This window comes from Streptomyces luomodiensis (assembly GCF_031679605.1).
GTDB classification, from domain to species: domain Bacteria; phylum Actinomycetota; class Actinomycetes; order Streptomycetales; family Streptomycetaceae; genus Streptomyces; species Streptomyces luomodiensis.
On the sequence record NZ_CP117522.1, the window covers coordinates 4177600 to 4234595 of the forward strand.

Annotated in this window: 49 protein-coding genes, 1 tRNA gene and 1 riboswitch (2 of these 51 only partly in view); of the genes, 16 read left to right on the forward strand and 34 right to left on the reverse strand. The window is 71.2% G+C overall.

Annotated features, from left to right (window positions below; translation table 11 throughout):
• On the reverse strand, window positions 1-428 hold the 5' portion of the coding sequence (locus tag PS467_RS17480) for an acyl-CoA thioesterase (RefSeq protein WP_311036075.1). Its footprint begins 151 nt before the window's first position; 428 of the gene's 579 nt are visible here — the first part of the coding sequence; its start codon is at window positions 426-428; its stop codon lies beyond the left edge, outside the window.
• A gap of 107 nt (window positions 429-535) precedes the next feature.
• On the opposite strand from PS467_RS17480, the gene PS467_RS17485 reads away from it, so the two are divergent.
• Window positions 536-1855: an LCP family protein gene (locus PS467_RS17485; RefSeq protein ID WP_311036076.1), complete on the forward strand. Its 1320-nt coding sequence runs from the start codon at window positions 536-538 to the stop codon at window positions 1853-1855.
• An 82-nt stretch (window positions 1856-1937) separates the two neighbouring features.
• Here PS467_RS17485 and PS467_RS17490 read toward each other — a convergent pair whose 3' ends face one another.
• A complete protein-coding gene (locus PS467_RS17490; protein WP_311036077.1) occupies window positions 1938-3113 on the reverse strand; it encodes an acyl-CoA dehydrogenase in 1176 nt (391 codons plus the stop codon).
• Window positions 3114-3278: 165 nt separating this feature from the next.
• Between PS467_RS17490 and PS467_RS17495 the strand changes: the two genes are divergently transcribed.
• The gene (locus tag PS467_RS17495; RefSeq protein ID WP_268972493.1) at window positions 3279-4619 is read left to right on the forward strand and encodes a UDP-glucose dehydrogenase family protein; all 1341 of its coding nucleotides are present in this window, start codon (window positions 3279-3281) and stop codon (window positions 4617-4619) included.
• Between the two features lie 73 nt (window positions 4620-4692).
• Window positions 4693-5061 (forward strand): VOC family protein, encoded by a 369-nt coding sequence (locus tag PS467_RS17500; protein ID WP_311036078.1) that lies wholly within the window; start codon window positions 4693-4695, stop codon window positions 5059-5061.
• A 53-nt stretch (window positions 5062-5114) separates the two neighbouring features.
• On the opposite strand, the gene PS467_RS17505 is transcribed toward PS467_RS17500, so the two are convergent.
• The 3 genes from PS467_RS17505 to PS467_RS17515 form a co-directional block, all read right to left on the reverse strand.
• Window positions 5115-6317 (reverse strand): dipeptidase, encoded by a 1203-nt coding sequence (locus PS467_RS17505; RefSeq protein WP_311036079.1) that lies wholly within the window; start codon window positions 6315-6317, stop codon window positions 5115-5117.
• An 80-nt stretch (window positions 6318-6397) separates the two neighbouring features.
• A complete protein-coding gene (gene purE / locus PS467_RS17510) occupies window positions 6398-6922 on the reverse strand; it encodes a 5-(carboxyamino)imidazole ribonucleotide mutase (RefSeq protein ID WP_311036080.1) in 525 nt (174 codons plus the stop codon).
• Window positions 6919-8058: a 5-(carboxyamino)imidazole ribonucleotide synthase gene (locus tag PS467_RS17515; RefSeq protein WP_311036081.1), complete on the reverse strand. Its 1140-nt coding sequence runs from the start codon at window positions 8056-8058 to the stop codon at window positions 6919-6921. The genes purE and PS467_RS17515 overlap by 4 nt, the downstream gene beginning before the upstream one ends.
• 161 nt (window positions 8059-8219) lie before the next feature.
• Between PS467_RS17515 and PS467_RS17520 the strand changes: the two genes are divergently transcribed.
• Window positions 8220-8747, forward strand: coding sequence for a GtrA family protein (locus PS467_RS17520; protein ID WP_311036082.1), 528 nt, complete (start codon window positions 8220-8222; stop codon window positions 8745-8747).
• A gap of 42 nt (window positions 8748-8789) precedes the next feature.
• On the opposite strand, the gene PS467_RS17525 is transcribed toward PS467_RS17520, so the two are convergent.
• On the reverse strand, window positions 8790-10040 hold the full coding sequence (locus PS467_RS17525; RefSeq protein WP_311036083.1) for a sensor histidine kinase: 1251 nt from the start codon (window positions 10038-10040) through the stop codon (window positions 8790-8792).
• A 22-nt stretch (window positions 10041-10062) separates the two neighbouring features.
• Window positions 10063-10743, reverse strand: coding sequence for a response regulator transcription factor (locus tag PS467_RS17530; protein WP_014061218.1), 681 nt, complete (start codon window positions 10741-10743; stop codon window positions 10063-10065).
• A gap of 318 nt (window positions 10744-11061) precedes the next feature.
• On the opposite strand from PS467_RS17530, the gene PS467_RS17535 reads away from it, so the two are divergent.
• A complete protein-coding gene (locus PS467_RS17535; RefSeq protein WP_311036084.1) occupies window positions 11062-12588 on the forward strand; it encodes a peptide MFS transporter in 1527 nt (508 codons plus the stop codon).
• Between the two features lie 60 nt (window positions 12589-12648).
• Here PS467_RS17535 and PS467_RS17540 read toward each other — a convergent pair whose 3' ends face one another.
• The 6 genes from PS467_RS17540 to PS467_RS17565 form a co-directional block, all read right to left on the reverse strand.
• A complete protein-coding gene (locus PS467_RS17540; protein WP_311036085.1) occupies window positions 12649-13986 on the reverse strand; it encodes a hypothetical protein in 1338 nt (445 codons plus the stop codon).
• Window position 13987: 1 nt separating this feature from the next.
• Window positions 13988-15028: a hypothetical protein gene (locus tag PS467_RS17545; protein WP_311036086.1), complete on the reverse strand. Its 1041-nt coding sequence runs from the start codon at window positions 15026-15028 to the stop codon at window positions 13988-13990.
• Window positions 15025-15993 carry a COG1470 family protein gene (locus PS467_RS17550; protein WP_311036087.1) on the reverse strand — a complete coding sequence of 323 codons (969 nt, stop codon included), beginning with the start codon at window positions 15991-15993 and terminating at the stop codon, window positions 15025-15027. Before PS467_RS17550 ends, PS467_RS17545 begins: the two co-directional genes overlap by 4 nt.
• Window positions 15994-16018: 25 nt before the next feature.
• Window positions 16019-16795: an LPXTG cell wall anchor domain-containing protein gene (locus tag PS467_RS17555; RefSeq protein WP_311036088.1), complete on the reverse strand. Its 777-nt coding sequence runs from the start codon at window positions 16793-16795 to the stop codon at window positions 16019-16021.
• 176 nt (window positions 16796-16971) lie between these two features.
• Window positions 16972-17481, reverse strand: a complete 510-nt coding sequence (locus tag PS467_RS17560) for an ATP-binding protein (protein WP_311036089.1) — start codon at window positions 17479-17481, stop codon at window positions 16972-16974.
• 183 nt (window positions 17482-17664) lie between these two features.
• On the reverse strand, window positions 17665-18033 hold the full coding sequence (locus PS467_RS17565) for an STAS domain-containing protein (RefSeq protein ID WP_030837180.1): 369 nt from the start codon (window positions 18031-18033) through the stop codon (window positions 17665-17667).
• A 252-nt stretch (window positions 18034-18285) separates the two neighbouring features.
• Between PS467_RS17565 and PS467_RS17570 the strand changes: the two genes are divergently transcribed.
• A complete protein-coding gene (locus PS467_RS17570) occupies window positions 18286-19233 on the forward strand; it encodes an RNA polymerase sigma factor SigF (RefSeq protein WP_311036090.1) in 948 nt (315 codons plus the stop codon).
• A gap of 82 nt (window positions 19234-19315) precedes the next feature.
• Here PS467_RS17570 and hutI read toward each other — a convergent pair whose 3' ends face one another.
• The 4 genes from hutI to hutU all read right to left on the reverse strand — a co-directional run bounded on the left by hutI (window position 19316) and on the right by hutU (window position 24841).
• A complete protein-coding gene (gene hutI, locus PS467_RS17575) occupies window positions 19316-20503 on the reverse strand; it encodes an imidazolonepropionase (RefSeq protein ID WP_268972508.1) in 1188 nt (395 codons plus the stop codon).
• A 62-nt stretch (window positions 20504-20565) separates the two neighbouring features.
• Window positions 20566-21948, reverse strand: coding sequence for a formimidoylglutamate deiminase (locus PS467_RS17580; RefSeq protein ID WP_311036091.1), 1383 nt, complete (start codon window positions 21946-21948; stop codon window positions 20566-20568).
• Window positions 21939-23150: an allantoate amidohydrolase gene (locus tag PS467_RS17585; protein WP_311039888.1), complete on the reverse strand. Its 1212-nt coding sequence runs from the start codon at window positions 23148-23150 to the stop codon at window positions 21939-21941. The genes PS467_RS17580 and PS467_RS17585 overlap by 10 nt, the downstream gene beginning before the upstream one ends.
• A 32-nt stretch (window positions 23151-23182) precedes the next feature.
• Entirely contained in the window at window positions 23183-24841 is a 1659-nt protein-coding gene (hutU, locus tag PS467_RS17590; RefSeq protein WP_311036092.1) for a urocanate hydratase, read from the reverse strand.
• A 346-nt stretch (window positions 24842-25187) separates the two neighbouring features.
• On the opposite strand from hutU, the gene PS467_RS17595 reads away from it, so the two are divergent.
• Window positions 25188-26540 (forward strand): type III PLP-dependent enzyme domain-containing protein, encoded by a 1353-nt coding sequence (locus PS467_RS17595; protein ID WP_311036093.1) that lies wholly within the window; start codon window positions 25188-25190, stop codon window positions 26538-26540.
• A 697-nt stretch (window positions 26541-27237) separates the two neighbouring features.
• Here PS467_RS17595 and PS467_RS17600 read toward each other — a convergent pair.
• The 3 genes from PS467_RS17600 to PS467_RS17610 all read right to left on the reverse strand — a co-directional run bounded on the left by PS467_RS17600 (window position 27238) and on the right by PS467_RS17610 (window position 30583).
• Window positions 27238-27840, reverse strand: a complete 603-nt coding sequence (locus PS467_RS17600) for a hypothetical protein (protein ID WP_432280597.1) — start codon at window positions 27838-27840, stop codon at window positions 27238-27240.
• Between the two features lie 109 nt (window positions 27841-27949).
• Window positions 27950-28963 (reverse strand): MurR/RpiR family transcriptional regulator, encoded by a 1014-nt coding sequence (locus PS467_RS17605; protein WP_311036095.1) that lies wholly within the window; start codon window positions 28961-28963, stop codon window positions 27950-27952.
• Between the two features lie 240 nt (window positions 28964-29203).
• Window positions 29204-30583, reverse strand: coding sequence for an acyl-CoA synthetase (locus tag PS467_RS17610; protein ID WP_311036096.1), 1380 nt, complete (start codon window positions 30581-30583; stop codon window positions 29204-29206).
• Window positions 30584-30687: 104 nt separating this feature from the next.
• Here PS467_RS17610 and PS467_RS17615 point away from each other — a divergent pair, with 104 nt between their 5' ends.
• Window positions 30688-31164 carry a hypothetical protein gene (locus tag PS467_RS17615; RefSeq protein WP_311036097.1) on the forward strand — a complete coding sequence of 159 codons (477 nt, stop codon included), beginning with the start codon at window positions 30688-30690 and terminating at the stop codon, window positions 31162-31164.
• 365 nt (window positions 31165-31529) lie between these two features.
• Here the strand turns inward: PS467_RS17615 and PS467_RS17620 are convergent, their stop codons facing one another.
• The gene (locus PS467_RS17620; protein WP_268972518.1) at window positions 31530-32915 is read right to left on the reverse strand and encodes a cystathionine beta-synthase; all 1386 of its coding nucleotides are present in this window, start codon (window positions 32913-32915) and stop codon (window positions 31530-31532) included.
• A gap of 195 nt (window positions 32916-33110) precedes the next feature.
• On the opposite strand from PS467_RS17620, the gene PS467_RS17625 reads away from it, so the two are divergent.
• Window positions 33111-34142 carry an SGNH/GDSL hydrolase family protein gene (locus PS467_RS17625; RefSeq protein WP_268972519.1) on the forward strand — a complete coding sequence of 344 codons (1032 nt, stop codon included), beginning with the start codon at window positions 33111-33113 and terminating at the stop codon, window positions 34140-34142.
• A 967-nt stretch (window positions 34143-35109) separates the two neighbouring features.
• On the opposite strand, the gene PS467_RS17630 is transcribed toward PS467_RS17625, so the two are convergent.
• Complete coding sequence (locus PS467_RS17630) at window positions 35110-35469, reverse strand: hypothetical protein (protein ID WP_311036098.1); 360 nt, start codon at window positions 35467-35469, stop codon at window positions 35110-35112.
• A 456-nt stretch (window positions 35470-35925) separates the two neighbouring features.
• Between PS467_RS17630 and PS467_RS17635 the strand changes: the two genes are divergently transcribed.
• Window positions 35926-37146, forward strand: a complete 1221-nt coding sequence (locus PS467_RS17635) for an acetyl-CoA C-acetyltransferase (protein ID WP_311036099.1) — start codon at window positions 35926-35928, stop codon at window positions 37144-37146.
• A 198-nt stretch (window positions 37147-37344) separates the two neighbouring features.
• Window positions 37345-38262, forward strand: coding sequence for a hypothetical protein (locus PS467_RS17640; RefSeq protein ID WP_311036100.1), 918 nt, complete (start codon window positions 37345-37347; stop codon window positions 38260-38262).
• A gap of 97 nt (window positions 38263-38359) precedes the next feature.
• Here PS467_RS17640 and PS467_RS17645 read toward each other — a convergent pair whose 3' ends face one another.
• Window positions 38360-38701 (reverse strand): hypothetical protein, encoded by a 342-nt coding sequence (locus PS467_RS17645; RefSeq protein WP_268972523.1) that lies wholly within the window; start codon window positions 38699-38701, stop codon window positions 38360-38362.
• Window positions 38702-38819: 118 nt separating this feature from the next.
• On the opposite strand from PS467_RS17645, the gene PS467_RS17650 reads away from it, so the two are divergent.
• Window positions 38820-39050 (forward strand): DUF4287 domain-containing protein, encoded by a 231-nt coding sequence (locus PS467_RS17650; RefSeq protein ID WP_268972524.1) that lies wholly within the window; start codon window positions 38820-38822, stop codon window positions 39048-39050.
• Window positions 39051-39203: 153 nt separating this feature from the next.
• Here the strand turns inward: PS467_RS17650 and PS467_RS17655 are convergent, their stop codons facing one another.
• Both PS467_RS17655 and PS467_RS17660 read right to left on the reverse strand, forming a co-directional pair.
• Complete coding sequence (locus PS467_RS17655) at window positions 39204-40094, reverse strand: Bax inhibitor-1/YccA family protein (RefSeq protein ID WP_268972525.1); 891 nt, start codon at window positions 40092-40094, stop codon at window positions 39204-39206.
• Window positions 40095-40279: 185 nt separating this feature from the next.
• Window positions 40280-40361 (reverse strand) — tRNA-Leu (locus PS467_RS17660).
• A 354-nt stretch (window positions 40362-40715) separates the two neighbouring features.
• Here PS467_RS17660 and PS467_RS17665 point away from each other — a divergent pair.
• Both PS467_RS17665 and PS467_RS17670 read left to right on the forward strand, forming a co-directional pair.
• Window positions 40716-41549: an ABC transporter ATP-binding protein gene (locus PS467_RS17665; protein WP_311036101.1), complete on the forward strand. Its 834-nt coding sequence runs from the start codon at window positions 40716-40718 to the stop codon at window positions 41547-41549.
• Between the two features lie 70 nt (window positions 41550-41619).
• Window positions 41620-44163, forward strand: a complete 2544-nt coding sequence (locus PS467_RS17670) for an ABC transporter permease (protein ID WP_311036102.1) — start codon at window positions 41620-41622, stop codon at window positions 44161-44163.
• 65 nt (window positions 44164-44228) lie between these two features.
• Here the strand turns inward: PS467_RS17670 and PS467_RS17675 are convergent, their stop codons facing one another.
• From PS467_RS17675 to PS467_RS17715, 9 genes are all read right to left on the reverse strand, one after another.
• Complete coding sequence (locus PS467_RS17675) at window positions 44229-45560, reverse strand: class I SAM-dependent methyltransferase (RefSeq protein ID WP_311036103.1); 1332 nt, start codon at window positions 45558-45560, stop codon at window positions 44229-44231.
• 221 nt (window positions 45561-45781) lie between these two features.
• Window positions 45782-47158: an NAD(P)/FAD-dependent oxidoreductase gene (locus tag PS467_RS17680; RefSeq protein WP_268972529.1), complete on the reverse strand. Its 1377-nt coding sequence runs from the start codon at window positions 47156-47158 to the stop codon at window positions 45782-45784.
• A 395-nt stretch (window positions 47159-47553) separates the two neighbouring features.
• Entirely contained in the window at window positions 47554-48513 is a 960-nt protein-coding gene (locus tag PS467_RS17685) for a Ppx/GppA phosphatase family protein (RefSeq protein ID WP_311036104.1), read from the reverse strand.
• Window positions 48510-49091, reverse strand: a complete 582-nt coding sequence (locus PS467_RS17690) for a DUF501 domain-containing protein (protein ID WP_311036105.1) — start codon at window positions 49089-49091, stop codon at window positions 48510-48512. Before PS467_RS17690 ends, PS467_RS17685 begins: the two co-directional genes overlap by 4 nt.
• Before the next feature lie 70 nt (window positions 49092-49161).
• Window positions 49162-49644, reverse strand: coding sequence for an FtsB family cell division protein (locus PS467_RS17695; protein WP_311036106.1), 483 nt, complete (start codon window positions 49642-49644; stop codon window positions 49162-49164).
• 107 nt (window positions 49645-49751) lie between these two features.
• The gene (eno, locus tag PS467_RS17700) at window positions 49752-51032 is read right to left on the reverse strand and encodes a phosphopyruvate hydratase (protein ID WP_268972533.1); all 1281 of its coding nucleotides are present in this window, start codon (window positions 51030-51032) and stop codon (window positions 49752-49754) included.
• A gap of 232 nt (window positions 51033-51264) precedes the next feature.
• Window positions 51265-51963, reverse strand: a complete 699-nt coding sequence (locus PS467_RS17705) for a transglycosylase family protein (RefSeq protein WP_311036107.1) — start codon at window positions 51961-51963, stop codon at window positions 51265-51267.
• Between the two features lie 7 nt (window positions 51964-51970).
• Window positions 51971-52138, reverse strand: a riboswitch (cyclic di-AMP (ydaO/yuaA leader).
• 253 nt (window positions 52139-52391) lie between these two features.
• Window positions 52392-53402 carry a transglycosylase family protein gene (locus tag PS467_RS17710; RefSeq protein ID WP_311036108.1) on the reverse strand — a complete coding sequence of 337 codons (1011 nt, stop codon included), beginning with the start codon at window positions 53400-53402 and terminating at the stop codon, window positions 52392-52394.
• A gap of 146 nt (window positions 53403-53548) precedes the next feature.
• Complete coding sequence (locus PS467_RS17715; RefSeq protein ID WP_311036109.1) at window positions 53549-54844, reverse strand: cytochrome P450 family protein; 1296 nt, start codon at window positions 54842-54844, stop codon at window positions 53549-53551.
• A gap of 669 nt (window positions 54845-55513) precedes the next feature.
• Here PS467_RS17715 and PS467_RS17720 point away from each other — a divergent pair.
• Together PS467_RS17720 and PS467_RS17725 are read left to right on the forward strand one after the other, a co-directional pair.
• A complete protein-coding gene (locus PS467_RS17720) occupies window positions 55514-56656 on the forward strand; it encodes a sensor histidine kinase (protein ID WP_268972537.1) in 1143 nt (380 codons plus the stop codon).
• On the forward strand, window positions 56653-56996 hold the 5' portion of the coding sequence (locus tag PS467_RS17725) for a roadblock/LC7 domain-containing protein (protein ID WP_268972538.1). It continues 58 nt past the right edge of the window; 344 of the gene's 402 nt are visible here — the first part of the coding sequence; its start codon is at window positions 56653-56655; its stop codon lies off the right edge, out of view. The genes PS467_RS17720 and PS467_RS17725 overlap by 4 nt, the downstream gene beginning before the upstream one ends.

Sequence of the window (56996 nt, forward strand, 5' to 3'; positions counted from 1 at the left end):
TCCGGGATGACCGGGGGCACGGGCCGGGGCTTGCCGTCGGCGTCGACGGCCGCGAAGACCAGATAGGCGCTGCCGACCTGGGTGGCGGGCGTGGACTCGTTCCACCGCTCGGCCAGCACCCGCACCCCGATCTCCATCGAGGACCGGCCGGTCCAGTTGACCTGGGCCTTCACATGGACGAGATCGCCGACCCGGACCGGTTCGAGGAAGGCCATCTCATCCATCGACGCGGTGACCGCGGGCCCCTCGGAGTGGCGTCCGGCGACCGCCCCGGCCGCGTCGTCCACCAGTTTCATGATCACGCCGCCGTGCACGGTCCCGAGGAGATTGGTGTCACTGCCCGTCATGATGTGTGACAGCGTGGTACGAGACGCGGAGGTGGGCTTTCCCAGAAGCTCCGGTTCCGCACCCTGGGCCTGATTGGTCATGCCGTCCACCTTATGCGGACCGGATTCTTATCAGGTCTGCAACAGCCGTGCCGCGATCCCGCCCCCGCCCTGTAAGGCGCCCCACCCGACCAGGCACACTGCCTTGCATGAGCGAATGGCCCCAAGGAAGGACCGGCGACGGCAGCGGCCGGTATGGACGTGGCAGCGGCAGCGCCGAACCGGAAGGGGCGCGCGCCATGCCGCAGGTGAGACGCGCGGCACCGGGTGCGGGCGGTCCCCCGCCGCACCCCGAGCCGCCGCTGCCGCCCGAACTCTCACCCCGCGGCACCATTCCGCGGCAGCAGTCGTCCCACGGTCATGACGACTACGACGACGGCTACAACACCGGGCAGGTCTACGGCCACGGCCACGGCGGACCGGGCGGCCGCGGCCCCGGAGGCCCCGGCGGACCGGGCGGCGGCTCGCGCCCGGTGAGGCCGAAGAACTGGAAGCGCCGGATAACCATCGGCCTGGTCACCCTGATCGTCCTGCTGCTCGCCGTCGGCATCGGCACCTACTTCTGGGCCGACTCCAAGCTCCGCCGCGAGGTCGACCTCAACAAGGTCGAGGACCGGCCGGACGGCGGCAAGGGCACCAACTACCTGATCGTGGGTTCGGACAGCCGCGAGGGCATGTCCGACGACGAGAAGAAGCAACTGCACACCGGCTCGGCCGACGGCAGGCGCACCGACTCGATCATTATCCTGCACGTCGGTGACAACGGGAACACCATGGTCAGCCTGCCGCGTGACTCCTGGGTCACCATCCCGCCGTTCACCGGACCGGACACCGGCAAGCGCTACGGCCAGTCGCAGAACAAGCTCAACGCCTCCTTCTCCATGGCCGGCCCCGAGCTCCTGGTCCGCACCATCGAGTACAACACCGGGCTGCACATCGACCACTACGCGGAGATCGGCTTCGGCGGCTTCGCCAAGATCGTGGACTCGGTGGGCGGGGTCGAGATCGACGTGCCCCAGGACATGAAGGAGAAGCACGCCGGCACCGACCTGAAGAAGGGCAAGCAGACCCTGAACGGCCAGGAGGCGCTCGCCTTCGTGCGGCAGCGCTACGGTCTGGCCGGCGGTGACCTGGACCGCACCCGGAACCAGCAGAAGTTCCTCTCCGCGCTCGCGGACAAGGCCGCCACGCCCAGCACGGTCCTCAACCCGTTCAAGCTCTACCCGACGATGGGCGCGGGCCTGGACTCGCTGATCGTGGACAAGGACATGAGCCTGTGGGACGTGAAGGACATGTTCTTCGCGATGAAGAGCGTCTCCGGCGGTGACGGCAAGCAGATGAACATGCCCGTCTCCAACCCCGGCCTGGCCACTTCCAAGGGCAGCGCGGTGCAGTGGGACATGACCAAGGTCAAGCAGCTGGTGGGCGAGCTGAAGAACGACGAGAAGGTCACCGTCTCCGGCAACTGACCCGGCCGTCGTAACGAAAAGGCCGCCGAAAAGGCCGCCGCCGGACCCGACCGGGTCCGGCGGCGGCCTTTTCGTTTCGGCCTTACGGCAGGTTGCGCGCCATCACGATGCGCTGGACCTGGTTGGTGCCCTCGTAGATCTGGGTGATCTTGGCGTCCCGCATCATCCGCTCCAGCGGGTAGTCGCGGGTGTAGCCGTAGCCGCCGAGCAGCTGGACGGCGTCCGTGGTGATCTCCATCGCGGCGTCGGAGGCGTAGCACTTGGCCGCGGCGCCGAAGAACGTCAGGTCCTCCTTGCCGCCTCCGGCGGCCACGCGCTCGGACTTGGCCGCGGCCGCGTAGGTGAGCTGCCGGGCCGCCTCCAGCTTCATGGCCATGTCGGCGAGCATGAACTGGACGCCCTGGAAGTCGCCGATCGGCTTGCCGAACTGCTTGCGCTCCTGGACGTACCCCTTGGCGTAGTCCAGGGCGCCCTGGGCGATGCCGAGGGCCTGGGCGGCGATGGTGATCCGGGTGTGGTCGAGGGTCTTCATCGCGGTGGCGAAGCCGGTGCCCTCCGCGCCGATCAGCCGGTCGGCGGGGATGCGGACGTTGTCGAGATACACCTCACGGGTCGGGGAACCCTTGATGCCGAGCTTCTTCTCCGGGGCTCCGAAGGACACGCCCTCGTCGGACTTCTCGACGACGAAGGCGGAGATGCCCTTGGAGCGCTTCTCGGGGTCGGTGACGGCCATCACCGTGTAGTACTCGGAGACCCCGGCGTTGGTGATCCAGCGCTTGACGCCGTTGAGGACGTAGGAGTCGCCGTCGCGCACCGCCCTGGTCTTCATCCCGGCCGCGTCCGAGCCCGCGTCCGGCTCGGAGAGGCAGTAGGAGAACATCGCGTCGCCCTTGGCGAGCGGGGCCAGGTACTTCTTCTTCAGCTCCTCGGAGCCGGAGAGGATCACCGGCAGCGAGCCCAGCTTGTTGACCGCGGGGATCAGCGAGGAGGAGGCGCAGACCCGGGCGACCTCCTCGATGACGATCACGGTGGCCAGTGCGTCGGCGCCCGAGCCGCCGTAGGACTCGGGGACGTGCACGGCGTGCAGATCGTTGCCCACCAGGGCGTCGAGCGCCTCCTGGGGGAACCGGCCCGCCTCGTCGACCTCGGCGGCATAGGGGGCTATCTTCGCCTCGGCCAGCGAGCGGACGGCGTCACGGAGCATGTCGTGCTCCTCGGACGGCCGGTACAGGTCGAAGTCGTTCACCGAGGACGCCAAGCCTCTCACTCCCCAAGAGTGCTAACTACCGTTAAGTAACTGAATTCTAGGGGCGCCGTCCCGATAGGTATAGGTGAGGTACCCGACACCGTCGGCTGAGCCCGTCCGGCGCTCCCGGCTATGCTCAGGCACCGCATCTGCGATCGACCGTTCTGGAGCACTTCCATGGCCCTCAAGATCACCGTGATCGGCACCGGCTATCTCGGCGCCACCCACGCAGCGGCCATGGCGGAACTGGGCTTCGAGGTGCTGGGCCTCGACATCGTGCCCGAGAAGGTCGAGATGCTCACGGCGGGCCGGGTGCCGCTGTACGAGCCGGGCCTGGAGGAACTGCTGCGGCGCCACACCGCGGGGATCGAGGGCGCCACCGGACGGCTGCGTTTCACCAGCTCCTACGAAGAGGCGGGTGAGTTCGGCGACGTCCACTTCATCTGCGTGAACACTCCGCAGAAGCACGGCGAGTACGCCTGTGACATGAGTTACGTGGACTCGGCCGTGGAGTCGCTCGCCCCGCATCTGCACCGCCCCACGCTGGTCGTGGGCAAGTCCACGGTGCCGGTCGGCAGCGCGGACCGGCTCGCGGCCCGGCTGGCCGAGCTGGCCCCGGTGGGCGCGGACGCCGAGCTCGCCTGGAACCCGGAGTTCCTGCGCGAGGGGTTCGCCGTCCAGGACACCCTGCGGCCGGACCGGATCGTGGTCGGCGTCGCCGGCGACCGGGCCGAGAAGCTGCTCCGCGAGGTGTACCAGAAGCCCATCGCCGAGGGCTCGCCCTTCGTGGTGACCGACTTCCCCACCGCCGAGCTGGTGAAGGCCGCGGCCAACTCCTTCCTGGCCACGAAGATCTCGTTCATCAACGCCATGGCCGAGGTCTGCGAGGCGGCCGGCGGCGATGTGGTCAAGCTCGCCGAGGCCATCGGCCACGACGAGCGCATCGGCAGGAAGTTCCTGCGGGCCGGTATCGGCTTCGGCGGCGGCTGCCTGCCCAAGGACATCCGGGCCTTCATGGCGCGCGCCGGTGAACTCGGCGCCGACCAGGCGCTGACCTTCCTCCGCGAGGTCGACTCGATCAACATGCGGCGCCGTGGCCATATGGTCGAGCTGGCCCGCGAGGCCGTCGGCGGCAGCTTCCTGGGCAAGCGGGTGGCGGTGCTGGGCGCGACCTTCAAGCCGGACTCCGACGACGTACGGGACTCGCCCGCGCTCAATGTGGCCGGTCAGATGCAGCTCCAGGGCGCCCAGGTCACCGTCTTCGACCCCAAGGGCATGGCGAACGCGCGGGCCCTCTTCCCGACCCTCGCCTACGCGGCCGACGCGACCGAGGCGGCGCGGGGCGCCCATGCGGTGCTGCACCTCACCGAGTGGCGCGAGTTCCGCGAGCTGGAGCCGGCGAGCCTGGGCGACGTGGTCGCCGAGCGCCGCATCCTCGACGGGCGCAACGCCCTGGACCCCGACCGCTGGCGCGAGGCCGGCTGGACCTACCGCGCCCTGGGCCGCCCCCTGGCCTGACCGCCAGCGGGTGCCTCGTGGTTTGAGCGGGTACCTCGTGGTCAACCCGGAACCGGACCACGAGGAGGAACCAATGGCTGTCGCCACACTGGACGTCGTCGTCATCGACTGCCCCGATCCCACCGCGCTCGCCCGCTTCTACCAGCAGGTGCTGGGCGGGGAGATCGAGAACGCGGGCCGCCGCTGGGTCGATCTCTTCCTGCCCGCCGGGCCCCGGCTGGCCTTCCAGGAGGCCCCGGACTTCCGCCCGCCGAGCTGGCCGTCGGAGGACGACTCGCAGCAGCTCCACCTCGATCTGCGGGTGACGGACATCGAGAGCGCCCAGGAACGGGTGCTGGAGCTGGGGGCGCGGGCGCTGGACCTCGACGACGACGGCGGGAAGCGGAACTTCAGGGTGTACGCCGACCCGGCCGGGCACCCCTTCTGCCTCATCCGCCCCTGAGCGGAGCGCGCCCGGCCGGGGAACGCGCCCGGCCCAGGCGCGCGCCTGGCCGGTCAGTGGCCGGGGCGGGTTCCGTCCAGCTCCTCGATCGTGGCGATGGACGGGCCGCGGGAGGTGCGCAGCCCCTGGGCCACCTCCTCGGCCGAGCGCACCGCGCGGACCGCGTTCTGCCAGGTCAGCTTGGCCAGGTCGGCCGGGGACCAGCGGCGGTCCAGGAGTTCGGCGACGAGGTTCGGATAGCCCGCGACATCGGCGAGCCCCTCGGGGGTGAAGGCGGTGCCGTCGAAGTCGCCGCCGATGCCGATGTGGTCGATGCCCGCCACCTCGCGCATGTGGTCGAGGTGGTCGGCGACGGTCGACACGGTGGCCAGGGGGCGCGGGTTGGCCTCCTCGAAGGCGCGCTGGACCTTCATCGCCGCGGGGGTCATCTCCAGCGGATGCAGTCCGTGGGCGCGCATGTTCTCGTCCGCCGCCCGGGTCCAGTCGACCGCCGCGGGCAGGACGAACTTCGGCACGAATGTGGCCATCGCCACACCGCCGTTGGCGGGCAGCAGCGCCAGCACATCGTCCGGGATGTTGCGCGGGTGGTCGCAGACGGCGCGCGCGGAGGAGTGCGAGAAGACCACGGGCGCCTCGGTCACCCGGAGCGCGTCCCGCATGGTGTCGGCCGAGACATGGGAGAGGTCGACCAGCATGCCGAGCCGGTTCATCTCGCGCACCACCTCCTCGCCGAAACGGGTGAGGCCGTGCGCCTTCGGTTCGTCGGTGGCCGAGTCCGCCCAGGGGACGTTGTCGTTGTGGGTGAGCGTCATGTAGCGCACGCCGAGCTCGTACAGGACGCGCAGGGTGGCCAGGGAGCAGTTGATGCTGTGGCCGCCCTCGGCGCCCATGAGGGAGGCGATCCGGCCCTCGGCCCGCGCCGCCTCCATGTCGTCGGCGGTGCGGGCGGGGCGCAGCTCGGCCGCGTACCGCTCGGTGAACCGCCGGACGACATCGATCTGTTCGAGGGTGGCGCTGACCGCCGTGTCGCCCTGGAAGTCGGAGCGCACGTACACCGACCAGAACTGGGCGCCCACACCGCCCGCCCGCAGCCGGGGGATGTCGGTGTGGGTGTACGCGCTCAGGTCGCCGGCGATGTCGCGCCGGGCGAGGTCGTAGCGGACCTGCTCGCGCAGGGCCCAGGGCAGATCGTTGTGACCGTCCACGATGGGGTGGGCGGCCAGCAGGTCACGGGCGTGCGCGAGGTGATCGGTCATCCTGCCATCTTGCAGTGCGACATGACCGAAGTCACGCGACGGACCTCACCGGCCTCAGGTGTACGGAGGCCGGACGCCCCTCACTTGCCGAAGCCGAAGGAGCCCGCCCCGTCCACCTTGGCGCGCAGCCGCTTGCCCTTCTCGGTGGCCTGCGCGTTGAGCTCGTCCTGGAACGCGCGCATCCGCGCCCGGAGACCGGCGTCGTGCGCGGCGAGGACGCGGGCGGCGAGCAGCCCCGCGTTCCGGGCGCCGCCGACCGAGACGGTGGCCACCGGAACCCCCGCGGGCATCTGGACGATCGACAGCAGCGAGTCCATGCCGTCGAGGTACTTCAGCGGTACGGGCACCCCGATGACCGGCAGCGGGGTGACGGAGGCGAGCATGCCCGGGAGATGGGCGGCGCCGCCCGCGCCCGCGATGATCGCCTTGAGGCCGCGGTCCGCCGCGTTCTCCCCGTAGGCGACCATCTCGCGCGGCATGCGGTGGGCCGAGACGACATCCACCTCGTAGGGGACCTCGAACTCGTCGAGGGCCTTGGCCGCTTCTTCCATGACGGGCCAGTCGGAGTCGGAGCCCATGACGATGCCGATCACAGGAGCGCTCATTCGGTGATGGTCCCTCGGAGGTAGTCGGCGGCGTGGCGGCCGCGCTCGCGCACATCGGCCAGGTCGTCGCCGTAGGTGTTGACGTGGCCGACCTTGCGTCCCGGCTTCACGTCCTTGCCATACATATGGATCTTGAGCGCCGGGTCGCGCGCCATGCAGTGCAGATACGGCGCGTACATGTCGGGGAAGTCGCCGCCGAGCACATTGGTCATCACGGTCCACGTCGCACGCGGCCGCGGATCGCCGAGCGGCAGGTCCAGCACGGCCCGCACATGGTTGGCGAACTGGGAGGTGACGGCGCCGTCCTGGGTCCAGTGACCGGAGTTGTGCGGGCGCATGGCCAGTTCATTGACCAGCAGCCGGCCGTCACGGGTCTCGAACAGCTCGACCGCGAGATGGCCGACCACCCCCAGCTCCGCCGCGATCTTCAGCGCCATCTCCTGCGCCTGGCCGGACAGCTCCTCGGACAGGCCGGGAGCCGGGGCGATCACGGTGTCACAGACCCCGTTCACCTGGATCGACTCCACGACGGGGTAGGCCACGGCCTGGCCGTGCGGGGACCGTACGACATTGGCGGCGAGCTCACGGGCGAAGTCGACCATCTCCTCGGCGAGGACGGGCACCCCGGCGCGGAACGGCTCGGCCGCCTCCGCCACCTCGCGGACGACCCATACGCCCTTGCCGTCGTAGCCGCCGCGCACCGTCTTCAGGACGACCGGGAAACCGTCACCCTCATCGGCGAACCGGGCGACGTCCTCGGGGTCGGCCACGATGCGGTGGCGGGGGCACGGCACACCGGCCTCGCGCAGCCGCTCCCGCATCACCCCCTTGTCCTGGGCGTGCCGCAGCGCCTCGACTCCGGGGCGGATGACCACGCCGTCCGCTTCCAGGGCCTGCAGATGCTCGGCCGGGACGTGCTCGTGGTCGAAGGTGACCACATCACAGCCTTGTGCGAACGCACGAAGGGTGTCCAGGTCGCGGTAGTCGCCGATGACGACATCGCTGACCACCTGGGCCGCCGAGTCCTGCGGGGTGTCACTGAGCAGCTTGAACCTGATGCCGAGGGGGATGCCCGCCTCGTGGGTCATACGGGCGAGCTGGCCGCCGCCGACCATGCCGACTACCGGGAATGTCACCCTCCCAGGGTAACTTCCCCGTTCGACCGCCCTGACCTGCGTTGGAGGAACCTCCAGATATCCGTACCGGTCTCCTGACGCGGCCTGAAGGGCACGGGCCACGGCCGCTGGTTAGCATGGGGGGATTGACGACGCCGACGGGACGGGGCTGAACGATCACCATGAGTGAGCGGAGCACACTCGGCGGGCTGCGTGCCCGGATGGGGCAACTGGCCCGCGAGATCGCGAAGTTCGGGGTGGTCGGCGGGGCCGGTGTCTTCGTCAATCTCGCGGTGTTCAACCTGGTGCGCAGCGTCACCGAACTGCCCGTGGTGCGGGCCAGCATCGTGGCGACGGTGGTCGCCACCGGCTTCAACTACGTGGGGTACCGGTACTTCACCTACCGGGACCGCGACAAGCAGGGCCGCACCAAGGAGCTCAGCCTCTTCCTGCTGTTCAGCGCCATCGGCCTGATCATCGAGAACGGTGTGCTCTACACCGCCACCTACGGCTTCGGGTGGGACGGCCCACTCCAGAGCAATGTGTTCAAGTTCGTCGGCATCGGCCTGGGCACCCTCTTCCGGTTCTGGTCCTACCGCACCTGGGTGTTCCGGACGCTGCCCGCACGGGATGCCGTCGAGCGGGCGGAGGCGTTCCTGTCCGAGGCGCCGCCCGCCCAGGCCGGCCGGAAGCAGCCGGTCCGCAAGTAGCCGGTGCGCAATCAGGGCCCGTCAGGGTCAGGAGTCCGGGGTTCAGGGCTCCGGGTGTTCCTCGGCCTCCCGGCTGAGGAAGAGCGCGAACACCGGCGGATACTGCTGGAGCAGCTCCAGCCGGCCGCCGTCCGCCTCCGCCAGGTCCCGGGCCACCGCGAGCCCCAGCCCGGTGGAGTTCCGTCCGCTGACCGTCCGCTCGAAGACCCGCGCCCCCAGGTCCGGCGCCACGCCGGGCCCCTCGTCGGAGACCTCCACCACGGCCTGGTTGCCGGTGACCCGGGTACGCAGCGCGACCGTACCGTCACCGTGCATCAGCGAGTTCTCGATCAGCGTCGCCAGCACCTGGGCGACCGCGCCCGGGGTGCCCACCGCGCGCAGCCCCTTCTTGCCCGAGCGCACGATGGCGCGGCCCTCGCTGCGCGAGGCCGGGCGCCACTCCTCGATCTGCTGCTTGACCACCTCGTCTAGATCGAAGGCGACCGCGGAGCCGCTGCGCGGATCGCGGGAGTTGGTCAGCAGCCGCTGGACGACGTCGGTGAGCCGCTCCACCTGGCCCAGCGCGATCGTCGCCTCCTCCTTGACCGTCTCCGGATCGTCGGTGAGCGTGATCTCCTCCAGCCGCATCGACAGCGCGGTCAGCGGCGTACGGAGCTGGTGCGAGGCGTCGGCGGCCAGCCGCCGCTCGGCGGTGAGCATCCGGGCGATGCGCTCGGCGCTCGAGTCCAGCACATCGGCGACCCGGTCCAGCTCCGGCACCCCGTAGCGCCGGTGGCGCGGCCGGGGGTCCCCGGAGCCCAGCCGCTCGGCGGTCTCCGCGAGGTCGGTGAGCGGGGCGGAGAGCCGGTGCGCCTGGCGTACGGCCAGGGCGACCGCGGCGAGCACAGCGAGCAGCGCGACCGCGAGGATGATCAGCATGGTGCGGCCGACCTCGCGGCTCACCGTGGAGCGGGACGCCTCGACCCGTACCACCTCGCCCTGCTCGCCCGTCTCCTGGGCGGAGATGACCTCGCCCGTGGGGCGCTTGCCGATCTCCACAGCGCGGTGGTCGGGCATCCTGATCACGGCGTAGCGGCCGGACTCGATCTGCTCGCGCAGCACCCGGGCGGTGACCCCCTCGCCGCCCAGCAACCTGCTGTCGACGATGCTGACCAGGCGTACGGCGTCGGAGCTCACGCTCTCCTTGGCACTGTTCTCGATGGTCCGCGTCTCGACGATGACCAGCGACAGGCCGAAGACGGCGATGACGACGAGCACCACGGCCAGCGTGGAGTTGATCAAGCGACGGCGCATGGCCCCACCGTGTCAGTCCTCGTCAGCTTTTCTCGAACCGGAAGCCGACACCGCGGACGGTGGCGATGTACCGGGGGTTGGCCGCATCGTCACCGAGCTTCTTGCGCAGCCAGGAGATGTGCATGTCGAGGGTTTTGGTGGAGGACCACCAGGTGGTGTCCCACACCTCGCGCATCAGCTGATCGCGGGTGACGACCCGCCCGGCGTCCCGCACCAGGACGCGCAGCAGATCGAACTCCTTGGCGGTCAGCTGGAGCTCCTCGTCACCCATCCAGGCGCGGTGCGACTCGACGTCGATCCGCACCCCGTGGGTGGCCGGCTGCTGTTGCTGCGTCTCGACGGCTCCGCGCCGCAGCAGCGCCCGCACCCGGGCGAGCAGCTCGGCGAGCCGGAACGGCTTGGTGACGTAGTCGTCCGCGCCGGCGTCCAGGCCGACCACCGTGTCCACCTCGTCCGCGCGGGCCGTGAGCACCAGCACCGGAAAGCCGTGGCCCTCGGTACGGAGCCGACGACAGACCTCGAGCCCGTCCATCCCCGGCAGGCCGAGGTCGAGGACGAGCAGGTCGACGCCTCCTTGCAGACCGGCGTCGAGCGCGGTGGGTCCGTCCTCCCGCACCTCGACCTCGTACCCCTCGCGGCGCAGGGCGCGGGCGAGCGGCTCCGAGATGGATGCGTCATCCTCGGCGAGCAGTACTCGGGTCATGGGGTGATGGTAGTCCGCCGAGGTCGGAGCACGGGGCGCGTGCCAGGTGACGGGCGCAGCACGGAAGGTGGCACACGCCACGCGTGAGGTATCTCTCACCGTACCCGGGAGTAGCAAGTACGTATCGTATGGTGAAACAACGTCTGTAGCACTCCTCCGGGGCCTTTGGCCGTGACGACGCGCCGAAGGTCTCTGTCGTGTCCGGAGGGACGAGGTCGGCACGACCGGCCCGCCCGCGCCGGCGCTCAGTCGCTCAGCCATCCCCCCACGGGCGCTGGCCCCGCTGGCAGCGCTCCCTGAGCACGCAAGGAAACCACCATGGCGTCCAGCCTGACGAAGGGCGCCACCGCGCAGGGGACCCCTGCCGGCGGCAAAACCTTCTTCGGCCACCCCCGCGGCCTGGCCACTCTCTTCATGATCGAGATGTGGGAGCGGTTCAGCTTCTACGGCATGCGGGCTCTCCTCGTCGTCTATCTGATCTCCGGCGGCCCCGACGCCAAGGTCGGTGGACAGGGCGGCGGGCTCGGGATGTCCGAGGGCAACGCGGTGGCCATCTACTCGGTCTACCTGGCCCTGGTCTATCTGCTGGCCATGCCCGGCGGCTGGTTCGGCGACCGGGTCTGGGGTCCGCGCAAGACCGTGGTCATCGCGTCCGGAGTCGTGATGGCCGGACACCTGGCGCTCTCCGTCCCCGGCGAGGCGACCTTCTTCGTGGGCCTCGGCCTGGTGGCGCTCGGCTCGGGTCTGATCAAGGCCAACATCTCGACGATGGTGGGCCAGCTCTACGACGGGCCGCAGGACCCGCGCCGGGACGGCGGCTTCACCCTCTTCTACATCGGCATCAACATCGGTGCCTTCGCCGCCCCGTTGGTGATCGGGACCGTCGGCCAGTCCTACAACTGGCACCTGGGCTTCGCGCTCGCCGCACTGGGCATGGCCCTGGGCCTGATCCAGTTCCTGATCGGCACCCGCCACCTGAGCCCGGAGAGCAGCACCGTCCCCACCCCGCTGGCGGCCGAGGAGCGCCGCTCCTGGCTGCGCAAGGCGATGATCTGGCTGATCGTCGCCGCGGTCTTCTACACCGGGGTGGCCCTCAGCGGCAGTTGGACGCTCAACTGGGTGCTGGTCCCGATCACCGTCCTGGGCCTGATCATCCCGACCGGGGTGCTGATCCGGATCAAGCGCGACCGGGATCTGTCGGCGGTCGAGCAGACCAAGGTGAGCGGCTACATCTGGTTCTTCGTGGCCGCCGCGGTGTTCTGGATGATCTACGACCAGGGCGGTTCGACGATGTCCGCCTTCGCGGACGCCAAGACCGCGGACACGATCTTCGGGCTGCACTTCCCGTCCTCGTGGTTCCAGTCGGTCAACCCGCTGATGATCATGGCGCTGGCCCCGATCTTCGCCTGGCTGTGGCTGTGGCTGGCGCGGCGCGACCGGGAGCCGAACACCACGGTGAAGTTCGCGATGGCCCTGGTCCTGATCGGTGCCTCGTTCTTCGTCTTCGTCGTGCCGATGGCGATGGCCGAGGACGGGACCAAGGTCAGCCCGCTGTGGCTGGTGTCGATCTACATGGTCCAGACGATGGGCGAGCTGTGCCTGTCGCCGGTCGGTCTGTCGGTGACCACCAAGATGGCGCCGGCGAAGTACGCCAGCCAGATGATGGGCGTGTGGTTCCTGGCCGTGACCGCGGGCGACTGCGTCACCGGGCTGCTGTCCATCGCCGGGGTCGACCTGAGCGGGGTCGGGGTGATCGCGCTGGAGGCGGCCCTGGCGGCGCTCGCGGGCTTCGCGGTCTTCATGTACCGGAAGAAGGTCGTGGCCTTGATGGCCGACGTCCACTGACGTCGACCCGGACCCGTGGGGCCCGGCGCGGGGAGACCGCGCCGGGCCTCGCGCATGTGCTCAGCGGGTGGTGCCGCGCAGTCTGCGCCACGGGGTGAGGACGAAGATGGCGCCGCCGAGCAGGACGGTGGTACCGGCGATCAGGGCGAGCGCCTTCAGCCCGCCGTGGTCGTTCGCACCGGTCTCGGCGAGACCGCCGCTGGTACCCGAGCCGCCGCTGCCCGAAGACCCGCCGGAGGTGTCGCCGCCGCTCGTGCCGCCGCTCGTGTCACCGCCGGTGGTGCCGCCGGGCTGACCCGTGGTGTCCAGTTCGAGCGAGACACCGGGGTCCTTGGACGGGGTGCACGTGGTGGTCGTACCGAGCGCCTTGACCGTCAGCACCCCCGGGGTGAGCGTCGACGTGCCCGTCGCACCCGGCTTGTAGGTGCCGGTGAGGTTGGGGATCTCCATCGGGTCGCCGGACTTGATGGGCTCCTTGTTGGTCGGCCCCTCCACAGCGACGGTGCCCTTGTCCGCACCGCCGACCTTGACGGCCATCGACGGCTTGACCGAATCGGCGGGGATGTCGGCCGGGCTGTCCATCACGGACTTGCCGAACTTCACGGTCAGATCGAAGTTCCCGCCGTTCTTGGTGGCGTTGATCTGGACCGGGGAGGTCGCGTTCTTGTCGCCGATGGGGGTCTTGCAGGCATAGGCGACCTGGACCTCCTTGCCGGTGAACGGGTCGTCCCCGCCGTCCCCGCCACCGGTGGTGCCGCTGGTCGTACCACTACTGCTTGTGCCGCTGGACGTGCCGCTCGTGGTGCCACTTGTCGTACCGCTGCTTGTGCCGCTGGTCGTGCCGCCCGAATCGTCGCCGTCGTCCGTCACCTTGATGGTCGCGGCGGCCTTGACGGCCTCCTTCGCCGAGCACTTGGTGTCCGTGGACAGCGGCTTGCTGACGTTGATGTTGTAGGCGCCGGGCGTCAGCGTCACCTCACCCGCCTTCGTGAGCTTCAGCTTCCCTTTCATGTCGGAGAGCTTCATCTCAGCGCCCTTGGGGATCGCCGGGTTCTCCCGCGGCCCCTCCAGGGACAGCTCACCGGTCTGGGCGCCGCCCACCGTGATGGTGCCGGTCGGCAGCACGGTATTGGCCTCCAGGTCGAGGATCGGCGGGTTCGTGGAGGCGGCCTTTACCGTCTTCCACACCACCTCGACCTCATCGCCGACCTTGGCCGTCTCCGGTGCCGTCACGGCCACCGTCGTGGTGCCCTCCACCGGGGGCAGGCCCGAGATGGCGGGCGGTATGCACTCGGTCTGGTACGAGACCTCGGCGCCCTGCGCGGTGCCCGCGCCGAGCAGCACGCCCCCACCGCCGAGCAGCAGCGCGACGGCGGCCGCACTCACTCTTCGTCGCATCTCACGTGGTTCCTTTCGGAGTCGGTCGGATCTCCTCGGACGGTGCGGAAATCTGGTGGTGCGTCCGGGTATCCGGCGCCGTGTCCGGGGTGAACCAGGGCAGCGCCGGACCCGCGCCGTTGGCCGGGGTGGGGGCGGGGGCCGAGGCCGGGACGGCGGGCGTACGGGGCCGTACCTTGTCCACGACGGCCATGCCGATCCGGAAGACCGCCGCCGGGACCACCACGCACAGCAGGACCCAGAAGAGCGTGACGCCCCAGGGCCGTCCCACCGCCCACGGCTGTTCGACGAGCAGCTTGGCGCCGTAGCGCAGCGAGACCTGATAGTGGCCATGGGCCCCGGCCGACAGTTCGACGTCCAGCTTGACCTGCGCCTTCTTTCCCGGCTGGATGGTCCCCCGCCATCGCTGCTCCTCCCAGGAGGGGGCGAAGACGCCGTGCGAGGTGCCCACCTCGAAGACCGGATCGCGGGCCGGGGTCGAGCCGAGATTGCCGACGGTGACCACGAGCCGTCGCCTCGGCGGCGCGCCGAACCAGGTCAGCAGCCCGCTGGAGCCGTCGAGCCGGGCCGAGAGCACGCTCAGCCGCTCGCCTCCGGTCCGCTCCTTCGGCAGCGGCGCCACCGGGTGCCCGGCGACCTTGAACGTCACGTCCGCGGCGGCGGCCGCACCGGTGACGGTCGCTATGTGGATGACGCAGGGGCAGGGTTCGGGCGGCTCGGCGACCGGCAGCTTCTTGGTGAAGCTGCCGTCCGCGCCGACGGTGACCGCCCTGCCGTCACCGTTGGCGCAGGAGTTGGTGCCGCCGATCATGTTCTGTCCGCAGATGAGCAGGGTGAGCAGGGCGCGCGGCCGCCATCGTGCGCCGGTCACGGTGACCGTGCCGCCCGTGCCCGCCTCGGCCTTGGAGACCTTCGCGGTCGGGCCCTCGGCGGCCGCGGCGCCGCCCGTAAGGGGCGCACCGAGGGTGAGGAGGACCAGGGCGAGCACGGTGAGCACGGCGGGGGGCCGGGCCGGGGTGGCTCCGTATCGACATGCCTTCACGTGGTCGCTCCTGCCCCTGTGCGCTGCGGTCGCGGTCGCGGGGTGCGGCGCCGTCTCCGCCGCCGGCGCAGCAGCCAGGCGCCCGCGCCGCCGCCCGCACCCGCCAGGACGGCCGCCGCCGGGGCGAGCGTCCACCAGGGGACGGCGGTGTAGCCGGCGGTCGCGGTGGCGTGCGCGCCCCCGCCCGCGGTGACCGTGAGCCGCACGTCCACCGAGTCGAGGGCGGGCGGGTCCGGCCAGCTCTCGGTGAGCCGCACCCGTGTGCCCGGCTGAAGTTCGACCGGGAGGGTGCGGGGTTTCCGGCGCAGCACCTGGCCGAAGAGCCCGTCGGCGCGTACGGCCAGCCGCGGGGTCAGCACGGTGTTGCCGCGGTTGACGAGGGCGTAGCGGATGGCCGCCCCGCTGCCGCGGCCCTGGACGGTCACGTCCTCGACGGAGAGCGCGGACAGCGTCGCCCCGCTGATCCGCAGCCGCAGCCGCACCGCGATCTCGCGGCCGCCGGAGGAGACCAGGACCTTGCCGGGGCGTTCGCCGGGCACCGCGTCGGACGGGACGGTGACGGTGAAGGGAATGTCGGCGCGGGTGCGGGGCGGCACCGTCACCCGCTGTTCGGCGAGCGCGATCCGGGTGCCGTCGGCACCGCGCAGCCGGACGGTGCGGGGGCGCTCGCTCCGGTTGGTGACCGAAAGCTTGTCCTCGAGGACGGCGCCGGGCCCGCCTTCGAGGTAGATGTACGGCCGGTCGTCCGCGCCCGGTGCGCCCGCGCCGCCGGCGGCGGGCGCCGCCGACCAGTCGGGGCCGGCGGCGGCAGCCGTGGCGGGCCAGGCCAGCAGGGACGCGGCGAGCAGGGCCGGGACGGATACGCGGACGACCGCGGGGATGACCGCGCGGACGGCCGGACGGACGACTGCGGGGATGACCGCACGGACGGCAAGGCGGCTGGCTGCACGGATACGCGGCGGCATCGGCGGCTCCTCGGATGCCGCGGGACTAGCGCGCGGGCCGCTGACGGCGGGTCAGCCAGAGCGCTCCGGCCACGCCCGCGAGCAGCACGGTGCCGCCGAGGGTGCCGAGCGCGACGGCGGAGTCCGCCGGTCCGGTCTGTGGCAGCTCATCGTTCGAGCCGCCCTGCTCACCGCCGGAACCGCCCGAACTCGTACCGCCCGAACTCGTACCGCCCGAACTCGTACCGCCCGTACTGTCCGAGCCGCCGGTGGAACCGGAGTCTCCGCCGCCGCCCGCGGCCTTGACGTCCAGCGTCAGCGAGGGCTTGGGGCTGTTGCCCGGGGTGCAGGTCGTGGTCGTGCCCAGCGCCTTGATGGTGAGGGTCGAGGCGGTGAACGTGACCTTTCCGCTCTTCTTGGGGGTGTAGGTACCCGACAGGTCACTGATCTTGATCGGGGTGTTGGCGGGGATGGCCTTGTCGTTGGCGGGCCCCGACACGGACACCGTTCCGCTCTCCGCACCGCCCAGTTTGATGAGCGCACTGGGGTGCATGGCGCCCTTACCGAGCTCGACGGGGCTGGAGGAGACGCCCTTCTGGAAGGACATCGTGAGCTTGTAGGCGTCGCCACTCGCGACGCTTTTGATGTCGATGGGCGATACGGCGCTTTTATCGCCGATCGGCGTCTTGCACTGGTAGTCGACGTCCACGGTGTCGGCGTGCGCGGCCGGGGCGGTGAGGAGTACCACGGAGCCGGCCAGGGCCGCCGCGAGCGTGAGGGCGCCGCCACGGCCGGCCGGGCGGCGTTGGTTGCGGGACACCACGAGATCCCTTCTCGTCAAGCGCCGCAGCCGAATGTAACTGACGGCACATCAGATGGGGCGCTGACGGTACGCCGGGGACCTTGTCAAGGGAAGACAAAGAACACGCCGGATCGGCGTGCGGTGGGCCGCGCCCGGGGGCGCGCGGCGCCAATACGGTGGGGCCGAGGCCGCGCTCTTCAGCCCGGCGCGGCGAGTTCGGCCCAGACCGTCTTGCCCGATCCGTCCACGTTGCGCACGACTCCCCAGTCGAGGCACAGCCGCTGCACGATGAACATGCCGTGCCCGCCGGGGCGTCCGGCGCGGTGCGGGGTGCGCGGCGCGGGCGTACCGGTGCCGAGGTCCACCACTTCGAGGCGGAGCATTTTGGCGTTGCAGCTGACGCGCAGCTCCTCGGGGCCGTCGGCGTGCAGACAGGCGTTGGTGACCAGCTCGGAGACGACGAGCAGGACGTCCTCGGCGGCGGCCCGCTGGTCGGCGGTGGCGGCCGGAAGCCACCCCCAGTCACGCAGCGCCTGGCGCGTGAAGTCGCGGGCGCGCGGCACGGCTCCGCTGGCTCCGATCAGATGGAGTCTGCGGATCTGGCGGATAGGGCCGGCGGTCGTGGTTGCCGGTGGGGAGGCCGAAGCGGCGGGGCCGTCCGGGTCCGGGCCGCGGTCGCCCGGCGGGTACGGCCGGGTGGTGCTCATCAGCGCTTCACCTCACCGATTCACCGATTCAGGGACAAGGGATACCTGATCTCTTCAACAGTTTCAGCCTGTCTCCTGCCCGGCCATAGCGTGAGAACACCCACTACTTCCGCGTCGTCGATGTGACGCAGGCAACGCGCCGATGACGCACCGATGACACGCCGGAAACAGGAATGGCTTACTTCACTCGACAAGCGCCGCGTCAAGCGTCTCGTGAACCGTAAAGACGGCGTCCGCGCCCGTGATCTCGAACACGCGAGCAACGATGGGCAGCATCCCGGCCAGATGGACCCCGCCGCCTTCGGCCTCGGCCTTGAGCCGCGCGCCGAGGAGGACGTTGAGCCCCGTGGAGTCACAGAACTCCAGCTTCGAGCAGTCCACCACCAGCCGGACACGTCCCCCCTCCACGCACTTCTCGAGCGGCTCGCGCAGCACTTCGGCGGTGTGGTGATCCAACTCACCCGCCGGCGTGACGACCGCACTCGCCCCATGGTGCCGAACCTCGACCTGGAGTCGGCCTTTGCTGGCGCTGCCGACCATCCCGCGGTCCATCTGCGCACCTCTTCTGGCGTCTCGTTGCTTTCGATTGCGCGCATCGAACCCTACGCCTTCTACCCGGTCCTCTGGTAGCCGAACATTTCGCATAGTTCGGCAAATATGGACAACGTGGACTTGCCACTTGGTGGCCGTTGCAGGTAGGCGTAGAGAGACACACCCGCTTACGGCCCGGCTTTGGAGGCGCCGCTCACCGGAGCAGCACGTTATGGCACCGGCAGCCATATGCCGAGAACGATGGAGGAGACTATGTCACCCCGCCTCGACGACACGCGTACCGAACCCTCGGGGAGTACCCGGACCACCGTCTCGTCGACCCCCCTGCCCGAGCAGTTCGTACCCGACATGGACGTCCAGGCGACCGTCGGCCACCTCTTCGAGGAACTGCCGGAATTGTCCGATCTGCCGGAGATACCCCCGTATGACACGGTGGCACCGGTGGACGCGAGGGCGCTGTCCAAGACCCTCTTCGAACGCCTCGAGGTGCTGGAAGAAGGCACCCACGAGTACGCCTATGTGCGTAACACCCTGGTCGAGCTCAACTTGGCGCTGGTCAAGTTCGCCGCCTCCCGGTTCCGCTCCCGCAGCGAGCCGATGGAGGACATCATCCAGGTCGGCACCATCGGCCTGATCAAGGCCATCGACCGCTTCGAACTCGGCCGCGGCGTCGAGTTCCCCACCTTCGCGATGCCGACCATCGTCGGTGAGATCAAGCGCTTCTTCCGCGACACCAGCTGGTCGGTGCGCGTGCCGAGGCGGCTCCAGGAGCTCCGGCTCGACCTGGCCAAGGCCGGTGACGAACTGGCGCAGCGGCTCGACCGCGCGCCCACCGTCAACGAGTTGGCCGAGCGGCTGGACATCACCCAGGCAGAGGTCGTCGAGGGCATGGCCGCGAGCAACGCGTACACCGCGAGCTCGCTGGACGCCCAGCCCGAGGAGGACGACTCCGAGGGAGCGCTGGCGGACCGGATCGGCTACGAGGACCACGGGCTCGAGGGCATCGAGTACGTCGAGTCCCTGAAGCCGCTGATCGCCGACCTGCCCGCACGCGACCGGAAGATCCTCTCCCTGCGCTTCGTGGCGAACATGACGCAGTCGGAGATCGGCGAGGAGCTGGGCATCTCCCAGATGCATGTCTCGCGGCTGCTGTCGCGCACCCTCCGTCGGCTCCGCAAGGGACTGATGATCGAGGAGTGACGCCTCCGCAGACGGATAAGGGCCCGCCCCCTACCGGGACGGGCCCTTATCCGTGCGCGCTCCGTGCCGCGCTGCCGGGGCGTCAGACCAGGGTGCCGTGCTGCCAGACCGCCGAGACCAGGGGGACGCCGGGGCGGTAGGCGAGGTGCACATGCGAGGGGGCGTCCAGCAGCGCCAGATCGGCGCGGGCGCCCGGACTCACCCGGCCCACATCGGTACGGCGCAGGGCCCGCGCCCCACCGGCCGTGGCGGCCCATACGGCCTCGTCGGGGGTCATCCCCATGTCCCGTACCGCCAGGGCGATACAGAACGGCATGGAGCTGGTGAAGGACGAGCCCGGGTTGCAGTCGGGGGACAGGGCGACCGTGACGCCCGCGTCGAGCAGCCGGCGCGCGTCCGGATAGACCGAGCGGGTGGAGAACTCCGCCCCGGGCAGCAGGGTGGCGACCGTCTCCCCCTGGGCCAGCGCGTCGACGTCGGCGTCGGTCAGATGGGTGCAGTGGTCGGCGGAGGCGGCGCCGAGCTCCACCGCCAGCCGCACCCCGGGGCCGTGCGAGAGCTGGTTGGCATGGACCCGTGGGGTCAGCCCGCGCTCCTTGCCCGCGGTCAGGATGGCGCGGGCCTGATCGCCGTCGAAGGCGCCCTGCTCGCAGAAGACGTCGATCCAGCGGGCGTGCGGGGCGCAGGCGTCCAGCATGGGACCGGTGACCAGATCCACGTAGCCGGCCGGGTCGTCGGCGAACTCGGGGGCGACGATATGCGCCCCGAGGAAGGTCACCTCGTCGGTGTGGGCCCCGGCGATGGTCAGGGCGCGGGCCTCGTCCTGCGAGGTCAGCCCGTAGCCGGACTTGATCTCGACGGTCGTGGTGCCCTGGCGGCGCGCCTCGGCCACATAGCGGCCGACGTTGGCGTGCAGCACGTTGTTCGAGGCGGCGCGGGTGGCGGCGACGGTGGTGCGGATGCCGCCGGCGCTGTACGGGCGGCCGGACATCCGGGCGTTGAACTCCTCGGTCCGGTCGCCCGCGAAGACCAGATGGGAGTGGGAGTCCACGAAGCCCGGGATGGCCGCCCGGCCTCCGGCGTCGACCCGGTTGTCGGTGGCGGGTGCTTTGCTTGTCCCACCGACCCAGGCGACGCGGTCGCCGTCGATCACGACGGCCGCGTCCCGGATCAGGCCGAGGGGGCCGTCACCGAGGGAGGGGTCATTGGTGACCAGAGCGGCGATGTTGGTGATGGCGGTCGTGGGCGTGGCGGTCGTCGCGGTCGTCATGGTGCGGGCGTTCTCCTTCGTCGGCCGGGGCGGTTTCGTCGGCCGGGGCGGCCGCGGCCGGATCACCAGTCGTACAGGGCCGCGATGGACTCGGCCAGCGCTTGGGGGACGCGGGGGACGAGCTGATGGGCGCCGTCCCGTACGACATGGCGGCCGCCGACCACGGTGTGCCGGACATCCGCGTTGGTCGCCGCGAATACGGCGGTCTCCGCGCCCAGCCGGGACGGCGGCCCCGCCGTGCGCACCGAGTCCAGCGCGATCGTGGTGAGGTCGGCGAGCGCGCCCACCTCGATCCGGCCCGCGTCGGCGCCCCAGCCGAGCGCCGCATGGCCGTCCACGGTGGCGGCCCGCAGCAGCTGGGCCGCGGTCCAGTGGCCCCGGGCGCGGGTGTGCAGCCGCTCGTCGAGCTCCATGGCGCGGGCCTCCTCCAGGATGTCGATCACGGCGTGGCTGTCGCTGCCCAGCGAGAGCGGGGAGCCCGCGCCGTGCAGCTCGGCGGCCGGGCCGATCCCGTCGGCGAGGTCACGCTCGGTGGTCGGGCACATACAGACACCGGTGGAGGTATGCCCCAGGAGCCGGATGTCGCCGGGGGTGAGGTGGGTGGCGTGCACGGCGGTCGTGCGCGGGCCCAGCACCCCGTGGTCGGCGAGCAGCCGGGTGGGCGTGAAGCCGTGGGCCTCCACACAGGCGTCGTTCTCGGCGGTCTGCTCGGAGAGATGGACATGCAGGGGCGCCGTGCGCTCCTGCGCCCAGCCGGAGACGGTCGCCAGCTGATCGACGGGGACGGCCCGCACCGAGTGGATCGCCGCGCCGATGCGGGTGTTGCCGTCGGCCTTCAGCTCTTGGACCCGCTCGGCCCAGCCCTCGGCCGTGCCGTCGGAGAAGCGCAGCTGGTGCTCGTTGGGCTCGGCCCCGAAACCGGAGGAGAGATAGCAGGTGTCCAGCAGGGTGATCCGGATACCGGCCTCGGCCGCGGCCGCGATCAGGGCCTCCCCCATCGCGTTGGGATTGCCGTAGCGGGCGCCGCCGGGGGCGTGGTGCAGGTAGTGGAATTCCCCGACACAGGTGATCCCGGCCATGGCCATCTCGGCGTAGACGGCGCGGGCCAGCTCGAAGTAGCTGTCCGGGGTCAGCCGGTCGGCGACCTGGTACATCACCTCGCGCCAGGTCCAGAAGGAGTCCGGTGCCCCCGCGCCCGGCCGGTCCGCCTCGCCCTGCGCCTGCACGACCCCGCGCAGGGCCCGGTGGAAGGCATGGCTGTGGGCGTTGGCCAGGCCGGGAAGCGTCAGACCACGGAGGGTGACGGAGCCGGCGGGCGGCCGCGGTCTCCCGGGCACCACCGCCGTGATCCGCCCATTGGCGGCGGCCACGATCACCACGTCCGACCACACGCCTCCGTCCACCCAGGCGTGCTCCGCCCAGTACGTCTGCGCCGTCAGTGACACGCCAGGCCCTCCAGTACCTCCGCGAGCGCGGCCACACCGGCGAGGCAGTCGTCCTCGCCCGCCGTCTCCGCGGGTGAGTGCGAGACGCCGGTGGGGTTCCTTACGAACAGCATGGCCGTCGGAACGGACGCGGACAAAATGCCGGCGTCGTGCCCGGCCCCGGTGGGGAGCACCGGAACGCCGCCCAGCAGCCCCGACAGCCGGTCCCGGAGGGCGTGGGCGAACTCGACGACCGGGGTGAAGGACTCCCGGGTCACCCGGACGTCCACCCCGTCGCGCCGCCCGCGCTCGACGGCGGCGCGCTCGATCTCGCCGACCACGGCGGCCAGGGTCTCCTCGTCGGCGGCGCGGGAGTCCAGCCAGCCGCGCACCAGGCTCGCGATCGCGTTGACCCCGTTCGGCTCGACGCGGACCTTGCCGAACGTCGCCAGCGCCCCCGCGACCCTGGCCTTCTTACGGGCCGCGAGGACGGTGTTGGCGTAGGTGAGCATCGGATCGCGGCGGTCCTCGATCCGGGTCGTCCCGGCGTGGTTGGCCTCACCGTGGAAGTCGAACCGCCAGCGGCCGTGCGGCCAGATCGCGGAGGCGACGCCCACCGGGGCCGCGCCCGCGGCGGAGCCGCCGTCGGACCGCGCCGACAGGGCCCGTCCCTGCTCGATGTGGAGCTCGACGAACGCGCCGATACGGGCCAGCCGCTCCGGGTCGGGCCCGATGGCGTCCGGGTCGTATCCGGCGCGCTCCATGGCCCGGGGCAGCGAGACGCCGTCCGCGTCGCGGAGTCCGTGCGCCTGTTCCCTGGTCAGCTGCCCGGCGGTGAGCCGGGAGCCGACGCAGGCCAGACCGAAGCGGGCGCCCTCCTCGTCGCCGAAGTTGACGACGGCGAGCGGTTTGACGGGGCGCGCACCGCGTGCCCGCAGCTCGTCGAGGGCGGCGAAGGAGGAGACGACGCCCAGCGGGCCGTCGAAAGCGCCGCCGTCGGGGACGGAGTCCAGGTGGGAGCCGGTGACCACGGCGTCCCCGGCCGTGGGGTCGCCCAGCCAGGCCCATTGGTTGCCGTTGCGGTCCACCTCGTAGGTGAGGCCGCGGTTCCGGGCTTGCTCCTCGAACCACGTTCGGCAGTCGGCGTCGGCCTCGGTCCAGGCGTAGCGGCGGTAGCCGTTCGTCGTGGTGTCGCGGCCGATGGGGGCGAGGTCGCGCCACATCGCGTGGAACGACGCGCCGGAGTTCTCCTGGTTCACTCCGTCTCCCTCATCGGAACCCGGACGTCCTGTTCCCGAGCGACCTCGTCCGCGCGGTCGTAGCCCGCGTCCACGTGGCGGATCACGCCCATGCCGGGGTCGTTCGTCAGGACGCGGCGGATCTTCTCGCCCGCCAGTGCCGTGCCGTCGGCGACCGTGACCTGGCCCGCGTGGATCGAGCGGCCCATGCCGACGCCGCCGCCGTGGTGGATGGAGACCCAGGAGGCGCCCGAGGCGACGTTGACCATGGCGTTGAGCAGCGGCCAGTCGGCGATCGCGTCCGAGCCGTCCAGCATGGCCTCGGTCTCGCGGTACGGGGAGGCCACCGAGCCGCAGTCGAGGTGGTCGCGGCCGATCGCCAGCGGTGCGGCGAGCGTGCCGTCGGCGACCATCTCGTTGAAGCGCTCGCCCGCCTTGTCGCGCTCGCCGTAGCCGAGCCAGCAGATACGGGCGGGCAGCCCCTGGAAGTGGACCCGCTCCCCCGCCATCGTGATCCAGCGGGCCAGCGACTCGTTCTCCGGGAAGAGTTCGAGGAGCGCCCGGTCGGTGGCCGCGATGTCCTTCGGGTCGCCGGACAGCGCCGCCCAGCGGAAGGGGCCCTTGCCCTCGCAGAAGAGCGGCCGGATGTAGGCGGGCACGAAGCCGGGGAAGGCGAAGGCGCGCTCGAAGCCCGCGAGCTTGGCCTCGCCGCGGATCGAGTTGCCGTAGTCGAAGACCTCGGCGCCCGCGTCCATGAAGCCGACCATGGCCTCGACGTGCCGGGCCATGGACTCGCGCGCCCGCTGGGTGAAGTCGGCGGGCTTCTCGGCGGCGTACGAGGCCATCTGGTCGAAGTCCACGCCGATCGGCAGATACGACAGCGGGTCGTGGGCGCTGGTCTGGTCGGTGACGATGTCGATCGGGGCGTTCCGCGCGAGCAGCGCCGGGACCAGCTCGGCCGCGTTCCCCAGCACGCCGATCGACAGGGGACGCCGGGCGTCGCGCGCCTCGGTCGCCAGCTCGAGGGCGTGGTCCAGGCTGTCGGCGCGGACGTCCAGGTAGCGGTGGCCGATCCGGCGCTCGATGGCGCGCGGATCGCAGTCGATACAGATCGCGACGCCGCCGTTCATGGTGACCGCCAGCGGCTGGGCGCCCCCCATGCCGCCGAGGCCCGCGGTGAGGGTGATCGTCCCGGCCAGGGTGCCACCGAACTTCTTCGCGGCGACGGCGGCGAAGGTCTCGTAGGTGCCCTGGAGGATGCCCTGGGTGCCGATGTAGATCCAGGAGCCCGCGGTCATCTGGCCGTACATGGTCAGGCCCAGCGCCTCCAGGCGGCGGAACTCCTCCCAGTTGGCCCAGTCCCCGACCAGGTTGGAGTTGGCGATCAGCACCCGCGGCGCCCATTCGTGGGTCTGCATGACGCCCACCGGGCGGCCCGACTGGACCAGCATCGTCTCGTCCTGCTTCAGCGTGCGCAGGGTGCGGACCATGGCGTCGAACGAGCGCCAGTCGCGGGCCGCCTTACCGGTGCCGCCGTAGACGACCAGCTGGTCGGGGTGCTCGGCGACCTCCGGGTCGAGGTTGTTCTGGAGCATCCGCAGGGCGGCTTCCTGCTGCCATCCCCGGGCGCTGAGCTCCGTACCACGCGGGGCCCGTACGGGTCGCGGTCCTGACATGAGCCAAGCCTCCCTGACCTTGACTGGATTGAGTTATTCACATACTGATGCCGATGAATATGCCTAGTCAATAGGGCCGGGCGGCGTGGTGTCGGGAAGCCCTCGGCCCGAGGCCGTCAGCTGGGGCCGTCCGTCGGGGCCCGCGCGCTCGGCGTACAGGGACAGGGACAGGGACAGGCTCAGCTCGCGTCGGGCGCCTAGCGTGGAGGCATGGCGGAGAACGAGAACCGGAACCGACCGGGCGCATATCCACGGGCGCGGCGCGAGCTGGTGCGGCCGGACGACGCCCCCGCAGCGTCCTCCACGGATCTGGTCGGCAGCCGTCCCCGGATGGTTGGCTGACGTCATGACGTCGACACCGGTTGCGCTCGCCGCCCGCCGCGAACAGGCCGTGCGGGCCGCCGTGGAACAGGGACTGCTCGGCCCGGACCAGCCCGTCGTCGGGCTGCTGGACGTGGCCGGGATCCGCACCGCCGCCGCCGCGCTGCGCGCGGCCTTCGACGAGGCCGTCGCGCCCGGCACCCCCGTTCTGCACGCCTTCGCGGTCAAGGCCGCCGCGCTCGTCCCCGTACTGCGGCTGCTGGCCGACGAGGGCCTGGGCTGTGAGGTGGCCAGCCCCGGCGAGCTGGCGCTGGCCCGCGCGGCGGGCGTGACGCCCGACCGGATCGTCCTCGACTCCCCCGCCAAGACCCCCGCGGAGCTGCGCGAGGCCCTCGACCTGGGCATCGCCGTCAACGCCGACAACCCGCAGGAACTGGACCGGCTCAGCGCGCTGGTGCGGCACCACCCGGCCCCGCCCCCGCCCCTGGGCCTGCGGGTCAACCCCCAGGTGGGCGGCGGCACCATAGGCGCGCTGAGCACGGCCACCGCGACCTCCAAGTTCGGCATCGCACTCCAGGACCCGGGGGCGCGCGAATGGGTCGTCCGCGCCTTCACCGACCGTCCCTGGCTGACCCGGCTGCACGCACACGTCGGCTCCCAGGGCTGCCCGCTGGAGCTGATGGCGGGGGGCGTACGGGTGGCCTACGAACTGGCCGAGGAGATCAACCAGGCGGTCGGCCGCCGGCAGATCGACACCCTCGACATCGGCGGCGGGCTCCCGGTGAACTTCGCCTCCGACGAGATCACCCCCGGCCACCGGGAGTACGCACAGCTGCTGCGGGCCGCCGTGCCGGGGCTCTTCGACGGGCGGTACGGCCTGGTCACCGAGTTCGGACGGTCCCTGATCGCCAAGTCGGGCCTGGTGCTGGCCCGGGTCGAGTACACCAAGTCCGCGGGCGGCCGCCCGATCGCGGTCACCCACGCGGGCGCCCAGCTCGCCACCCGCACGGTCTTCGCCCCCGACGCCTGGCCGCTGCGCGTCACGGCCTACGACGCGGAGGGCCGCCCCAAACCGGCCGACGGCCCGGTCCCCCAGGACGTCGCCGGCCCCTGCTGTTTCGCGGGCGACCTGATCGCCTGCGACCGCCCACTGCCGGAGCTGGCGGCGGGCGACCTGATCGGCCTGCTGGACACGGGCGCGTACTACTTCTCCAACCACTTCGCGTACAACAGCCTGCCCCGGCCGGGGATCTACGGCTTCGACGCCACCACCGACGGCGGCGTGCGCTTCGCGACGGTACGGGAGCCGCAGACGATGGACGAGATCGTGGCCGAGAGCGGGGTCGCGCACGCGTTGGCCCTCAGCCGGCTGCGGTAGGCGTTGTTCGGGCGTCGGTGCGGGTGAGGGCGGGCGCGGACGGCGCGAACCGCATCGCCGCCCGGCGGGCCGGTCCGACGGCCGGCGGTGCCCAGCCTGGGCCGGGGGAGGCCGCCACCGGCCCCCGCCCCACCCGCCCGGCGATCGGCGACGGGCCCCGGCCAGGGCGCCCCCGGCCCCGTACTCAGAGGCGCCGACGGCGCGCGACGGCGCCGCGCCCACCCACACCGCGCAACCCCACCACGGGCCAACCCCCAGCGCGGGGTGAACCCCTGATACGGGGCAACCCCCTCAGCACGGGGGCGAGCCCCGCCACGGAGCAACCCCTCCGCACGGGACAATCCCCCAACACGGGGCGAGCCCCACCACGGGGCAACCCCCCAACGCGCGGCAAGCCCCACCACGGAGCAGCCCCCAACGCGGAGCGAGCCCCACTACCGGGCAACCCCCAACGCGCGGCAAGCCCCTGATACGGGACAACCCCCTCAACACGCGGCGAGCCCCACCACGAGGCAACCCCCCAACGCGCGGCAAGCCCCACCACCGGGCAACCCCCAGCGCGCGGGCGAGCCCCACCACGGGGCAACCCCCAACGCGCGGCAAGCCCCTGATACGGGACAACCCCCTCAACACGCGGCGAGCCCCACCACGAGGCAACCCCCCAACACGGGGGCGAGCCCCACCACCGGGCAACCCCTCAGCGCGCGGCCGACTCCATCGCTCGGGCGCGTCGCGCGCCGCCCGGCCCCGCGTCCCCGGCCACGATCCCCGTCGTCTGGTAGCCGTTCACCGCCTTGCCCGCGGGCCGTCCACGAGGGACCCACTCCGGGCGCACCCACAGCAGCACATCGTTCGCGCGTTCCCAGCGGCCCAGCCACAGCGCCTTGGCCCACAGCCCCACGCCGAGCCCCGCCATCAGCATCCCGCCCGCCGCCGGAACGGCGAAGGACGAGCCCACCGCGGCGAGGAACGCCAGCAGCAGCCACCACCGCACGGCGCGTCGGCGGGTCCGTACGGTCACCGCGCGGTCCTGGAGGAAGACCGACTTGCCCGCGCGCGAAGCGCCGCGCGCCAGCGTCAGATACCGCTTGCGCCGCGCCATGAAGACGACGACCGCGGCGATCAGGAAGAGCGCCGCCCCGGCGAGCACTCCGATCCGGCGCCCGGTCAGCCCCGGCAGCAGCACTCCGATCCCCGCGGCCAGCACACCGAGCCACCACAGCCACCCCGCGGAAGCCCTCACGATCACCGCCACCCGTGCCAGCGCATACGCCCCGCGCCCCACGACCGACCTCCTCATCCCTGACGAATCCCGGCAGAAATCCCTGTCGAACCAAGGAATTTAGCCAGCATGCCTGAGAATTCGGTGAGAGGGGCGGAACCGGAACCCCGAGCAGTACCCAAGGGGCTCACTCCACGAACAGGCCCCGCTCCGCGGCCTTCGCGTCGAACTCCTCCAAGCGCGCCTGCGCGTCCGGCAGCGCGTCGCACATCGCCTCGAGCAGCACCCGCCCGAGCAGCATCGGCGCGCACGCGGTGTCGAAGGCGAGGCCCGTACCGACCGCCGCAGGCAGCAGCAGATCACTGTGGCGGGCGACCGGGGCGAAGGCGCTGTCGGCGACGGTGACCACGGTCAGGCCCGCCTCCCGGGCGTACTCCAGACCCTCGACGACCTCACGCGGATGGCGCGGCAGCGCGAAGCACAGCAGCACCGTCGCGCCCGCGTGCCTCGCCGCGTCGACGCGGTCGGCCAGTATCGTGCCGCCCTCGTCGAGCAGCCGGACGTCCGGATGGACCTTGCGTGCGAAGTACGTGAAGCCGCGGGCCTGCGCGGAGGCGGCACGCAGACCGAGGACCGGCAGCGGACGGGAACCCGCGAGCAGCCGGCCGGCACGGACGACGGGGGCGGGGTCGGCCAGCAGCGCGGCGAGATGGCGCAGATTGTCGATCTCGGCCAGGACGGCCTGCTGGTACTCGTTGTACGACCCCTCGTGCGCCTCCGGCCCGGCCGGGGCGACCTCGCGCAGATGCTTGCGCAGGGCCGGATAGCCGTCGAAGCCGAGGGCGACCGCGAAGCGCGTCACGGACGGCTGGCTGACGCCCGCCAGCTCGGCCAGCTCGACGCTGGAGAGGAACGGCGCGTCCGCCGCCCGCCGCACCATGCAGTGGGCGATCCGCCGCTGGGTCGGGGTCAGCCGGTGACCCTCGAAGAGCGCCTGAAGCCGGGCGGCGGTCGAGGCACCGGATCCGGCCGAACCGGCAGGCGCACCCGAGCCAACCGAGCCAGCAGCCGCACCCGAGCCGACCGAGCCGGCAGCCGCACCGGAGTCGGCCGAGTCGGCCGACGCGCCCGGCGGCGCCGCCGCGACGTCCTCGCCCCTCGGCGTCACCCTCGCACCGCCCACCCCGTTGTCCGTACTCATCCGGTCCTCCTGACCTTCCTACCCTCATCCCTCATGCTCCCGCCAGCCGGTCGAGCAGGCGTGCGGCCACCGCCACATCCTCTGTCAACGGGCGGTCCGGCATCCGTGGATCGAGCACTTCCGGCGCCGGGGCGAAGGCGGCACCGGTCGGGATCGGCGAGAGCGCGGCGCACGAGGGCTGGGCCGGGGCCCGGCCGCGAGCCGGGCTCAGGCCGAGCTCAGACCGGGCCCCGGCCGGTCTCAGGCCGGGGGCAGCAGCTTCTTCTGCGGCTTGCCCATGGCGTTGCGCGGCAGCGCCTCCAGGAAGCGGACCTTGCGGGGCCGCTTGTGGACGGAGAGCTGGGCGGCGACGAAGTCGATCAGCTCCCGTTCTCCGATGCCGTCCGCGACGACATACGCGACGATCTCCTGACCCAGATCGTCGTGCGGGGCGCCCACGACGGCGGCCTCGCGGACGGCCGGATGGTCCAGCAGGGCGTTCTCCACCTCGCCCGCGCCGATGCGGTAGCCCCCGGACTTGATCAGGTCGGTGGAGGCGCGGCCCACGATGCGGTGGAAGCCGTCCGGGTCGACGGCGGCGATGTCGCCCGTCCGGAACCAGCCGTCCTCGGTGTACGAACCGGCCGTGGCCTCGGGCCGGTTCAGATAGCCGTCGAAGAGGGTCGGGCCGGTCAGCTGGAGCTCACCGATCTCGGCGCCCTCCTCGGCGGCGATCCGGGTGCGGATACCGGCCAGCGGGGTGCCGACATAGCCGGGGCGGCGCTCACCGTCGGCCCGGGTGGAGATGGTGATGAGGGTCTCGGTCATGCCGTAGCGCTCGATGGGCCGCTGGCCGGTGAGCCGTTCGAGATCGCGGAAGACGGGGGCGGGCAGCGGGGCGCTGCCGGAGACCAGCAGCCGGGCGGAGGCCAGGGCGCGGGCGGAGTCCGGGTCCTGGACGACCCGGTTCCAGACCGTGGGCACGCCGAAGTAGAGGCTGCCGCCCGCCGCCGCGTACGCCGCCGGGGTCGGCTTGCCGGTGTGCACCAGGCGGCTGCCCACCCGCAGCGGGCCCAGCACACCGAGCACCAGCCCGTGCACATGGAACAGCGGCAGACCGTGGACCAGGGTGTCCTCCGCGGTCCAGGCCCAGGCCGCGGCGAGCCCGTCCAGATCGGCGGCCACCGCCCGCCGGGAGATCAGCGCGCCCTTGGGCGCCCCCGTGGTCCCCGAGGTGTAGAGGATGAACGCCGTGGACTCCGGGTCCGGCTCCGGCTTGGCCCACGCCGCCCGCTCGGCCGGATCCACCGGGACGGTCTCCACGGGGGCCTCGACGGCCTCCCCGGTGAGCAGCAGGGTGGCGCCGGAGTCCCGCAGTATGTGGTCCCGCTCGGCCGGGCCGGAGTCCGGCGGTACGGGCACCACCGGCACCCCGGCCAGCAACGCGCCGACCACCGCGACCACCGTCTCCGGGGTCGCGGTCGCCCGGACCGCGACGACCGGCGCACCGGCGATACGGGCCGCCACCGCGCCCGCGGCGCCCAGCAGCTCCTCGCGCGAGAGGGAGCGGCCGCCGACACTCAGCGCGTCGGGGCGGTCGCCGCCGGGCGCGGCGAGGGACGTGAGGAGAGGTGCGGACACGGAACGGACTCCTTCCACAGCGGGCCAGGGACGCCTTCGCCCCCTCTTCTTCCGGGGGCTGGCCCTACCGACAAAGCGTCCCCGCGACCGTACCGTCATTCAGCATGGACGCCCGTGACCCGGATCTGAAAAAGGAACTCGACGCGGCCCTGCAGACCCGTAAGGAGCTGGGCGCGGAGTACGAGTCGGAGCTGGTCGACTCCTTCATGGAGAAGGTCGAGCAGCGCTTCGACGATGCGGCGGACCGGCAGGTCCGCCGCCGGCTCGCCGAACAGCAGATGGCCACGGCGCGCGGCGCCCGCCCGTACGCCACCGGCGCCCAGCCGGACCAGGCCCATGGCCTGGGCCTCGGCGAGCGCTTCGCCTTCGTCGGGGTCTCCCTGGTGCTGGCGATCCCGCTGTCGGCGATCGGCGTGGTGAACGCGGGCCTGCCCGGTCTGCTGGTCACCTGGTCCGGGATCTTCGGCGTCAACGCGGTCCACGCGGCGGGAGCCCTCTCCTGGCTGCGCCGGAGCCGCGCATCGGACGGGGAGCAGACGCCGCGGGTGCCGGGGTCTTCCGGGGACACCGCCCAGCGGTAGCCGGGGGAGAAACCGGGTCTGAAAAAGAGAACCGGGTCTCGAGAAATACGCGGGGACCGCCGCACCCCGGTGCTGGGCACCGAGGGCGGGACGACGGCGGTCCCCGCGGGGACGCGGACCGGGTCAGGGCCGGGCTCCCGCGTCCGGGCGACCTGGAGGTCCGGGAGCCGCTCCGGAGGTCCTGTCGCCGCCTCGTGGGTGTCGGTGTCGTCCTTCCGACACCCACCAATGTGCCGGAGCCGTGTTAACCCTGTGCTGCGGGCGCGTGACACGTACGTACCACTTGCCCGAAGCCCGAACGGACCCCCGTCCCAGGGCATTGCCGCCTTACCGGTTCAACGGGCGGTTGGGCGCCTCACACACCCTCACTTGGTGCCGCTGGCCAGGTAGGCGAGCAGGTCCTGCCGGCTCACCACGCCCTTCGGCTTCCCCTCCACCAGCACGATCGCCGCGTCCGCCGTGCCCAGCACCGCCATCAGGTCCTCGACCGGCTCACCGGAGCCGACGTGCGGCAGCGGCGGGCTCATGTGCTTCTCCAGCGGGTCCGTCAGCTCCGCGCGCCGGGCGAACAGGGCGTCCAGCAGCTCGCGTTCCACCACCGAACCGATGACCTCGGCGGCCATCACGTCCGGGTGCCCGGCGCCCGGCTTGACGATCGGCATCTGTGAGACGCCGTACTCCCGCAGCACGTCGATGGCCTGGCCCACCGTCTCGTCCGGGTGCATATGGACCAGCGAGGGCAGCCCGCCCTCCTTGCCCTGGAGCACGTCCCCGACGCGCACCGAGGGGCCGCCCTCCTCCAGGAAGCCGTAGTCGGCCATCCACTCATCGTTGAAGATCTTGGACAGATAGCCGCGGCCGCTGTCGGGCAGCAGGACGACCACCACATCGTCCGGGCCGAGCCGCTCGGCGACCTTCAGCGCCGCCACGACCGCCATCCCGCAGGAGCCGCCGACCAGCAGCCCCTCCTCCTTGGCCAGCCGCCGCGTCATCTGGAAGGCGTCCTTGTCGGAGACCGCGACGATCTCGTCCGCGACGGCCTGGTCGTACGCGGTCGGCCAGAAGTCCTCACCGACGCCCTCGATCAGGTACGGGCGCCCGGAGCCGCCGGAGTAGACCGAGCCCTCGGGGTCGGCGCCGACGACCCGGACCCGGCCCTCGCTGGCCTCCTTCAGATAGCGGCCGGTGCCGGAGATCGTGCCGCCGGTGCCGACGCCCGCCACGAAGTGGGTGATCTTCCCCTCGGTCTGCTCCCACAGCTCGGGGCCGGTGGTCTCGTAGTGGGAGAGCGGGTTGTTGGGGTTGCTGTACTGGTCGGGCTTCCAGGCACCCGGCGTCTCGCGGACCAGGCGGTCGGAGACGTTGTAGTACGAGTCGGGGTGCTCGGGGTCCACGGCGGTGGGGCAGACCACGACCTCGGCACCGTAGGCCCGCAGCACATTGATCTTGTCCGTGGACACCTTGTCCGGGCAGACGAAGACGCACTTGTAGCCCTTGCGCTGGGCGACCATGGCCAGGCCGACCCCCGTGTTGCCGGACGTCGGCTCGACGATGGTGCCGCCCGGCTTGAGCTCCCCCGAGCGCTCGGCGGCCTCGATCATCCGGACCGCGATCCGGTCCTTCACCGAGCCGCCGGGGTTGAAGTATTCGACCTTGGCCAGGACGGTCGCCCGGATGCCTTCGGTCACCGTGTTGAGCTTCACCAGCGGGGTATTGCCGACCAGCTCAATCATCGATTCGTAGTACTGCACGCCTGCTCCTGGTCCGGTTCCGCGGGATCTCCGCGTCGGGACGGCCACCGTCGCGGGGCCGTGCTGTCAGCTTATTGCGCGCCCCGCCTCCGGCCGGTGCGTTGGGACGAAGCCTGCACGGGGCAACAAGCTGTTAGCAAGGCGTACAAAGGAGTAAGAAGCGCGTGCGCGTGCGGACGGAGGTGGGCTGGACCCATGTCGATGTCGAGGGCGAGGGTGGCGCGGCGGATCGCGGCCGCGGCGGCATACGGGGGCGGCGGGATCGGGCTGCTGGGCGGGGTGACCGCCGTGCTGTTGCTCACCGAGGTGTCCCATGCGAAGCGGGTCGTGGGCGGGTCCGAGGATCCGCCACCGCGCGCGGACGGCCGATATGGCTTCGCCTTCGCCCGCAGAACCGGCCAGCCACCACTGCGGCTGGCCTTTCTCGGCGACTCCACGGCCGCCGGACAGGGCGTCCACCGCCCCAGCCAGACACCGGGCGCGCTGCTCGCCTCGGGGCTCGCGGCGGTCGCCGAACGCCCGGTGGACCTGCGGAACGTGGCGCTGCCGGGGGCGCAGTCCAGCGATCTGGAGCGCCAGGTGTCGCTGGTGCTGGAGGACCCCGAGCTGCTCCCCGACGTCTGCGTGATCATGATCGGCGCCAATGACGTCACCCGCCGGATGCCGCCCGCCACGTCGGTGCGGCTGCTGTCGGACGCGGTGCGCAGGCTGCGCGCGTACGGCTGCGAGGTGGTGGTGGGCACCTGTCCCGACCTCGGCACGATCGAGCCCGTCTATCAGCCGCTGCGCTGGATCGCGCGGCGGCTGAGCCGACAGCTGGCCGCCGCGCAGACGATCGGGGTGGTCGAGCAGGGCGGGCGCACGGTCTCGCTGGGCGATCTGCTCGGCCCCGAGTTCGCGGCCAATCCGCGCGAGCTGTTCGGCCCGGACAACTACCACCCCTCGGCGGAGGGGTACGCCACGGCCGCGATGGCCGTTCTGCCGACCCTGTGCGACTCACTGGGCCTGTGGCCCGAGGAGGCGCCGGAAACGCTCGACGAGGGCATCCTGCCGGTCGCCACGGCGGCGGCCGAGGCGGCCGCCGAAGGCGGCACCGAGGTCACCGCGGCCCGCGGCACCTGGGCCCGGCTGCTGCGCCGCCATCGGCTCGCCCCGAAGGAGCCGACGACCGTGGCCGACCCCACCAACGCCTCCTCCCCCGCACCCCCACCCCCCACCACCTGCTGACCCCCACGGGCCCCCGCCGGGCCCCACGCCCTCACCAACCGCTACCCCGGCCGGGCCCATAACCCTCACCGGCCACCACCCCCACCAACCGCCGGCCACCCGCCGCGCGCCCGCCACGCGACCTCGCCGGGCCCGACCCACGCCTCCTCTGCGTGTCACCGAACGTGTGCCGCCACGGGCCGTGGTACGTGGGCCGGATACCCGGACCCCCGGCCGGGCCCCACAACCCCGCCGACCGCTACCCCGGCCGGGCCCATGACCCTCACCGGCCACCACCCTCCCCTTGCCGAGCCCCACAACCCCACCAACCGCCGCCCGCCCGCCGCGCGGCCTCGCCGGGCCCCGGCCCACGCCTCCTCCACGTGACCCGGTCGTCAACCAGCATGTGCCCTCACGGGCCGTGGCACGTGGGCCGGACGCCCGGACCCCCGGCCGGGCCCCACAACCCACGGGGCCCCATGCCCCCACCGACCGCTGTCCCCTACCGGGTCCCAACGGCCCACCGCCCCCGCCGGGCCCCGCAACCCCACGGCCCTCCCCCCGCCGGGCCCCACGACCCCCGTCCGCCCCTTCTGGAGCCCACGGCTCCCGGGCCGGGACTGGAACCCCCAAGCCGGAGCCGGAAGCCGGGAGCTGGCCCCCCGGGGCCTGAGCCAGAACCGGGCGCCGGGGCCGCGGGGCCGGACGCCGGGGCAGGGCGCCCCCCGAGGGGTCATGGCGTCGCCGCGTGCGGGCTGTCGCGCCCCTCCGGTGCAAGCCGATCTGCTCGGCCAAGTGCGACTTTCGTCTCGCGCCTTCGGCGCAATTGAGCAGCGGGGCAGGAGGTGGGGGGCGCGGGCTTCGCTGCCGGGCGCCGGGCCGGTGGATGTGGGCCCGGTGGCGGCTTCCGTGTTCGGTGGCCGAGGCCTCTCCGGACTGCGGGCCACGGGGGGCCGGTCCCCTCCTCGGCACCCCTTCCGAGAACCGGTCAGATCCGTTGCTCCCACCAGCCAGGAGCATCGGGTTGGCCACCATAGGTCGCGTTCAGGACGCGGACGTCCACCTCTTTGACCACTGCCGCGAAGTCGCGGCGGGCCCGGGGCGAGAGGGACTGGAGCACCCGCTCCAGTCCCCACCGGCCCTCGGGCGGGTCGTAGTCGCAGCACGGACACCCGTAATAGCCGTAGTAGTACGGTCCGGAGCCGAGACCATGCCAGCGCCGACGGCACATCTCGGCTGCCCGCCGCTTCCACCAGGCGAGATCACGAGCAACCTCCCCCGGCCTGCCACGGCTCCGTTCCAGACGCTGGATTTCCCCCAGCGTCGCGGCGGACACCCCATCAATCACCGAGAAACTCTGACGCCTGCGCGGGTGAAAACGGAGAGCGGCCCGTACCGCCGCCGGCGGCTTACGCGGCATCGCTCCAAGAAAGCTTCGGCATGCGCGCAGGCTCTCACGGGCGGGCCTCGCTCCGCCACACGATTGCCGACCACCGTAGTCCGGAAAAGGCCCTTGCCCCCACCGGTCCGGCGGCCGGCGGCGAAGCCCGCGCCCCCGCCCCTGCCCCTGCCCCGCTGCTCACATGCGCCGAAGGCGCGAGAGGGTGCCGCTCCCGGCGACGATGTGGACGGGCCCCGGGCCGGGGCACCGGGTTGGGGGTGCCCGAAAGCGCGCTGCCGGACCGCCTGAGCGTACGCTTGGAAAAAAGAGTCCCGCGTCACAGCCCGCACCCCGTGACCCCTGCGATACGTGCGGGTAACTTCCCTCACAGTCCAGCCCGTACCCCGCCCCCATGGAGCCGTGATGCCCGAAGCAGTGATCGTCTCTGCCGCCCGTTCGCCCATCGGCCGTGCCTTCAAGGGATCGCTCAAGGATCTGCGGCCGGACGACCTCACCGCCGAGATCATCCAGGCCGCGCTCGCCAAGGTCCCCGAGCTCGACCCGCGCGAGATCGACGACCTCATGCTCGGCTGCGGGCTGCCGGGCGGTGAGCAGGGGCACAACCTGGGCCGGATCGTGGCCGTGCAGATGGGGATGGACCACCTCCCCGGCTGTACGGTCACCCGCTACTGCTCCTCCTCCCTCCAGACCTCGCGGATGGCGCTGCACGCCATCAAGGCGGGCGAGGGCGACGTCTTCATCTCGGCGGGCGTCGAGATGGTCTCGCGGTCGAACAAGGGCACCTCGGACGGGCTGCCGGACACCCACAACCCGCTGTTCGCGGAGGCCGAGGCCCGTACGGCCGAGCGCGCCGGGCAGGAGGGCACCGACTGGCACGACCCGCGCGAGGACGGTCTGCTCCCCGACCCGTACATCGCGATGGGCCAGACGGCCGAGAACCTGGCCCGGCTCAAGGGGATCACCCGCGAGGAGATGGACGAGTTCGGCGTGCGGTCCCAGAACCTCGCCGAGCAGGCCATCGAGAAGGGCTTCTGGGAGCGTGAGATCACCCCGGTGACCACGCCCGACGGCACGGTCGTCAGCAAGGACGACGGCCCCCGCGCGGGCACCACCCTGGAGGCGGTGCGGGGCCTGAAGCCGGTCTTCCGCCCCGACGGCCGGATCACCGCGGGCAACTGCTGCCCGCTCAACGACGGCGCCGCGGCGCTGGTGATCATGTCGGACACCAAGGCGCGGGAGCTGGGCGTGACCCCGCTGGCCCGGATCGTGTCGACCGGCGTCTCCGGCCTCTCCCCCGAGATCATGGGCTACGGACCGGTCGAGGCGTCCCAGCAGGCGCTGGCCCGCGCCGGGATGGCGATCGGCGACATCGACCTGGTGGAGATCAACGAGGCGTTCGCCGCGCAGGTCATCCCGTCCTACCGCGATCTGGGCATCGACCTGGACCGCCTCAACGTCAACGGCGGCGCGATCGCCGTGGGCCACCCCTTCGGCATGACCGGCGCCCGGATCACCGGCACGCTGATCAATTCGCTTCAGTTCCACGACAAGCAGTTCGGCCTCGAGACGATGTGCGTCGGGGGCGGCCAGGGCATGGCCATGGTGATCGAACGGCTGAGCTGAGCCGTGACCGAATCTCCCCCAGGATGTGACGAAGGTCCTGGGGGCGGGCCTTCCGACCTGCTCAGCACCGGTGACCAAAGGCCCTCCCGGTACCGAATTCTGCCCATTTCGTGATGGTATGCACTGACGTCGAGAGGCGATAAGCGTCAAGCTGAGGTAGGAATTCGGGGGATCAACAGCCAACCGGGAGTTACGTCAGTGAGCCCCATGACCCTTGCCCTCCTCCTGGCCGCGGTGACCGCCACGGCCGTAGGGGCGGCCGCCCTGCACACCGCGCGCGGTGTGCGCCGGGAGATCAGCGAGCTGCGCGCCGAGCTCGCGGCCACCGTCGCCGCCGGTGCCCGGACCGGCGGAGGCGGCGGCGAGGAGGACGGTGCGCCGGTGCCCGCGCCGCGCGCCACCCCGGCCGCCGAGATACGCGCGGCCGTGGCCGAGGCGCTCGCCGAGGAGCGGGAGCGCGAGCTGGCCGAGGCGCGGGCGTTCTGGGCCGCCCAGGAGGCCAGGGACGCCGGTGGGGCGGCCGACTCCCCTTCGCTGCTGGGCGGGGCGAGCGGTTTCGGCGAGGACTCCGCACAGGACGCGCAGCTCTTCGTGCCCCGCCAGGCCGATCTGGCCGGGCTCGAACCGCTGCTCGGCCTGGACGCGCTGGGCCCCGAGGCCCTGGACCCGGCCGGGGACCAGGCACCCGAGGTCGAGGCCGAGGTGGAGCTGGGCGCCGAGGCGGAGCCGGCCACCGAGCCCATGGAGTCGGCCGAGCTCGCGGCGGCCCGTCGGCGCCATCCGTCCCACCCCGACTTCACCCCCTCGTCGCCCGTCGCCGACCACGACCGCACGGTGACCAGGATCACCGAGCTGGCCGACGCCCGCACCCCACTGTCCGATGTGCGCCCCGGCCCCCTCGGCACCCTCGACGTCTACGTGTTCGCCGACGGCACCACGATCTGCATGACCCCGGGCCACCGGGAGACGGCGGAGCGGCTGGCGGACGCGCTGCGCGAGGGCACCACCCCGGTGCTGCTCGGCGGCTCGGGCGTCTCCGGTGCGTATGCGCTCACGTTCGGTTGCGGCGAGGAGAACGTGTACGTCCTCGCCGACCGCGTCATCGCCTCGCTGTGAGCCCCTACAGAGCCCTCGGCAGAGCCCTCGGCAGAAGCGCCCGGCCAAGCCCCGCCAAGAACCGCTGGGGGCCGCTGAGAGCCGGACCGGCGGGCGCTCAGACCCCGCAGCGCCCGGCCGTCTCCGCCACGAGCGCGACCGCCTCGGCGACTCCCTCCGCCGTACGGCCGCCCCCGGCGCCGCCCGGCGCACGCTCCAGCGCGTGCACCAAGTCATGTCCGGCCACCGCGACCTGGTCGGCGACCACGAACATCCCCGCGTCCGGCATGGTCCGCGGCGGGGTTCCCGGCTCCTCGAGACGCTGTGCGCGCAGCGACAATTCCCTTGCCAGCGCCAGTCCCGCGGCCGCGGCGCCCGCGCGCAGCCGGGACTGCGGCAGGGCGCGCAGCCGGTCGGCGAGCCGGTCGACGGCGGTCAGAAGCGGGGTCACATCATCCACGCCCCGAGCGTATGCGCCACCGACGGACTGTTGCCAACGGGCGAACACTCAGGCACGGTGAGCTGAAGGAAACCCGGGCCTGGGCCCGGGACCGGAATGGACGCGTCCGGAGGCGCCGATGTCCCAAATCTTCTCCGACGAGACTCACCGGAACCTACTCTCCCGCATCCCCCACTGCACAGGCCGTGAAGTCGCCGACTGGCTGCGCACGATCGACGAGGGCCCCGCTTTCTTCCGCTTCGAGGAGAAGGTCAGCTGGCTGCGTGGTGAGCATCAGCTCGCTTACGGTCACGCGAAAGCCATCGTCCACGAACACGACTTGAGGCGCGCGGCACGCAAGCTGCTGTAGCCCCTGCCCGGAGGCAGAAGCGTGTATGACAGACCCACCCAACAGGACGGCCCAAGCCGCATAGGAAGAAGGGCCCGCGGAGGTCATCGCCTCCGCGGGCCCTTCTACGTGGTGCGTCTACGGGTGCGTCACGCGCTACGCGCCTGACGCGCGCTAGTCCCTGAAGATGGAGATCAGCCGGAGCAGCTCCAGGTAGATCCAGACCAGCGACAGCGTCAGACCGAAGGCGGCCAGCCAGGACTCCTCGCGCGGAGCGCCGTACCGGACGCCGTCCTCCACCTGCTTGAAGTCCATCGCCAGGAACGCCGCGCCGAGCACGACACCGACGAGGCCGAAGACGATGCCGAGGCCACCGCTGCGGAAGCCGAGGCCGTCACCGCCACCGAAGGCGGCGAACAGCAGGTTGACCGTCATCAGCAGCAGGAAGCCGATGGCGGCGGCGAGCACAAAGCGCTGGAACCGTGCGTTCACCCGGATGAGGCGGGTCTTGTACGCGACCAGCACACCGACGAACACGGCCATCGTGCCGAGCACGGCCTGCATCGGGATGCCGGACCAGCGGTCGTTGTAGACCTGGCTGATGACACCGAGGAAGAGGCCCTCGAAGAGGGCGTAACCGATGATCAGCGCGGGTGAGACCGTGCGCTTGAACGACTGGACGAGGCCGAGCACCATCGCCACGAGCGCGGCGCCGAAGCCCACGCCCACCGGAAGCTGCGCGATCCAGGCGACCGCGGCGGCGACGATGACGGTACCGAGGGTCATACCGGTGCGCATGACGACGTCGTCCATCGTCATGCGGCCGGTCTGCAGCGGGCTCGCCGGCGGCGCGCCGTACATCTGCTGCATCTGCTCGGGGGTCAGGTTCTGCTGGGCGTCCGCCGCATAGGGGTTCGTGGGCGCCTGCGCGTACGGGTTACCGCCGGCATACGGATTGCCCTGACCGGCGACGGGGCTCCCGGCCTGCGGCGCCGCGCCGAAACCGGCGTAGCCGCCGCTGCGGCTGAACCCCCGTCGCGAGAAGACCGGGTTGCTGCTCCTCATCTCACTCCTCCATGGCCGCCGGGCGCGACCTTGACTCAAGAGTAATGGGTAAGCAAAGAAAGCACCCTAGTGCCCAAGGAGGATCTTTTCACGCAGCGGGGTGCCGCGCGAGGCCCCTGCGGGCCCCGCGTACGCACAGTGGGCGACCATTCCCACACGCTGAGTGCGCCCACGGGATCTGGAGGTGCCCGGAACCGGACTTGAACCGGTACGCCCGCGAGGGCAGCGAGGTTTAAGCTCGCCGTGTCTGCATTCCACCATCCGGGCCCAGCGGGTCCCCCTGAGCCGTACGGAGCGCATACGGCCCTCCCCTGGAAGAGAGCAGCACGAGCCTATCCGGGGACATGCCCCCGCACAGTGAATCCGCAGACCGAGGTTGTCTTATTTTATTGGCAACTGAGGGTGCATCAGCATCGGGGCGGGGTACCCGGCGACGCCGGCGGCCATTGGACCTGCCGATATGCCCTGAACCCCCATTAACTGCGGATTGACGCAATCTCGTCGTCCCGTCCGGGGGTTCGTCTCCTACTCAAGGAGGACTCCGTCTCCGCCGCCTACATCGCGAGGCCCCCCGCAGAACCGGAGCACGGGGTGATCCCCCCGCCCCTCCCAACCGGAACCATGGAGTGTCGCCCCGCCCACTCCCGTAGAGCACGACAGGAGCCATCCACCGTGACCACGACCCCCTACGGCGTTGACACCGCCCTCCGCGCCACCGCGGCGGCCGCCCGCGCCACGGACCTCTGCAAGGTCTACGGCGCGGGCGAGACCCAGGTGAACGCCCTGGACTCCGTCTCCGTCGAGTTCCACCAGGCCGAGTTCACCGCGATCATGGGCCCCTCCGGCTCCGGCAAGTCGACGCTGATGCACTGCATGGCGGGCCTCGACACGGTCTCCAGCGGCTCGGCCCGGATCGGCGACGTCGAACTCACCACGCTCAAGGACAAGAAGCTCACCCAGCTGCGCCGCGACAAGATCGGCTTCATCTTCCAGGCGTTCAACCTGCTGCCGACGCTGAACGCGCTGGAGAACATCACCCTTCCGATGGACATCGCGGGCCGTAAGGCCGACCAGGCGTGGCTGGACCAGGTCGTGGCCACGGTCGGTCTGGCCGGGCGGCTCAAGCACCGCCCCAGCCAGCTGTCGGGTGGTCAGCAGCAGCGCGTCGCCGTGGCCCGCGCCCTGGCCGGCCAGCCGGAGATCATCTTCGCCGACGAGCCGACCGGCAACCTGGACTCCCGCTCCGGCGCGGAGGTCCTGGGCTTCCTCCGCAACTCGGTGCGCGAAATGGGCCAGACGATCGTGATGGTGACCCACGACCCGGTCGCCGCCTCCTACTCCGACCGGGTGGTCTTCCTCGCCGACGGCCGGATCGTGGACGAGCTGCGCAACCCCACCGCCGACTCGGTCCTGGACCGCATGAAGCGCTTTGACGCCAAGGGCCGCACGAGCTGACGCGGGGCGCGCGCCCGCCGCCGCACGCCGCCTCGCACCGCCCCTCCCCACCCTTCAGGACTGACACCCCATGCTCCGTACCGCCTTGCGCAACGTGCTCGCGCACAAGGCCCGGCTGCTGATGACCGTGCTCGCCGTCATGCTCGGCGTGGCCTTCGTCTCCGGCACCCTGGTTTTCACCAACACCATCTCCGACGCCTATCAGAAGAGCTCCGAGAAGGGGTTCGAGGGCGTCGACGTCGCCATCACCCCCGACGGGGACCAGGACGACTCGGCCAACCCCGGCGAACCGCCCCGGCTGAGCCAGCAGGTGCTCGACAAGGCGGCCAAGGTGCCCGGCGCCGCCGGTGTCCACGGTGTGGTGACCGGCTACGCCGCCCTGTCCGACAAGGACGGCGACCTGCTCGGCAACGGCTTCTCCAACCTCGGCGGCAACTACTACCCGGGAGCCGACGGCAAGGACTCCCGGTACACGCTGACCGAGGGCCGCGCCCCCCAGAACGCGGGCGAGGTCGCGCTCGACTCCAAGTCCGCCGAGCGCGGCCACTACAAGGCCGGGGACTCCATCCGGGTGTCGGTCGACGGCCCGGTGCGCACCGAGAAGATCGTCGGCGTCTTCACCACCGACGACGGCAATGTGACGGCCGGCGGCACCCTGGCGCTGTTCGACACCGCCACCGCCCAGAAGCTGTTCGCCAAGCCCGGACAGTACGACGAGATCGACGTGAAGGCCGCCGCGGGGACCTCGCAGGCCGAGCTGAAGTCCGCGGTCGACAAGATCCTGCCCGCGCAGGCCAAGTCCGCCACCGGTCAGAAGCTCGCCGATGACCAGGCCGAGGCGATCAAGCAGCAGATGAGCAACATGCAGACCGCGCTGCTGGTGTTCGCCGGGATCGCGCTGTTCGTCGGCATCTTCATCATCGCCAACACCTTCTCCATGCTGGTCGCCCAGCGCACCAAGGAGCTCGCCCTGCTGCGCGCGGTGGGCGCGACCCGCCGTCAGGTGACCCGCTCGGTGCTGATCGAGGCCACCGTCGTGGGCGCCGTCGCGGCCGTGGTGGGCCTGGCCGCCGGTATCGGCATCGGCGCCGGGCTGCGCTCGCTGCTCAACTCCACCGGGGCCGTCGTCCCGGACGGCCCGCTGGTCGTCCAGCCGACCACCGTGCTGGTCTCGTTGCTCGTGGGCGTCGTGGTGACCGTGCTCTCCGCCTGGCTGCCGGGCCGCCGCGCCGCCAAGATCCCGCCGATCGCCGCGATGAACAGTGTGCACGCCACGCCGACCACCCGCGGTCTGGTGGTCCGCAACACCATCGGCGCGATCCTCGCCGCGGGCGGTGCCGCGCTGGTACTGGCCGGTGCGGGCATGGGCGGCGACGGCAAGGGCCCGATGGGCTTCGGCGCGGTCGTCCTGGTGATCGGCGTCTTCGTCCTCACCCCGCTGCTGTCCCGGCCGCTGATCGCGGCCTCGGCCCCGGTGCTGCGGCTGTTCGGGATGTCCGGCAAGCTCGCCCGGCAGAACGCGGTGCGCAACCCGCGCCGTACCGCCGCCACCGCCTCCGCGCTGATGGTCGGCCTCACCCTGATCACCGGCATGACGGTGATCGCGGGCAGCCTCCAGCAGGGCATCAACAAGATGGCCGCCGACGGCCTGAAGTCCGACTTCGTCGTCAGCATGGGCGGCGCCGACGGCTCGCGGCCGCTGTCGCCCGAGGTGGCCAGGAACCTGGGCAAGCTGCCCGAGGTCACCGCGATCAGCCCGCTGCGCGCCTCTGCGGCCCGGGTCGGCGGCGACTCCGACTCCCTGACCGGTGTCGACCCCAAGGCCATCAAGGACCTGGTCAACGTGGACTTCACCGAGGGCTCGTTCTCCGCGCTCGGTGGCACCAAGGTCGTCATCGACAGCAAGACCGCCGACAGGCACCACTGGAAGCTCGGCTCCACCGTCCCGGTCACCTACGAGGACGGCAGCGCCGGCCGGCTGACCGTGGGCGGTGTGTACGAGGGCAACCAGATGATCCGCGGTGTCATGGTCGACTACGCCACGGTCACCCCGCACATGTCCACCGTCGCCGACTTCCAGGTGATGCTGCGGACCAAGGGCGGCGCGACGCAGGCCAACAAGGACCTGCTGGAGAAGAGTCTCGGCGACAACCCGGCGATCAAGGTGCAGGACAAGAAGGACATCTCCGACGGGATCGCCCAGGTCTTCACCCTGATGCTGAACATGCTCTACGGGCTGCTCGCCATGGCCGTGATCGTCGCGGTGCTCGGCGTCATCAACACCCTGGCGATGTCGGTCTTCGAGCGGTCCCAGGAGATCGGCATGCTGCGGGCGATCGGCCTGGACCGGCGCGGCGTCAAGCGGATGGTGCGGCTGGAGTCGCTGGTCATCTCGCTCTTCGGCGGTGTGCTCGGCCTCGGCCTCGGCGTCTTCTTCGGCTGGGCGGTCGGTGAGCTGGTCTCCAACGCCCTGCCGACCTATGAGCTGGTGCTGCCGTGGGGCCGGATGGGCCTGTTCCTGGTGATGGCCGCCTTCGTGGGCGTGATCGCGGCGCTGTGGCCGGCCCGGCGGGCCGCCAAGCTCAACATGCTGGCCGCCATCAAGGCCGAGTAGCGGCGAGCCGGACCGGGGAGCGTCCCCGTCCGCCCCTCTCCGGGGCGGGCGGGGACGTCCGCGTTTCAGCCGCTCTCAGCCGCTCGGCCGCGCCAGTCGCGGGTGCGCAGCGGAAGCCCCGAGGCGCCGCTCTCGGGGGTGCGGACGGCGAGGATCTGGTTGACTCCGATCCGGTTGCGTTCGAAGGAGAGGGCGGAGGCGGCCATGTAGAGCCGCCAGACCCGGGCCCGCCCCGGGGAGGTCAGCCGCACGGCCCGCGCCCAGGACCGCTCCAGGTTGGCGACCCAGCCGCGCAGCGTGAGCGCGTAGTGCTCGCGGATGGCCTCCACGTCGCGCACCTCGAAGCCCGCCTCCTCCAGCTGGGTGACGGTCCGGCCGACCGGCGCGAGTTCACCGTCGGGGAAGACGTAGCGGTCGATGAACTCGTCCACCTGGTACGCCTCTTCGTCCGGCTGGGGGCGCCGGGCGATCTGGTGGTTCAGCAGCCGCCCGCCGGGCCTGAGCAGCCGGTGCAGGATCGCGGTGTACTCCGCGTAGCGCACGGCGCCCACGTGCTCGGCCATGCCGATCGAGGAGATGGCGTCGTAGGGGCCGTCCGGGACCTCGCGGTAGTCCTGGACCCGGATCTCCACCTGGCCGGTGAGCCCGGCGTCCGCGACGCGCTTACGGGCGTACGCCGCCTGCTCCTCGGAGAGCGTGACGCCGACGGCGCTCACCCCGTACTCGCGCGCCGCGTGCAGCACCATCGAGCCCCAGCCGCACCCCACGTCCAGCAGCCGCTGGCCGGGCCGCAGGGCGAGCTTGCGGCAGACCAGGTCGAGCTTGGCCCGCTGGGCCTCCTCGAGCGTGCCGTCGGCGCTGTCCCAGTAGGCGCAGGAGTAGACCATCGACGGGCCGAGCACCAGCTCGTAGAAGTCGTTGCCGACGTCGTAGTGGTGGCTGATGGCCTTTTTGTCGCGGCGCAGGGTGTGCAGCGGGCCGTGGGAGGTCCGGGCCTCCTCGCGGGGCGGCGGCGGGGGCAGCCCCGGCCCGGCGAGCGCGAGCAGCTCCCGGGCGGCGGCGCGCAGCGCGGGGTCGCGCAGCGCCTGGAGAGCGGTGCGGAGCCGGGACCGCGGCTGGGCGGCGGGGTCGCGCTCCCAGATCAATCCGGCCAGCCGGTCCAGGGCGTCGTACAGATCGCCCTCGACATCGATGTCTCCGGCGACCCAGGCGCGGGCCAGGCCCAGCTCGCCCGGCCGCCACAGCAGCCGGCGCAGCGCCCGGCGCCGCCGGACCACCAGGGTGGGAGCGCCGGGCGGACCGGTCTCGCTGTGGTCCCAGGCCCGGATGCGGATGGGGAGGGGGGCTCCCAGCACCTCCTCGGCCAGGGTGACGATCCGCCCAGCGGCGTCGGCCATGTCGCACCTCCGTGATGGCGAGTCAAGAAGATTCACTCACCACGTAAACACCATGGAACCCGCCGTACAGTCCCGCCGACACGTTTGGATACGGCAAAACAGCGTCAAAAAGCCGGATCGGCGGAGGGCATGCGCAAGGGCGTCCGCCCCACGGATGGCGGACGCCCTCGGCGTCGGTCGTGCTGGGCCGGCCCCCCTCGTGCTGGTCCGGCCCTTTGAGGTCAGGACGCCTTGGCCTTCTCGGCCGGGGCCGGCTTGGCAGCGGCGGCGGCGCTGACCGGGGAGGCGGCCTCGTAGAACTCCTCGCGGGGGTTCTCGATGGCGCCGAGCGAGACGACCTCGCGCTTGAGGAACATCCCCAGCGTCCAGTCGGCGAGCACCCGGATCTTGCGGTTGAAGGTCGGCATGGCCATGCCGTGGTAGCCACGGTGCATGTACCAGGCGAGGCGGCCCTTCAGCTTGATCTTCATCTTGCCGAAGACGATCATCGCGACGCCCTTGTGCAGGCCCAGGCCCGCGACGGCGCCCTTGTTGGCGTGCTTGTACTCCTTCTGCGGGAAGCCCCGCATACCGGAGACGACGTTGTCACCGAGGACCTTGGCCTGACGCAGCGCGTGCTGGGCGTTCGGCGGGCACCAGGCGCCCTCGCCGACGGCGAGGTCCGGGACCTGGGCGTTGTCACCGGCGGCCCAGATGTAGTCGCTGCCCTGGACCTGGAGGGTCGGGGCGGTGTCCACGTGGCCGCGCGGGCCGAGCGGGAGGCCGAACCGGGCCAGCGCCGGGTTGGGCTTGACGCCGGCGGTCCACACGATGGTGTTGGAGTCGACCTCGAGTCCGTTCTTGAGGACGACGTGGCCGTCGACGCAGGAGTCCATGGAGGTCTGGAGGTAGACCTCGACACCGCGCTTCTTGAGGTGCTCCAGACCCCACTGGCCGAGCTTCGGGCCGACCTCGGGGAGGATCTTGTCGGCGGCGTCGACGAGGATGAAGCGCATGTCCTCGCGCTTCACGTTCGGGTAGTACTTGGCCGCGTCGCGGGCCATGTCCTCGACCTCGCCGATGGTCTCCGCGCCGGCGAAGCCACCGCCGACGAAGACGAAGGTGAGCGCCTTGCGGCGGATCTCCTCGTCCGTGGTGGAGTCGGCCTTGTCGAGCTGCTCGAGGACGTGGTTGCGCAGGCCGATGGCCTCCTCTATGCCCTTCATACCGATGCCGTTCTCCGCGAGACCGGGGATCGGGAAGGTGCGGGAGACCGCGCCGAGCGCGACGACCAGGTAGTCGAAGGGCAGCTCGTACGTCTCGCCGACGAGCGGCTGGATGACGGCGACCTTGCGGTCCTGGTCGATGGTCGACACGCGGCCGGTGAGGACCTCCGCCTTGGGGAGCACGCGCCGCAGCGGAACCACGACGTGGCGCGGGGAGATGCTGCCGGCCGCAGCTTCGGGGAGGAAGGGCTGGTACGTCATGTACGAGCGGGGGTCGACGACCGTGACGGTCGCCTCGCCGTACCGCATCTTCTTGAGGATGCGGCGCGCCGCGTACAGGCCTACGTACCCACCGCCTACAACGAGGATCCTGGGACGCTCCGTGGTGCTCATGTTTCGAGTATCCAGCACCCCCTGGGGGGCACCTCGTGAGCCCCTTCACAAGCATGCTGAAGGCATCTGCTACACTCCGCCGCCCTCGTGACGGACGCCATACCAGCGGAGGGGAACCACCGAGCGGATCACGACGTTGATAGCCCCCCTGATCAGGGCTTGCCGTTGAACGCGGGAGTAGACCACGGGGTCCGCGCGGGGTCGCGCGACGCCACCCGGGCAGCTCACGATCCGGTCAGCGGCCGGGCCTGGCCGCGGAAACCGCCCCGGCCGGCCGCATCTGGCGGCTACCAGGCGTCTTTTTCATGTGAAGAGTTTCACGAACTTTCTTCGAGGCGGCTCGCGGAAGGCCCTCGAAGGGGGTTCCGCAGCCGCTCATACGTTATCTGGCCCGCTCAGGCGATGCTCCAGGCGATGCCGTCGAGGATGTCATGTTCGCTGACCACGACCTCCTGGGCGCCGGTCCGTTCCATGATCGAAAGCAGGATGAGCGCCCCCGCGCCGATCACATCGACCCGCCCCGGGTGCATCACCGGAATCCCCGACCGCTCGGCGTGGGTGGAGCCGAGCAGCCTTTCGGTGATCTCGCGGACCTGGTCGACGGTGATCCGGGAGTGATGGATCGCGGCGGAGTCGTACTCCTTCAGGCCCAGCGCGATCCCGGCCACGGTGGTGACCGAACCGGCCAGTCCGACCAGAGCGTGGCCGTCCGCGGGACGGCAGACCCGGCTGAGCGGCACGGTCCGCTCGGCGAGGTCCAGCGCCTCCGCCACATCGCGCCGTATCGCGCCGATCTGAGCCTCCGTCGGGGGGTCGGTGATCCGGCCGTCCACCACCAGGTGACGCTCGGTCAGCCGGACGCAGCCGATGTCCACACTGCGCGCCGCCCGCACCCCCTCGCCGCCCTCGACGAACTCCGTCGAGCCGCCGCCGATGTCCACCACCAGATACGGCCCCGCCACATGATCATGCCCCATGAGCTCCTTGGTGGCCCCGGTGAAGGAGAACTCCGCCTCCTGGTCCCCGGTGATCACCTCGGGCTCGACGCCCAGGATCGCCACCACCCCGCGGACGAACTCCTCGCGGTTCTCGGCGTCGCGGGAGGCGGAGGTGGCGACGAAGCGGACGCGCTCGGCGCCCAGGTCACGGATGACCGACGCGTACTCGCGGCAGGCGGCGAAGGTGCGCTCCAGGGCCTCGGGGGCGAGCCGTCCGGTGCGGTCCACGCCCTGCCCCAGCCGGACGATCTTCATCCGGCGGTCGAGCTGGTTCAGCTCCCCGGTGGCCGGATCGGCGTCGGCCACCAGCAGCCGGATCGAGTTGGTGCCGCAGTCCACGGCGGCGACGCGGGTCATGCGCTCTTCTCCTCGCCGGTCTCGCCGGTCTCGTCCCGGTGCTCGTCCCCGTGCTGATCCGTACCGCACGGGGCGACGCACGGGCCCTTGCGCCACCACTCCGGCAGCATCGCGAGGGCCTCGTCCCCGAGCGGATTGACGCCGGGACCGGCCGCGAGGGCGTGGGCGACCAGGACGTGCAGGCATTTCACCCGGTCCGGCATCCCGCCCGCGCTGGGGAAGCCCTGGAGCACCTCGATGGCGTCGCGGCGCGCGATGTAGTCCTCGTGGGCGGCGCGGTAGGCGGCGGCGAGCTCCGGATCGGTGGCCAGCCGGGCGGTCATCTCCTTCATCACGCCCCCGGCCTCCAGCGTGCCGATCGCGGACGCGGCGCGCGGACAGGTCAGGTAGTAGAGGGTCGGGAAGGGCGTACCGTCCTCGAGCCGCGGGGCGGTCTCCACGACGTCCGGATGGCCGCAGGGGCAGCGGTGCGCGATCGCACGCAGGCCCCGGGGCACACGGTTCAGCTGCTCCCGTACGGCGCGGACGTCCGCGCCGGTGGGCGCGGTGGGCTCCGTCTGGGGCGGGGGCGTATCCATGAGTGGGAAAGTTCTTCTTCTTCGTGTCGATTCGTCACCGGGGTGTCACTGACGGCCGGAGCGCGGCGCCTCAGCGGCGCGCGCTGCCCGCCCCCGGCGTGTCCGCCGCGTCCACGGCGTCCCAGAGGTTGGTGTACCACGGGCGGTGGGCCGCGCCCTGGTCGATGGTGTGCTCGGCGGAGCCGCTGCCGTCCGCCACGCTGAAGCCGGTCTCCCCCGGCTTCAGGAAGTGCAGCCGTTCCCGGGCCTGCTGCTCGGTGTAGGCGGGGTCGCGCAGCCGGGCCTTCTGCTCCCGCAGCTTCTTGACGTCCTCGCGGGCCCGCTGGGCCTCGCGCCGCTGCTCGGCGATGTCCGAGCGCTGGGAGATGTACTGCCGCATCGGATAGGCGAGCGCCACGACGAGGGAGCAGACGACCAGCGCGAGCAGCGCCGCGCGGCCGGTCAGCCGGCCCCGGCGGCGCTTGGTCCGCACGCGGTAGACCCGGGCGGCGGCGTGCTCGCCGAGCGCCTTGAGCCTGGTCGCGGTGGAGAACCGTTCCCGATCCGCCGGCACGTCGCCTCCCCGGTGATGACTTCGCTTGCGTAACGCCGTCCCCGGCCACGGTACGGGACCGCGGCCGGGGACATGCGTCAGACGGGTCCGCTCCCCGGAGGGAAGGGTCAGCCCTTGAAGCGCGGGAAGGCCGAGCGGCCCGCGTACACCGCGGCGTCGTCGAGGATCTCCTCGATGCGCAGCAGCTGGTTGTACTTGGCCACCCGCTCGGAGCGGGCCGGGGCGCCGGTCTTGATCTGACCGCAGTTGGTGGCGACGGCCAGGTCGGCGATGGTGACGTCCTCGGTCTCACCGGAGCGGTGCGACATCATGCACTTGTAGCCGTTGCGCTGGGCCAGCTCGACCGCGTCCAGGGTCTCGGTCAGCGAGCCGATCTGGTTGACCTTGACCAGCAGGGCGTTCGCGGTGTCGTTCTCGATACCGCGGGACAGCCGCTCCGGGTTGGTGACGAAGAGGTCGTCGCCGACCAGCTGGACCTTGTCGCCGAGCTGCTCGGTGATGGTCTTCCAGCCGTCCCAGTCCTCCTCGTTCAGCGGGTCCTCGATGGAGACCAGCGGGTACGCCGCCACCAGCTCGGCGTAGTACGAGGTCATCTCGGCGGCGGTCCGGGACTGGCCCTCGAACTGGTACGCGCCGTCCTTGTAGAACTCGGAGGCGGCGACGTCGAGCGCGAGCGCGATGTCCTGGCCCGGCTGGTAGCCGGCCTTCTTGATGGCCTCGACGATCAGGTCGAGGGCCTCACGGTTGGAGCCGAGGTTCGGCGCGAAACCGCCCTCGTCGCCGAGGCCGGTGGACAGGCCCCGCTCCTTCAGCACGGACTTCAGCGTGTGGTAGACCTCGGCGCCCCAGCGCAGGGCCTCGGAGAAGGACTCCGCGCCGATCGGAGCGATCATGAACTCCTGGATGTCCACGTTGGAGTCGGCGTGCGACCCGCCGTTGAGGATGTTCATCATCGGGACCGGCAGCAGATGGGCGTTCGGGCCGCCGAGGTAACGGAAGAGCGGGAGGTCGGACGCCTCGGAGGCGGCGTGCGCGACGGCCAGGGAGACGCCGAGGATGGCGTTGGCGCCGAGCGAGGACTTGTCCGGGGTGGCGTCCAGGTCGAACATCGCCTGGTCGATCAGGCGCTGCTCGGTGGCGTCGTAGCCGACCAGCTCGGGGCCGATCTGCTCGATGACGGCGAGGACGGCCTTCTCCACGCCCTTGCCGTTGTAACGGTTCTTGTCGCCGTCACGGAGCTCGAGGGCCTCGAAGGCGCCGGTGGAGGCGCCGGACGGAACGGCGGCACGGCCGGTGCTGCCGTCGTCGAGGCCGACCTCGACCTCGACCGTGGGGTTGCCTCGCGAGTCGAGGATCTCGCGAGCTACGACGACGTCGATGGACGGCACGAGGTTCTCCTTCGTATGGGTCTGCGGTAGCAGCACGAGCCTAACGGGCCGGGAGGGCTGCGCCCCGCGTTCGCCCGTCCCACGAGACGGGACGTGACACAAAAAGCCAGATTCAGGATTGAATATCCAGATTTCTCTGGAATGGGTGGCCCGCTATGCGTGAGCCCCGGCCGGGCGCGCCATGGGGCGGCACGCCCGGCCGGGGCCCGTTCTCAGCCGGCTCTCAGGCGGCTTAGCTGAGGTGCAGGCGCTGACCCGGGTAGATCAGGTCGGCCTTCTCGACGATGTCCTTGTTCAGCTGGAAGAGCTTCTTCCAGCCACCCTTGACATGGTGCGCCTCGGCGATCTTGCCGAGGGTGTCGCCGGACTTGACCTTGTACTCGCCGTCACCCTTCTTGATCGGACCGCGCGCCTGCTGACGCGCGGCGTGCTGGGACGCGGTACGGGGCTGCGCCTTCGGCTGGGCGGGCTTGGCGGCCGGGGCCGACTCGGTGGAGGTTCCGCCCTGCGCACCGGAAGACGTCGAAGGAGCGGCGGGCGCCGAGGGTGCGGACGGGCTGCCGCCGGCGGTCAGGCCCTTGCCGCAGACCGGCCAGGCACCCTTGCCCTGGCTGCCGAGGACCTTCTCGGCGATCTGTATCTGCTGGCCCTTGCTGGCCTTGTCCGCGGTGGGGGCGAACGCGGTACCGCCGTAGGCGGCCCAGGTGGAGCTCGAGAACTGCAGACCGCCGTAGTAGCCGTTGCCGGTGTTGATCGACCAGTTACCACCGGACTCGCACTGCGCGACCTCGTCCCACTGAGAGGTGGTGGCCGCGGAGGCGGAGGTGGCCCCGATGAGCGGTGCCGCCACGGCGGCGCCGGCCAGGCCGGTGAGCGCGGCGATACGGGTGGCCTTGGAGGGGCGGCGGTGCTTCCCGTTGGACTTGAGCATCGTTGGTTCGTTTCCTCACCGACGCCTACGAGGTGAGCTGTCGGGTTCGGACGTGAGTTGCCCGGCCGGTCGCGATGGTCGCGTCCGGCTTCACCCCTAGCCGACGAGCCCGTGTCCACAGGCCACTCGGCACCTACCTTGGGTCCCCCGCTCCTGCCTTCGGCGCTGACGCGTCGGTTCCCCCCGACCGCCGGCAGGATTCGGCGTGACGATCGACGGTGCCCGCGGTGGCGAGCGGGAAGACGGTAAACACACCTCCGGAGAAGGTTCAAACACCCCAATCGCAGTGAATGGGGCTGTAATTGATCTCACCCGGCCCACATCAGTGCAGGTGGGCCGGGTGGGGAGGGATCGGACACGCGGTGCGGCCCGGAAAATGTGACGAGATGTATGTCTCACCGGAACCAGATCGGGCAATTCACCCCGAATCACTGCTCCCTGATGGTGAGGTCAAGGCGCTGACCAGGAAGGATCAGGTCGGGGTCGATGCCGATGAGGTCCTCGTTGTCTTCGTAGAGCCCTTGCCAACCACGGCTGACGTTCTGGTCCTCGGCGATCCCTGACAGGTTGTCACCGGGTCGAACGGTGTAGGCGTCGCCCGTGGGGTCCTGGGTGCGGTCCGCGCCATCGCGGGAGGCGTGGCGCCCGGAGGGCCGCGCGTCCCCCGAACCGCCGTCACCGGCCCGCTCCCCGGCGTCCTGGGCGCCACGATGGCGGCCAGTGGGCGCGGGGTCGGCGGAGGAGTCCCCCGCGGACCCCTTCGAGCCCTCGTCCGCGGGCCCGCCCGAGGGCTCGTCGGCGGGCTCGTCCGCGGGCTTCTTCGAGGACTCGCCCGCAGGCTCCTTCGAGGACCCCTCGGAACCGCCCGAAGCGGAGCCGTCCGACGCCGAGCCGTCCAGTCCATCGGAGGACCGCGAGGCGTCGGACGTGTCCGGCCGCTCGGCCGACCCGGACGCGTCCGACCCCCCGGAGCCGTCGGACCGGCCCGCTCCCGGGGCCGGGTCCGCCTCCGGATCCGTCTCCGGGGTGGCCGTGCGGCCGGGGTTCACATCGGGGGCGTCGGCACTGCCGGTGAGTCCGGTACCCAGTGAACAGTTCGGCCAGGCGCCGGGCCCGCGGTCGCCGAGGATCGACTCGGCGACGGATATCTGCTGGGAGCGGGAGGCCAGGTCGGGGCGCGGGGCGTACTCCGTGCCGCCGTACTTCTTCCACAGGTCGAGGGTCAGCCGCAGTCCGCCGTAGAAGCCGTCGCCCTCGTTGGCGCTCCACATGCCGCCGCTCTCGCATTCGGCGACCCGGTCCCAGGTGTCGGCGTCGGCGGCCTGCGCGCCGGCCGCCCCGAAGAGGGGCATGGCGATGCCCGCGCCCGTGACCCCCGCCGCGACGACGATGGCCGGAGCCTGACGGGGGCGACGGTGTCGACCATTACCGGAACGCATGCGATTGACCTCTCCTGTGGCGAATCGGTTGCCGGTGAACATAGCGACGGCACACGATCATCACAAGGCGATGTATCCCAGGTCACGCCGCGATCACGTGGCTGACCTTTCGTCACCTTTGCCGGGCCGTACGGGTCTTGCCGACCTCACTGGGCCCCGGAGTTCCAGGTCACCGGCAGGGTGCGCAGCCCGCGCATGATGAGCCCGCCGCGCCACCGCAGGTCCTCCGGGTCCGCCGCGAGCCGCAGTCCGGGCAGGCGCCGCAGCAGGGTGCCGATCGCGGTCTGGGCCTCCAGCCGGGCCAGCGGGGCGCCCAGACAGTAATGGATGCCATGGCCGTAGCCCAGGTGCTGGTTGTCGCGGCGGGTGAGGTCGAGGACGTCGGGCGCCTCGAACCGCTCGGGGTCCCGGTCGGCGGCGGCGAGCACCACCAGCACCGGCTCCCCCTCGGCGATGCGCTGCCCCCCGAGGGTGAGCGGCTCGGTGGCGAACCGCCAGGTGGCGATCTCCACCGGCCCGTCGTAGCGCAGCAGCTCCTCGACCCCGGCGGCCAGCAGCCGCTCGTCCCCTTCTGTCAGGGCCCGCTGCATGAGGGCGCGCTGCTCGGGATGGCGCAGCAGTGCGTAGACGCCGTTGCCGATGAGGTTGACGGTGGTCTCGAATCCGGCGAACAGAAGGATGAAGGCCATGGCCGCGGCCTCGTTCTCGGTGAGGTGCTCACCGTGGTGGCCGGCCCGGATCAGACCGGAGATCAGATCCTCCCCGTCCCCTTCTTCTCTCCGCTCTCCTTCTTCCTGCCGCTCCGCGAGCTCCAGCCGCTTGCGGTGGATCAGCTCGGCGAGATACGCCCGGATCCGCTTCACGGCGCGGGCCACCCCACCGCGCGGGCCCCCGCCGTGCCGGATCATCGTGCCGGCCCAGTCGCGGAAGTCGTCCTGGTCCTCGCGCGGCACCCCGAGCAGATCGCAGATCGCATAGATAGGGAGAGGGAAGGCGAACTCATGGATGAGGTCCGCCTCTCCCCTCTCCTCGAAGGCGTCGATGAGCTGGTCGGTGAGGGTCCGCACCCGGGGGGCGAACGCGGCCACCCGGCGCGGGGTGAAGGCCTTCGACACCAGCCGCCGGAGCCGGGTGTGGTCAGGGGGATCGATATTGAGCAGATGTGTCATCAGCTCCGCGCGCCGTTCGCCTGGAATGCCCACCTTGCCCTTGGCGTGGGCCGCCGCGCTGTGCCGCTGGGGGTTCTTCGAGAGCCGGGGATCGGCCAGTGCCTTCCTGGCATCGGCGTAGCGGGTCACCAGCCACGCCTCGACACCGCTGGGCAGCGTGGTCCGGTGAACCGGGGCGTGCTCGCGTAGCCAGGCGTAGGCGGGGTAGGGATCGGTGGCGAACTCCCAGGTGAAGAGGGTGGGAGCGGAGCTGTCACGGGGCTGTTCCGACACCCCCCGACGATACCGGCCGAGACTCACCTCTCCGATATACCCCGTTATCCGAAATAACGGAACAACGGAAAAAAGAGGAATAAAAGAAACAACGGGGATAAAGGGAACGCGGCCGCCGTCGACAGGTTGAGCGCTGAGCGGAATTACCCCTTCATCTCCACACATCCTTCACAGTTCATCCACAGGTCGAGGCGAATGCCCGGATATCTGATGGCTGCGGCCATCGCCCGGCGGGCGCCCGCGCCGCCCCGCCAGAAGACCCCGGAACACGCTCTGACGTCGGCCAACGCGGCGAACGGGCGGTGTGGCTGAAACAGCGTCAGGTGAATGAATGGGACTGGGGCACATGCGCGGGGCCCCCTGTCGCCGGTGATACGATCACCGCGCTTGCCAGGCGAGCCAAGGGCGCGTAAAAAACACGGCGATCCGGCACAACAGCCGAGAGGATCCCCACTCTGAGGAGCATTATGCCGCCAGTCGGGCATACGGAGTCGTTCCGGCGACGCACCGACGCCTGCGCGCTGCCGTCGGCAAGACGAGTGCGATGTCCCCGAAACCCGCGGACGCCGTACGGTTGCTGACTTACCGCCTCTCAGACACCTTCCAGTTTGACAATGCACCACACCTCCCTAAAGTCCCTGGCGGTCTAGTCGTTTAAAGAGAGTCTTAATGACGCAATATCTACAGGATCCAGCACTCTGGGCCCTGATCGCTGGCACGCCTCTCGCCGCAACCGCCATTATTCGCGGGCGAAAGGCGCAAGCGACTCTGCGCCAGGAGAAGGCGGAGCTCGAGAAACGCACGACCGACCTCGAGAACAACTACGCCGAGGCGGTGCAGGAGGCTCATAACCGGGCCGAGGAAGCCACCAAGAGCGCGCTGAAGTCCGCCATGCGTACGCTCCAGGGTCTCGCCAACGAGCAGCAGCTGGCCATCTCCAAGACCCAGGAAAAATACGGCGAGCACCAGCTCCTCCAGGACCTCCTGGAGATCGACCACATGAACTCGCAGTTCGGACGCCGTGCGCAGTCCATCGCGGTTCTCTGTGACGGCTGGCTGGGCCGTCAGCGGGCCGTCGCCTCGGTGTACGACGTGGTGCGCAGCGCCAAGGGCCGCATCCGTCACTACACCCGGGTGGAAATCCGCTCGCAGAGCAACTTCGCCCTGGTCAGCCGGGTCGTGGAACCGGTCGCACTGGCGCTGGCCGAGCTGCTGGACAACGCGACCAGTTACTCCGCGCCCGACTCGCCCATCGACATCACCATCCGCACCGTGCCCAAGGGCGTCTGCGTCATCATCGACGACGCCGGCGTCGGCATGAACGAGGAGGAGAAGAACCGGGCGGACAAGCTGCTCTCGGCCACGCACGCCACCGGTGTGACAGGACTCGGCAATCCGCCGCAGTTCGGTTTCGCGGTGATCGGTGTACTGGCCGCGCGCTACGGCTTCACGGTGTCCGTCGATTCGGCCTCTCCCTACGGTGGTGTACGCGCGGTCGTACTTCTTCCCGAGGACCTTCTGACCAATATGCCCGAGCCGGCAGAGCAGCCAACGACTTACATTCCCGCCGCGGCCGAGCAGCCGCAGGTGAGCGGCCCCATGGGCGCCTCCACTGTGAGCGGCTCCACCGCCGGGGGCCTGCCCAAGCGCCGCCGCAAGGGCTCGATTTCCATCGTTCCCACGGCGGATTCCACCAGTGCCCCGGCCCGGACGAGCGAGCAAACCGCTTCTATCATGGGCGCCTTCCAGCGCGGCACTCAGTCCGGACGCTCAGCAGCAAACCCGAACAGGGAAGGGCATGATCCTCAGTGAACAACGACCTGTCATGGATGCTTGAGAGCGCCCTGGAAGTGCCAGGGGCTCGTCATGCGATCCTGGTTTCCGCCGACGGTCTGCTGATGGCCCGTTCTCAACAGGTCGCGAAGGACGAGGCCGACACCGTGGCCGCGGCGATGAGCGGCATCCAGTCGCTGAGCCGCACCATGGCCGGCTTCTGCGGTGGTCCCAATATGACGTGGCGCCAGACCCTGGTCGAGTTCGACGGTGGCTGGGTCTTCCTCATCTCCGCCGGTGAGGGCGCGTACCTGGCGGTCTCCTCCGCCCCGGATGTCGACATGGCCGACATCACCTTCCGGATGCAGCAGCTTGTCGG

What these genes read in the sequence shown, in the direction of transcription:
- PS467_RS17485 (WP_311036076.1), top strand. Translation starts at nt 536, where the DNA reads ATGAGCGAATGGCCCCAAGGAAGGACCGGCGACGGCAGCGGCCGGTAT.
- PS467_RS17495 (WP_268972493.1), top strand. Translation starts at nt 3,279, where the DNA reads ATGGCCCTCAAGATCACCGTGATCGGCACCGGCTATCTCGGCGCCACC.
- PS467_RS17500 (WP_311036078.1), top strand. Translation starts at nt 4,693, where the DNA reads ATGGCTGTCGCCACACTGGACGTCGTCGTCATCGACTGCCCCGATCCC.
- PS467_RS17505 (WP_311036079.1), bottom strand. Translation starts at nt 6,317, where the DNA reads ATGACCGATCACCTCGCGCACGCCCGTGACCTGCTGGCCGCCCACCCC.
- purE (WP_311036080.1), bottom strand. Translation starts at nt 6,922, where the DNA reads ATGAGCGCTCCTGTGATCGGCATCGTCATGGGCTCCGACTCCGACTGG.
- PS467_RS17520 (WP_311036082.1), top strand. Translation starts at nt 8,220, where the DNA reads ATGAGTGAGCGGAGCACACTCGGCGGGCTGCGTGCCCGGATGGGGCAA.
- PS467_RS17525 (WP_311036083.1), bottom strand. Translation starts at nt 10,040, where the DNA reads ATGCGCCGTCGCTTGATCAACTCCACGCTGGCCGTGGTGCTCGTCGTC.
- PS467_RS17530 (WP_014061218.1), bottom strand. Translation starts at nt 10,743, where the DNA reads ATGACCCGAGTACTGCTCGCCGAGGATGACGCATCCATCTCGGAGCCG.
- PS467_RS17535 (WP_311036084.1), top strand. Translation starts at nt 11,062, where the DNA reads ATGGCGTCCAGCCTGACGAAGGGCGCCACCGCGCAGGGGACCCCTGCC.
- PS467_RS17540 (WP_311036085.1), bottom strand. Translation starts at nt 13,986, where the DNA reads ATGCGACGAAGAGTGAGTGCGGCCGCCGTCGCGCTGCTGCTCGGCGGT.
- PS467_RS17550 (WP_311036087.1), bottom strand. Translation starts at nt 15,993, where the DNA reads ATGCCGCCGCGTATCCGTGCAGCCAGCCGCCTTGCCGTCCGTGCGGTC.
- PS467_RS17560 (WP_311036089.1), bottom strand. Translation starts at nt 17,481, where the DNA reads ATGAGCACCACCCGGCCGTACCCGCCGGGCGACCGCGGCCCGGACCCG.
- PS467_RS17565 (WP_030837180.1), bottom strand. Translation starts at nt 18,033, where the DNA reads ATGGACCGCGGGATGGTCGGCAGCGCCAGCAAAGGCCGACTCCAGGTC.
- PS467_RS17570 (WP_311036090.1), top strand. Translation starts at nt 18,286, where the DNA reads ATGTCACCCCGCCTCGACGACACGCGTACCGAACCCTCGGGGAGTACC.
- hutI (WP_268972508.1), bottom strand. Translation starts at nt 20,503, where the DNA reads ATGACGACCGCGACGACCGCCACGCCCACGACCGCCATCACCAACATC.
- PS467_RS17585 (WP_311039888.1), bottom strand. Translation starts at nt 23,150, where the DNA reads ATGTGGCGCGACCTCGCCCCCATCGGCCGCGACACCACGACGAACGGC.
- hutU (WP_311036092.1), bottom strand. Translation starts at nt 24,841, where the DNA reads ATGTCAGGACCGCGACCCGTACGGGCCCCGCGTGGTACGGAGCTCAGC.
- PS467_RS17595 (WP_311036093.1), top strand. Translation starts at nt 25,188, where the DNA reads ATGACGTCGACACCGGTTGCGCTCGCCGCCCGCCGCGAACAGGCCGTG.
- PS467_RS17600 (WP_432280597.1), bottom strand. Translation starts at nt 27,840, where the DNA reads ATGAGGAGGTCGGTCGTGGGGCGCGGGGCGTATGCGCTGGCACGGGTG.
- PS467_RS17605 (WP_311036095.1), bottom strand. Translation starts at nt 28,963, where the DNA reads ATGAGTACGGACAACGGGGTGGGCGGTGCGAGGGTGACGCCGAGGGGC.
- PS467_RS17615 (WP_311036097.1), top strand. Translation starts at nt 30,688, where the DNA reads ATGGACGCCCGTGACCCGGATCTGAAAAAGGAACTCGACGCGGCCCTG.
- PS467_RS17625 (WP_268972519.1), top strand. Translation starts at nt 33,111, where the DNA reads ATGTCGATGTCGAGGGCGAGGGTGGCGCGGCGGATCGCGGCCGCGGCG.
- PS467_RS17635 (WP_311036099.1), top strand. Translation starts at nt 35,926, where the DNA reads ATGCCCGAAGCAGTGATCGTCTCTGCCGCCCGTTCGCCCATCGGCCGT.
- PS467_RS17650 (WP_268972524.1), top strand. Translation starts at nt 38,820, where the DNA reads ATGTCCCAAATCTTCTCCGACGAGACTCACCGGAACCTACTCTCCCGC.
- PS467_RS17655 (WP_268972525.1), bottom strand. Translation starts at nt 40,094, where the DNA reads ATGAGGAGCAGCAACCCGGTCTTCTCGCGACGGGGGTTCAGCCGCAGC.
- PS467_RS17665 (WP_311036101.1), top strand. Translation starts at nt 40,716, where the DNA reads ATGGAGTGTCGCCCCGCCCACTCCCGTAGAGCACGACAGGAGCCATCC.
- PS467_RS17670 (WP_311036102.1), top strand. Translation starts at nt 41,620, where the DNA reads ATGCTCCGTACCGCCTTGCGCAACGTGCTCGCGCACAAGGCCCGGCTG.
- PS467_RS17675 (WP_311036103.1), bottom strand. Translation starts at nt 45,560, where the DNA reads ATGGCCGACGCCGCTGGGCGGATCGTCACCCTGGCCGAGGAGGTGCTG.
- PS467_RS17680 (WP_268972529.1), bottom strand. Translation starts at nt 47,158, where the DNA reads ATGAGCACCACGGAGCGTCCCAGGATCCTCGTTGTAGGCGGTGGGTAC.
- PS467_RS17685 (WP_311036104.1), bottom strand. Translation starts at nt 48,513, where the DNA reads ATGACCCGCGTCGCCGCCGTGGACTGCGGCACCAACTCGATCCGGCTG.
- PS467_RS17690 (WP_311036105.1), bottom strand. Translation starts at nt 49,091, where the DNA reads ATGGATACGCCCCCGCCCCAGACGGAGCCCACCGCGCCCACCGGCGCG.
- PS467_RS17705 (WP_311036107.1), bottom strand. Translation starts at nt 51,963, where the DNA reads ATGCTCAAGTCCAACGGGAAGCACCGCCGCCCCTCCAAGGCCACCCGT.
- PS467_RS17710 (WP_311036108.1), bottom strand. Translation starts at nt 53,402, where the DNA reads ATGCGTTCCGGTAATGGTCGACACCGTCGCCCCCGTCAGGCTCCGGCC.
- PS467_RS17720 (WP_268972537.1), top strand. Translation starts at nt 55,514, where the DNA reads ATGACGCAATATCTACAGGATCCAGCACTCTGGGCCCTGATCGCTGGC.